At 39.0% G+C, this 48,940-nt stretch carries 48 protein-coding genes and 5 tRNA genes; 24 read left to right on the plus strand and 29 right to left on the minus strand.

All coding sequences use genetic code 11. The annotated features are described in order from the left end of the window. Nucleotides 1-152: 152 nt before the first annotated feature. Entirely contained in the window at nt 153-1,736 is a 1,584-nt protein-coding gene (gene asnB, locus A3EO_RS0102250) for an asparagine synthase B (RefSeq protein WP_018345819.1), read from the minus strand. 250 nt (nt 1,737-1,986) lie between these two features. On the opposite strand from asnB, the gene A3EO_RS0102255 reads away from it, so the two are divergent. Both A3EO_RS0102255 and A3EO_RS0102260 read left to right on the plus strand, forming a co-directional pair. Further along, entirely contained in the window at nt 1,987-2,214 is a 228-nt protein-coding gene (locus A3EO_RS0102255) for a DUF7575 domain-containing protein (RefSeq protein WP_018345820.1), read from the plus strand. Further along, nucleotides 2,214-3,119 (plus strand): mechanosensitive ion channel family protein, encoded by a 906-nt coding sequence (locus A3EO_RS0102260; RefSeq protein ID WP_018345821.1) that lies wholly within the window; start codon nt 2,214-2,216, stop codon nt 3,117-3,119. The genes A3EO_RS0102255 and A3EO_RS0102260 overlap by 1 nt, the downstream gene beginning before the upstream one ends. Nucleotides 3,120-3,190: 71 nt before the next feature. Here the strand turns inward: A3EO_RS0102260 and A3EO_RS0102265 are convergent, their stop codons facing one another. Together A3EO_RS0102265 and A3EO_RS0102270 are read right to left on the minus strand one after the other, a co-directional pair. Next, entirely contained in the window at nt 3,191-3,781 is a 591-nt protein-coding gene (locus tag A3EO_RS0102265; protein WP_018345822.1) for an FMN-dependent NADH-azoreductase, read from the minus strand. A 29-nt stretch (nt 3,782-3,810) separates the two neighbouring features. Beyond that, on the minus strand, nt 3,811-4,209 hold the full coding sequence (locus A3EO_RS0102270; protein ID WP_018345823.1) for a DoxX family protein: 399 nt from the start codon (nt 4,207-4,209) through the stop codon (nt 3,811-3,813). A 110-nt stretch (nt 4,210-4,319) separates the two neighbouring features. On the opposite strand from A3EO_RS0102270, the gene A3EO_RS0102275 reads away from it, so the two are divergent. Then, on the plus strand, nt 4,320-5,186 hold the full coding sequence (locus A3EO_RS0102275; protein ID WP_018345824.1) for a LysR family transcriptional regulator: 867 nt from the start codon (nt 4,320-4,322) through the stop codon (nt 5,184-5,186). A gap of 47 nt (nt 5,187-5,233) precedes the next feature. On the opposite strand, the gene fruA is transcribed toward A3EO_RS0102275, so the two are convergent. From fruA to A3EO_RS0102320, 9 genes are all read right to left on the minus strand, one after another. Then, on the minus strand, nt 5,234-6,922 hold the full coding sequence (gene fruA / locus A3EO_RS0102280) for a PTS fructose transporter subunit IIBC (RefSeq protein WP_018345825.1): 1,689 nt from the start codon (nt 6,920-6,922) through the stop codon (nt 5,234-5,236). Nucleotides 6,923-6,925: 3 nt separating this feature from the next. Next, on the minus strand, nt 6,926-7,864 hold the full coding sequence (gene fruK, locus A3EO_RS0102285) for a 1-phosphofructokinase (protein ID WP_018345826.1): 939 nt from the start codon (nt 7,862-7,864) through the stop codon (nt 6,926-6,928). A gap of 1 nt (nt 7,865) precedes the next feature. After that, nucleotides 7,866-9,026, minus strand: a complete 1,161-nt coding sequence (fruB, locus tag A3EO_RS0102290) for a fused PTS fructose transporter subunit IIA/HPr protein (RefSeq protein WP_018345827.1) — start codon at nt 9,024-9,026, stop codon at nt 7,866-7,868. Between the two features lie 219 nt (nt 9,027-9,245). Continuing rightward, a complete protein-coding gene (locus tag A3EO_RS0102295) occupies nt 9,246-10,547 on the minus strand; it encodes an anaerobic C4-dicarboxylate transporter (protein ID WP_013745612.1) in 1,302 nt (433 codons plus the stop codon). Nucleotides 10,548-10,677: 130 nt separating this feature from the next. Continuing rightward, complete coding sequence (locus A3EO_RS0102300; protein WP_018345828.1) at nt 10,678-11,076, minus strand: YbaN family protein; 399 nt, start codon at nt 11,074-11,076, stop codon at nt 10,678-10,680. Nucleotides 11,077-11,217: 141 nt separating this feature from the next. Next, nucleotides 11,218-12,465: an ATP-dependent protease ATP-binding subunit ClpX gene (gene clpX / locus A3EO_RS0102305; RefSeq protein ID WP_018345829.1), complete on the minus strand. Its 1,248-nt coding sequence runs from the start codon at nt 12,463-12,465 to the stop codon at nt 11,218-11,220. Nucleotides 12,466-12,476: 11 nt separating this feature from the next. Next, the gene (gene clpP / locus A3EO_RS0102310; protein ID WP_013745609.1) at nt 12,477-13,064 is read right to left on the minus strand and encodes an ATP-dependent Clp endopeptidase proteolytic subunit ClpP; all 588 of its coding nucleotides are present in this window, start codon (nt 13,062-13,064) and stop codon (nt 12,477-12,479) included. Between the two features lie 140 nt (nt 13,065-13,204). Continuing rightward, nucleotides 13,205-14,506, minus strand: coding sequence for a trigger factor (tig, locus tag A3EO_RS0102315; RefSeq protein ID WP_018345830.1), 1,302 nt, complete (start codon nt 14,504-14,506; stop codon nt 13,205-13,207). 171 nt (nt 14,507-14,677) lie between these two features. Continuing rightward, the gene (locus A3EO_RS0102320; RefSeq protein WP_018345831.1) at nt 14,678-15,244 is read right to left on the minus strand and encodes a cytochrome b; all 567 of its coding nucleotides are present in this window, start codon (nt 15,242-15,244) and stop codon (nt 14,678-14,680) included. A gap of 111 nt (nt 15,245-15,355) precedes the next feature. Between A3EO_RS0102320 and A3EO_RS0102325 the strand changes: the two genes are divergently transcribed. Next, a complete protein-coding gene (locus tag A3EO_RS0102325; protein WP_018345832.1) occupies nt 15,356-16,171 on the plus strand; it encodes a Rossmann-fold NAD(P)-binding domain-containing protein in 816 nt (271 codons plus the stop codon). A 34-nt stretch (nt 16,172-16,205) separates the two neighbouring features. On the opposite strand, the gene A3EO_RS0102330 is transcribed toward A3EO_RS0102325, so the two are convergent. The 7 genes from A3EO_RS0102330 to nagB form a co-directional block, all read right to left on the minus strand. Further along, nucleotides 16,206-16,280 (minus strand) — tRNA-Gln (locus A3EO_RS0102330). 26 nt (nt 16,281-16,306) lie between these two features. Then, nucleotides 16,307-16,381: transfer RNA gene (locus A3EO_RS0102335), tRNA-Gln, on the minus strand. A gap of 27 nt (nt 16,382-16,408) precedes the next feature. After that, nucleotides 16,409-16,483: transfer RNA gene (locus A3EO_RS0102340), tRNA-Gln, on the minus strand. 19 nt (nt 16,484-16,502) lie between these two features. After that, nucleotides 16,503-16,587, minus strand: a tRNA-Leu gene (locus tag A3EO_RS0102345). A gap of 2 nt (nt 16,588-16,589) precedes the next feature. Next, a tRNA-Met gene (locus A3EO_RS0102350) sits at nt 16,590-16,666 on the minus strand. Nucleotides 16,667-16,946: 280 nt separating this feature from the next. Further along, complete coding sequence (nagA, locus tag A3EO_RS0102355) at nt 16,947-18,092, minus strand: N-acetylglucosamine-6-phosphate deacetylase (RefSeq protein WP_018345833.1); 1,146 nt, start codon at nt 18,090-18,092, stop codon at nt 16,947-16,949. Continuing rightward, on the minus strand, nt 18,089-18,901 hold the full coding sequence (gene nagB, locus A3EO_RS0102360; protein WP_013745604.1) for a glucosamine-6-phosphate deaminase: 813 nt from the start codon (nt 18,899-18,901) through the stop codon (nt 18,089-18,091). Before nagB ends, nagA begins: the two co-directional genes overlap by 4 nt. 247 nt (nt 18,902-19,148) lie before the next feature. Here nagB and glyQ point away from each other — a divergent pair, with 247 nt between their 5' ends. From glyQ to A3EO_RS12565, 7 genes are all read left to right on the plus strand, one after another. Continuing rightward, a complete protein-coding gene (gene glyQ / locus A3EO_RS0102365; RefSeq protein WP_013745603.1) occupies nt 19,149-20,060 on the plus strand; it encodes a glycine--tRNA ligase subunit alpha in 912 nt (303 codons plus the stop codon). A gap of 10 nt (nt 20,061-20,070) precedes the next feature. Next, nucleotides 20,071-20,715 carry an FABP family protein gene (locus A3EO_RS0102370; RefSeq protein ID WP_026210955.1) on the plus strand — a complete coding sequence of 215 codons (645 nt, stop codon included), beginning with the start codon at nt 20,071-20,073 and terminating at the stop codon, nt 20,713-20,715. Between the two features lie 11 nt (nt 20,716-20,726). Further along, nucleotides 20,727-20,993, plus strand: coding sequence for a hypothetical protein (locus tag A3EO_RS0102375; RefSeq protein WP_018345834.1), 267 nt, complete (start codon nt 20,727-20,729; stop codon nt 20,991-20,993). Between the two features lie 91 nt (nt 20,994-21,084). After that, nucleotides 21,085-21,666 carry a hypothetical protein gene (locus A3EO_RS0102380; RefSeq protein ID WP_018345835.1) on the plus strand — a complete coding sequence of 194 codons (582 nt, stop codon included), beginning with the start codon at nt 21,085-21,087 and terminating at the stop codon, nt 21,664-21,666. A gap of 34 nt (nt 21,667-21,700) precedes the next feature. Further along, nucleotides 21,701-23,770 (plus strand): glycine--tRNA ligase subunit beta, encoded by a 2,070-nt coding sequence (gene glyS, locus A3EO_RS0102385; protein WP_018345836.1) that lies wholly within the window; start codon nt 21,701-21,703, stop codon nt 23,768-23,770. Between the two features lie 100 nt (nt 23,771-23,870). Next, nucleotides 23,871-24,554, plus strand: a complete 684-nt coding sequence (locus tag A3EO_RS12560) for an acyltransferase family protein (protein ID WP_049804990.1) — start codon at nt 23,871-23,873, stop codon at nt 24,552-24,554. Between the two features lie 37 nt (nt 24,555-24,591). Beyond that, nucleotides 24,592-25,764 carry an acyltransferase family protein gene (locus tag A3EO_RS12565; RefSeq protein ID WP_325048749.1) on the plus strand — a complete coding sequence of 391 codons (1,173 nt, stop codon included), beginning with the start codon at nt 24,592-24,594 and terminating at the stop codon, nt 25,762-25,764. A gap of 47 nt (nt 25,765-25,811) precedes the next feature. Here A3EO_RS12565 and A3EO_RS0102395 read toward each other — a convergent pair whose 3' ends face one another. The 6 genes from A3EO_RS0102395 to nhaB form a co-directional block, all read right to left on the minus strand. Beyond that, entirely contained in the window at nt 25,812-26,345 is a 534-nt protein-coding gene (locus A3EO_RS0102395; RefSeq protein WP_018345837.1) for a gamma carbonic anhydrase family protein, read from the minus strand. A gap of 55 nt (nt 26,346-26,400) precedes the next feature. Further along, nucleotides 26,401-27,258, minus strand: coding sequence for a 1,4-dihydroxy-2-naphthoyl-CoA synthase (gene menB / locus A3EO_RS0102400; RefSeq protein WP_018345838.1), 858 nt, complete (start codon nt 27,256-27,258; stop codon nt 26,401-26,403). 13 nt (nt 27,259-27,271) lie between these two features. Beyond that, nucleotides 27,272-28,003 carry a 2-succinyl-6-hydroxy-2,4-cyclohexadiene-1-carboxylate synthase gene (gene menH / locus A3EO_RS0102405; protein ID WP_018345839.1) on the minus strand — a complete coding sequence of 244 codons (732 nt, stop codon included), beginning with the start codon at nt 28,001-28,003 and terminating at the stop codon, nt 27,272-27,274. After that, nucleotides 28,003-30,264 carry an ATP-binding protein gene (locus A3EO_RS0102410; protein ID WP_018345840.1) on the minus strand — a complete coding sequence of 754 codons (2,262 nt, stop codon included), beginning with the start codon at nt 30,262-30,264 and terminating at the stop codon, nt 28,003-28,005. The genes menH and A3EO_RS0102410 overlap by 1 nt, the downstream gene beginning before the upstream one ends. A 71-nt stretch (nt 30,265-30,335) precedes the next feature. Continuing rightward, nucleotides 30,336-30,875 (minus strand): disulfide bond formation protein DsbB, encoded by a 540-nt coding sequence (gene dsbB / locus A3EO_RS0102415; protein ID WP_018345841.1) that lies wholly within the window; start codon nt 30,873-30,875, stop codon nt 30,336-30,338. A gap of 11 nt (nt 30,876-30,886) precedes the next feature. Further along, nucleotides 30,887-32,443: a sodium/proton antiporter NhaB gene (nhaB, locus tag A3EO_RS0102420; protein WP_018345842.1), complete on the minus strand. Its 1,557-nt coding sequence runs from the start codon at nt 32,441-32,443 to the stop codon at nt 30,887-30,889. Nucleotides 32,444-32,675: 232 nt separating this feature from the next. Between nhaB and fadR the strand changes: the two genes are divergently transcribed. Further along, nucleotides 32,676-33,401: a fatty acid metabolism transcriptional regulator FadR gene (gene fadR, locus A3EO_RS0102425; RefSeq protein WP_018345843.1), complete on the plus strand. Its 726-nt coding sequence runs from the start codon at nt 32,676-32,678 to the stop codon at nt 33,399-33,401. A gap of 176 nt (nt 33,402-33,577) precedes the next feature. Then, nucleotides 33,578-34,573 carry a glyceraldehyde-3-phosphate dehydrogenase gene (gene gapA / locus A3EO_RS0102430; protein ID WP_018345844.1) on the plus strand — a complete coding sequence of 332 codons (996 nt, stop codon included), beginning with the start codon at nt 33,578-33,580 and terminating at the stop codon, nt 34,571-34,573. 217 nt (nt 34,574-34,790) lie between these two features. Here the strand turns inward: gapA and plsB are convergent, their stop codons facing one another. After that, nucleotides 34,791-37,214: a glycerol-3-phosphate 1-O-acyltransferase PlsB gene (gene plsB / locus A3EO_RS0102435; RefSeq protein WP_018345845.1), complete on the minus strand. Its 2,424-nt coding sequence runs from the start codon at nt 37,212-37,214 to the stop codon at nt 34,791-34,793. Nucleotides 37,215-37,404: 190 nt separating this feature from the next. Here plsB and lexA point away from each other — a divergent pair, with 190 nt between their 5' ends. The 10 genes from lexA to manA all read left to right on the plus strand — a co-directional run bounded on the left by lexA (nt 37,405) and on the right by manA (nt 46,519). Continuing rightward, nucleotides 37,405-38,040, plus strand: coding sequence for a transcriptional repressor LexA (gene lexA, locus A3EO_RS0102440; protein ID WP_026210956.1), 636 nt, complete (start codon nt 37,405-37,407; stop codon nt 38,038-38,040). A 370-nt stretch (nt 38,041-38,410) separates the two neighbouring features. Next, a complete protein-coding gene (gene frdA, locus A3EO_RS0102445; RefSeq protein ID WP_026210957.1) occupies nt 38,411-40,201 on the plus strand; it encodes a fumarate reductase (quinol) flavoprotein subunit in 1,791 nt (596 codons plus the stop codon). Further along, nucleotides 40,201-40,974, plus strand: a complete 774-nt coding sequence (locus A3EO_RS0102450) for a succinate dehydrogenase/fumarate reductase iron-sulfur subunit (RefSeq protein WP_018345847.1) — start codon at nt 40,201-40,203, stop codon at nt 40,972-40,974. The genes frdA and A3EO_RS0102450 overlap by 1 nt, the downstream gene beginning before the upstream one ends. 12 nt (nt 40,975-40,986) lie before the next feature. Next, nucleotides 40,987-41,382 (plus strand): fumarate reductase subunit FrdC, encoded by a 396-nt coding sequence (frdC, locus tag A3EO_RS0102455; protein WP_013745578.1) that lies wholly within the window; start codon nt 40,987-40,989, stop codon nt 41,380-41,382. A 10-nt stretch (nt 41,383-41,392) separates the two neighbouring features. After that, nucleotides 41,393-41,737 carry a fumarate reductase subunit FrdD gene (gene frdD / locus A3EO_RS0102460; protein ID WP_013745577.1) on the plus strand — a complete coding sequence of 115 codons (345 nt, stop codon included), beginning with the start codon at nt 41,393-41,395 and terminating at the stop codon, nt 41,735-41,737. 310 nt (nt 41,738-42,047) lie between these two features. Next, nucleotides 42,048-43,046 carry a PTS mannose transporter subunit IIAB gene (gene manX / locus A3EO_RS0102465; RefSeq protein WP_018345848.1) on the plus strand — a complete coding sequence of 333 codons (999 nt, stop codon included), beginning with the start codon at nt 42,048-42,050 and terminating at the stop codon, nt 43,044-43,046. A gap of 22 nt (nt 43,047-43,068) precedes the next feature. Next, on the plus strand, nt 43,069-43,872 hold the full coding sequence (locus A3EO_RS0102470) for a PTS mannose/fructose/sorbose transporter subunit IIC (RefSeq protein WP_018345849.1): 804 nt from the start codon (nt 43,069-43,071) through the stop codon (nt 43,870-43,872). A 14-nt stretch (nt 43,873-43,886) separates the two neighbouring features. Next, on the plus strand, nt 43,887-44,723 hold the full coding sequence (locus tag A3EO_RS0102475; RefSeq protein WP_026210958.1) for a PTS mannose transporter subunit IID: 837 nt from the start codon (nt 43,887-43,889) through the stop codon (nt 44,721-44,723). A 110-nt stretch (nt 44,724-44,833) separates the two neighbouring features. After that, a complete protein-coding gene (locus A3EO_RS0102480) occupies nt 44,834-45,319 on the plus strand; it encodes a YobD family protein (RefSeq protein ID WP_018345851.1) in 486 nt (161 codons plus the stop codon). Between the two features lie 3 nt (nt 45,320-45,322). Further along, entirely contained in the window at nt 45,323-46,519 is a 1,197-nt protein-coding gene (gene manA / locus A3EO_RS0102485; RefSeq protein ID WP_018345852.1) for a mannose-6-phosphate isomerase, class I, read from the plus strand. Between the two features lie 62 nt (nt 46,520-46,581). Here the strand turns inward: manA and A3EO_RS0102490 are convergent, their stop codons facing one another. Both A3EO_RS0102490 and A3EO_RS0102495 read right to left on the minus strand, forming a co-directional pair. Beyond that, the gene (locus A3EO_RS0102490) at nt 46,582-47,781 is read right to left on the minus strand and encodes a low temperature requirement protein A (RefSeq protein WP_018345853.1); all 1,200 of its coding nucleotides are present in this window, start codon (nt 47,779-47,781) and stop codon (nt 46,582-46,584) included. Nucleotides 47,782-47,784: 3 nt separating this feature from the next. Continuing rightward, on the minus strand, nt 47,785-48,144 hold the full coding sequence (locus A3EO_RS0102495; RefSeq protein ID WP_018345854.1) for a winged helix-turn-helix transcriptional regulator: 360 nt from the start codon (nt 48,142-48,144) through the stop codon (nt 47,785-47,787). 240 nt (nt 48,145-48,384) lie between these two features. Between A3EO_RS0102495 and A3EO_RS0102500 the strand changes: the two genes are divergently transcribed. Continuing rightward, on the plus strand, nt 48,385-48,615 hold the full coding sequence (locus A3EO_RS0102500; RefSeq protein ID WP_013745565.1) for a DUF896 domain-containing protein: 231 nt from the start codon (nt 48,385-48,387) through the stop codon (nt 48,613-48,615). Between the two features lie 71 nt (nt 48,616-48,686). On the opposite strand, the gene A3EO_RS13045 is transcribed toward A3EO_RS0102500, so the two are convergent. Beyond that, nucleotides 48,687-48,940: IS1595 family transposase (locus A3EO_RS13045; protein WP_018345855.1), on the minus strand; the 254-nt coding region annotated here is incomplete at its 5' end.

Genomic DNA, 48,940 nt, shown 5'->3' on the forward strand with positions numbered 1-48,940 from the left:
TCAGGGCAGGACATGTCCGTAGAGCTTGTGAAGTGAACTTCATTAGAAGTCAGCAACAAGAACCCACCGAGAGTAGCCCATTGCTTGCAATGGGCACTAGTAGGAATCCCCGTCCTTTAGGGCGGGGAGGATGTCAATCTTATTTAATAATGTTATTTGCCACTGTCGCCATAGTTATTAAGCACACGCGCACTAGGGTCATTTACATTGCACCCTTCCCATTCTTTATTCGGCATCCAGAAACTTTTAATCCAATGGCTTTGCCCCGGATAGAATTTTTCAAAAATATCACGATATAAAAGGGACTCTTTAGTAAATGGTGTGCCATATGGATATTTTTGTTTTGCCTGCGCCAACTCTTCATCGCTGTATTTGCTTTCGGCAAACGCTTTCAAATGGTCAACCATCGAATGCCCTACTGCATCACTGAATGCTGCTTTTTCTCGATATAAAATGTTATCCGGCAGATAGTTTGTCCCCTCAAAGGCTTTGCGTAATAAATATTTCCCTTTGTTGTAAACATTCATTTTTTTCTCAGGGTTAATGCTCATTGCATAATCAACAAAATCAATATCACCAAATGGTACGCGTGCTTCCAATGAGTTAGCAGCTAAACAGCGATCAGCCCGTAGTACATCATACATATATAATTCACGAATACGTTTTTGTGCTTCCTTTTGAAATTCTGCGGCATTCGGGGCAAAGTCAGTATATTTATAACCAAAAATTTCATCACTCACTTCACCAGTCAAAAGCACTTTTAAGTCTGTTTTTTCGTGAATATATTTACACACCAAATACATTCCAATACTGGCTCGAATGGTAGTAATATCCCAAGTTTCTAAATGCCAGATAACTTTTTCCAACGCATCCAACACTTCATCTTTGCTCATAATGACTTCGGTATGTTCTGTACCAAGGTAATCAGCAACTTCTTTGGCATATTTTAAATCAATAGGATCAGTATCCATTCCAATGGCAAAAGTTTTAATTGGTTTATCTAAATAATTTTGTGCAATCGCACACACTAAAGAGGAATCCAAGCCACCGCTTAATAAAAATCCGAGCGGTGCATCCGAATGCAAACGCTTAATCACTGCTGTTTCAAGTTTTGTTTTTAATGTTTGTGTAATGGTCTCTAGCGACTGATCACGAATAACTTTCGGATCAGCAATATCGTTGTAGCAAATAAATTCACCGTTTAAATAATAGTGTCCGGGTGGGAACGGTTGAATGTCACGACACCAGCCGATAAGCCCTTTCGCTTCGGAAGAGAATGCGATGCCGCCGCTCTCTTTATCAAAACCATAAAACATTGGGCGAATGCCGATGGGATCACGTCCGGCAATTAAATCGCCGCTATGGCTGTCTTTTAATACTAACGCAAATTCCGCATCTAACATTTTCATCATAACATCCACGCCAACACGTTGATAAAGTGGAATCAGCACTTCACAATCACTGCCAGATTGGAATTGGTAATTACTTGATAATAATGATTTTAGTGCTTCGTAATTATAGATTTCACCATTACAAATTAATGAAATGCCTTCATATTGGAACGGTTGGTTGCCTTGAGAGCTTAAATCCATAATGGATAAACGATGGAAGCCCCAAGTGGCATCATCCGCATAGATAACGGCTTGATGATCCGGCCCACGATGAAAAATATGATCAAAGCTTTGTTTAAAAGCTTTGGACGTTTGTGCTGAAGATGAAAAAACGAATCCACACATACGAAAATCCTCTTATTATTTTTTATATGTTGTTAATGGCTACATATCATAGCAGTAAATTAGATTTTATCTAGTGTTTTTAGCAAAAAATTATTATTTTTTGCTTAATTTATTCTTTGTTGTTTTGTTTTTATCAAAAAATTGCGCTTAAAATTAATTTTTATCTATTTTTACCTTAATTTATGTGCTAAAGCGTTTTGTCATACATTTTGTTATAGTAACGGCTCTAAATTGAGAGGAGGAGTTTTCTATGTTGTCTTGCCCTAAGTGTGAGAAAAAAGTGAATGAAGAGTTGGATTTTTGTCCGTTTTGTCAAACGGCACTACACGATGAAGCTGCAAAGCGCGTTTATCAGCAGAGATTATCGCAGGATGTTGAACATCGTCAGGCAATGAATAAGCAAAATGCAAAAGTACAACTGATTTGGTTTGTGATTTTCGTGGTTGTGATTGGAGGACTATTGTGGTGGAAAAACTGATGGATATAAGAACAAGTGAGTATTGGTTATCTTGGTTTGATCGAACATTAGCTGTAATTTCAGATTATGCTATAAATGTCATCGCATCTATATTGGTGATTTTTTTAGCTCACTTTATTTCAGCTCAAATTAAAAAATTTTATAAAAAACATCTTCACCAAGATTCTTCTAATCAAGTGCATAACATTAACTCAGTTATTGCGTTTACATTACGCATTTTATGCTTGCTGATAGGTTACTTTATTGCAATTCATTTATTAGGGCTACAAGGCGTTTTAACACAAATATTAGCAAGTGCTGGGGTAATCGGTATCGTTGTTGGTTTTGCAACTAAAGAGACTATTGGTAATTTCTTTTCTGGTATGTTAGTGAACATATTAGTGCCGTTTAAAGTTAATGATTGGGTGAATATCAATGGTCAATATGGATGTGTCGAGAAAATAGGGACTTTTGTAACAACGGTGTTAACCGAAGATGGGCAACGAGTGCATATTCCCAATCAACTAATTTATTCACAAAACGTAATAAATTATTCTTCATTAGGAAAAAGAGTTGCGGTGGTTTCTACCGGAGTATCTTATGGTGATGATTTACAAAAAGTTAAAGCGGTTGCATTAGATGAAATTGGGAAATTGTCGGGATTATTATTGGATGAGGAAAATCAGCCTCATTTCTTTTTTACTGAAATAGGCGCTTCTACCTATAATTTTGAATTACGAGTGTGGGTTGAATTTATTGACCACGATCAGTATTTAGAATGTATTCATCAAATGATAATGGCGATTAAAAAACGTTTCGAACAAGAAGATATTTCTATTGCATATAATGTTACAACACTTGATTTTGGTGTAAAAGGTGGGGTTAATTTGTATGATAACCCGATACAAATCAAACAACTGAATTAAGATTAAGATAAAAAAGGAGCATATCTCAATGCTCCTTTTTTGTATTGAATGAAATCACAAGAACAATCTAATTATTTCAAAATTTCATCAATTTTTGCGCTCGCTTTAGCAATGGCTTCGTCTGCTTTATAAGCTAAACCTTCAACGTGAATTAAATCTACATTGCTTAAACCGACAAAACCTAAAACCTGCTTAACCCAATCGCTCATTGTGTCAAATTCTGTACCTTCATATTCACCACCGCTAGTTACAAAAGCGAAAACAGGTACATTCGGTAGTAAACCTTTAGGACCATTTTCGTCATAAGCAAAAGTAATACGAGGACGTGCAATATAATCAACATAGGCTTTAAATGTTGCCGGCGCAGTGAAATTGTAGCGTGGCAAACCAAGTACGATGTAATCCGCCTGTTTTAATTCAGCGATTAATTCATCCGCTAAGGCGATTGCATTACGTTGTTCCTCTGTTTCAGCAATACCGGCACGAATAGCAGCGACAGTTTTAGACGTTAACAACGGCACCGGATTAGCATCTAAATCACGTTCGATAATATTGACTTCCGGCCATTTTGCTCTGGTTTTGGCAATAAATTGGTCGATTAATTGATTAGAAAAACTTTTATCACCATTTACAGAAGTACGTAAAACTAAAACATTACTCATAATAAAAAACTCCTTGCTGATTCAATAAACTATTGTCTGTTTTTAAGGTTGTCTAATGCGAAAGCACCGCTACCGGCAATCGCGATAAAGAGGAAAATAAAGCAGAATAATACTGCCGGTTCACCGCCATTCATCAACGGCAACCAGAAGGTTGATACGGAGGCGTGGAACAGAAAATAAGCAAAAGCCATTTCTCCGGAAAGAATAAATGCGGTGATTCTAGAGAATAAACCCAACACTAATAAAATACCACCGACTAATTCTAAAATGCCGCCGATACCTAATAACGAGAGCACAGATAAGCCGTCAAACGCGGCGACGTGTGGAAGTGCAAATAATTTGGCGCTGCCGTGCAGTAGGAAAGTGTAACCGGCAACGATGCGCAATAAACCTAAACCGTAATGGCTTAATGATTGAGAGTTAGACATAAACTATCCTTTTTTAATTAAGTAGTGAAAACGTGAGTTAGTATATTGATTTCATAATCTGAAAACGATATGGTTTTTAGAAAAGTATTTTTTCTTAATAGGAAATGATAATGGACACTTTACAGAGTATGAAAGTATTTCGACAGATAGTCGAAAAAGGCAGTTTTAGCAAAGCCGCAGAACAGTTGAATCTCTCCACTTCGATGGTAAGCAAGCATTTATCAAATTTAGAGCATTATTTGCAGGCAAAAGTATTGAATAGAACCAGCAGGCGTTTAAGTTTAACTGAAGTGGGCGCGGATTATTATCAATGTTGTGTGGCGGCATTGGATGATCTTGAAGAGGCAAAACAAATAGCAAGTCAAGGAACGATCCATCCGCAAGGGACTTTAAAAATCACTTTACCGGTTTGGTTTGCAACACGGCGTTTCGCAGAATTTTTAGCTGAATATCAACATCGCTATCCTAAAGTCAATTTTCAGCTTTCGTTAGATAATCATCATACCGATTTGGTAGGTCAAGGTTTTGATTTGTCATTAAAAGTTACCGCACATCCAGCAGAAAATTTAATTGTAAAACCCTTAGCCAGCTTGCCGTTTTACTGGGTTGCCAGTCCTAAATATATTCAGCAGTTTGGACAATTGAATGAGCTATCGTGGGCGCAACATAAAGGGTTGATTCCGACTTATACGCACGTTGAGCATCATTTCGTCGATATTATTTCAAGCAATAATACATTAATGTTATACCAGTTGGCATTAGCAGCGCAGGGCATTGCTTATTTACCCAGTTTTTTGTGTGAGGATGATTTGCAGCGTGGTGATTTGCAAATTGTGCCGCATCCGGCAAACCGGAATCATACTTTGTATGCTGCTTATATGAATCGTGAATTTATGAGTGCGAAAGTACGCAGTTTTATCGATTTTATGGCGGAGAAATTTTCAAATTATCCGTTAAGACATTATGATTTTGAGTGAGGACGATAACAAAAAAGTGATGGGAAAACCCCATCACTTTTAAACGATTAAGCTTCTAATGTTTTAGGTTTAATCATTGCATATAACACGCCGGTGACAATACTACCTGCAGCGATAGCGACTAAGTAAAGCAATACCGGTTGAATAGCACCCGGAATGGCAAGTACGAAAATACCACCGTGCGGTGCCATAAGTTGTACACCGAATACCATTGATAATGCGCCGGTCAAAGCACCGCCAATCATACAGCTTGGAATAACGCGCATTGGGTCACGAGCAGCGAACGGGATTGCCCCTTCAGAAATAAAGCATAAGCCAAGAACGAAAGAGGCTTTACCACCTTCCAATTCATTTGCATTGAATTTTTTACGTGCGATAAAGGTTGCAATTCCCATACCTAATGCCGGCACCATACCCGCTGCCATTACAGCCGCCATAGGTAAGTAGGAAGCAGATGCTAATAGACCAACACCAAAAGTATAGGCAGCTTTATTTACAGGACCGCCCATATCGAAACACATCATTGCTCCAAGGATAATGCCAAGCACAACTGCACTGCCTGATTGCATTCCTTTCAAGAATTCAGTCATACTGTTCATTACCCAAGCTACCGGTTCACCAACGATATAAATCATAATTAAACCGACAAACAAAGTAGAAAGGAATGGAATAATCAAAATCGGTTTTAGGGCATTCATTGTTTGTGGCAATTTAACGTGATCATTGATCGCTTTAGCAATATAACCAGCTAAGAAACCAGAAATGATACCACCAATGAATCCAGCACCAAGCGAGCTTGCCAACATCCCGCCAACAAGCCCCGGAGTAAGCCCCGGACGATCTGCAATAGAGTAAGCGATATAACCGGAAAGAATCGGAATCATCAATGCGAATGCGCTACCGCCACCGATTTTCATCAATGCGGCTGCCAATGTTCCTTCTTCTTTGAAAGCTTCGATACCGAATACGAAAGAGAGCGCAATGATAAGACCACCAGCAACCACCATTGGTAACATATGAGAAACACCGGTCATTAAATGGCTATAAATGCCTTTTTTCTCACCTTTTTCTTTGCTTTCAGTTTTCGCCGTGGCGTTATTATCCTGTTTATGGTGATAAACTTTAGCCTCTTTAAACGCTTTTTCAAATTCCTGTGCGGTTTTCTTTAACGCTAAACCGGTTGAAGTGTGGTACATTTTTTTACCATCAAATTTGCTTAAATCAACGTCAATATCGGTAGCGATAAAGGCAAGATCGGCAGCAGCAACATCTTCAGCTGAGATTAAGTTGCTGGCACCAACCTGACCACGAGTTTCGACTTTTACGTTCCAACCCTGTTTTTGGCAATAGGTAGAAATCGCTTCCGCCGCCATAAAAGTATGAGCTACACCGGTAGGACAAGCAGTAACCGCAACGATATTTAATGGGCGATCACTCGCAACGGTTTCGGCTGGAGCGTCTGTTGGTGCTTGATAATCCGTTGCTGATGTGAGGGCTTGTTGTAAGGTTTGCTCCGGTGCATTAAATGCCTGTTCAAATGCGGTTAGATATACTTTTTTACCGGCAAGCGCTGGATTATTTGGTAATTTATCGCCTAACACTAATACAAGATCGGCATCTTGTGCCTGTTCAACCAGTTGGTGGTTTTGCTGATTAGCAACTTTACTAACCATTTGTTTTAACAAGTAAAGCGTTGCATTACCACGTTTTTCTTGTGCTAATAAAAAAATCTTCATAGATTATTCCTCAATTTTGGTGATTTTGACTTGGTCAATAAGTTGATGCAATGCTTGATGATCAGCAACACCAACATTACTTTGTGCAACTGCTAATGCGGAAATGGCAGAAGCGAAACGTAGCGTTTGTTCTTTTGAAAGCTGTTGTTCTGTGCCGTAAATTAAACCGGCAACCATTGAATCACCGGCACCGACAGTGCTCACTACATTGGTGCATTTTGGCGGTTGCGCCTGTAAAACGCCTTCATCATTGATCCATAATGAGCCTTCCGCACCCATTGAAATGATAACGTTAGCGATACCTTGCGCTTTCAACTGCTTAGCGGCATCAATAATTTCTGCTAATGAATTAAGCGGTTTGCCAATCCAAGCTTCCAACTCACGGTGGTTCGGTTTGACTAACCACGGATTAGCTTTTAAACCGGCTGTGAGCGCCGCGTTACTGCTGTCTAAGACCACTTTGGTGTGTTGTCCTAATTGTTGCAACCAAGCGGTAAATGCTTGTGGAGAAATACCTTTAGGCAAACTACCACAGACAGCAACCAAATCGTAATCTTTAAAATCCTGTAGCGATTGTTCAACAAAACATTGCCAATCGGCTTCGGAAACTTGATAACCTAAGAAATTTAAATCGGTGACATCCGCTTCAGTTTCGGTAACTTTCACGTTAATACGTGTTTTCCCGGCGACACGTTGGAAACGATCATCTAAACCAAGTTGTTGGAAAAGTTGGATAAAGTCACCTTGATTTTCCTCTCCGAGAAATCCGCTGACACTGACTGACAAATTTAAGTCGTGTAAGACTTTGGCAACATTAATGCCTTTGCCGGCAGGATAAATGCCCAAAGTTTCAACCGTATTGACTTCACCCAGCTGAATTCGAGGCAAACGACCGACTAAGTCGAAAGCCGTATTTAAGGTAATGGTTGCAATGCGAGGCATTTTACTCTCCTAAACCGGCATTAATTGCTTCGCCGATACCTTTTAATGCCTGTTCCGCATCTTCACCTTGAGCAACGAAACATAAACGTTGACCTTTAGTTGTGCCTAAACCAACCACTTTCATTAAGCTTTTCGCATTAACAAAAGCGGTATCGCGATCAACGTTTTTCACTTGAATGGTGGATTTATATTTTTTCACTTCATTGATGAGAACCGCTGATGGGCGAGCGTGAAGACCGTGCTCATTTTTGATTGTGAAAGTGGCTTCTAATTGGCCGTCTGCAGCTGCTGTTGATGTGTCGGCAGCAGATGTGGTTGTAGTCGAAGCGGCTGGTGCCTCTTCAACTTTACCTTGCAATGCCGCAACAACTTGTGTAGCAGAGCCGTTGAGTAACTGTTGTTGGCATTGCGGATCAAGTAAATTTGCCAGCAGATTTTCAATTTTGTCATCTACGTTGGCGATCGTAATCAAACCGGCAACGGTTTTATTATTGTTTTGGAACGGCTGTTTTGGACGAGCAAATGCAATCGCATTTTTTTGGTTACCGTTGAGGCTGTCGTTCACCCATAAACCGTTGCCTAAAGGTAAAGCGGCGGAAGCGATAACCTCAGTCACAAATTGATTGTCAACTGCTTTGGCTTGTTGCAGATTACCGGCATTGATAGCAGTTAACGTTAATAAGCTGGTGGTGTCGATATTGAGAGAAACCAAAGTTTCATCAACGATATTACCATTATCACCGTTAAAGAGTGCGATAAACTCTTGTGCATCGGTTGTTTTTGCGAGTTTTTCAGCAATATCTTCATCGCCGAGTAAATGCGTTAATTGGCGTAAAATCGCAAGATGTTCGTCTGATTTGGCAGCGATACCTATTACTAAATAAGCAATATTGTCATCGCTCCATTTTACGCCGTTAGGAAATTGGAAAATTTGTACACCGGTCTGTTTTACCAAATGACGGGTATCCAGTGTGCCGTGAGGAATCGCAATACCATTCCCTAAAAATGTTGAAGTTTGTTGTTCACGAGCAAGCATACCTTGCAAATAACCCTCTTCAACCAGCCCTTTTTCAACAAAGGCTTGGGCAACAGCAGTAATCGCTTGTTGTTTATCATCGGCTTGTGCCGCAAGATGGATGTCGTTTTCAACGAGATTAAACACGAGGGACTCCTTAGATTGTTAGTGGCTGAAAATAAAATCGCACAATTTTAACCCAATTTATTTTATTTGGTGAAAAAATTATGAAGAAAAAGACTATTTTTTGATTAAAAAGGGTATTTTTAAAAGGTTGCTAAACCGTTTTAGATGTTTAGCAATAAGGAAAGAGATAAAAAATCGGGAAGCTTTGATGCTTCCCGATTTATGAAAAAGTTTGAGAGTCTAGATAAATAGACTTCCCCATAAGAAACCGAATAGAACGGATAATGAAATTGCAATGACACCCGGAATAATGAATGGGTGGTTAAAGACAAATTTACCGATACGGGTTGAACCGGTATCATCCATTTCTACCGCAGCAATTAAAGTTGGGTAAGTCGGCAATACGAACAAGGCGGAAACTGCCGCAAATGCTGCAATAGCAGAAAGAGGAGAAACGCCTAATAGAATGGCTGTCGGATAAAGTGCTTTAGCAGTAGCAGCTTGTGAATAAAGCAATGTACTTGCGAAGAATAAGATCACGGCAAACATCCAAGGGTAGTTTTGTAATAAATCGGCAGACACGGTTTTGATTTCTTCAATGTGACCACCAACGAAAGTGTTTCCTAACCAAGCAACACCCATTACACAGATTGAGGCGGACATACCGGATTTGAAGGTTGCAGCAGAGGTAATTTTGCTGATGTCGATTTTACAGAAAATCACGATCAACGCAGCAGCACCTAACATAAAGCTGATAATAGCTTCGTTACGAGGTAAAACCGGATTATCAACCAAGCCAACGGTTTTACTGATCAATGTTGCATAGAACATCACGATGATAACGGTCGCTAAGAAGATGGCAACGGAACGTTTTGCGTAAGGCTGTATCTCAATTTGAGATTCGCCACGCAATTTAATTAATCCGGCTGCTAAACGGCGCTGATACTCTTCATCATCTTTTAAATCTTTTCCTAAGAAGTTACAGATAAATGCGGTAATCATACAAGCCACGAAAGTGGTCGGAATCCAAATCGCCAATAATTCGATATAACCAATGCCGTAATTTTTTTCAATTTCACCGGCAAGATAAACAACTGCGGCAGAAATTGGTGAAGCGGTAATAGCAATTTGTGAAGCAACAGTGGTGATAGATAACGGACGAGAAGGGCGAATGCCTTGTTCTTTTGCCACTTCAGCCACCACAGGAAGAATGGAGAATGCGGTGTGACCTGTTCCTGCACAAACAGTCATAAAATAACCGACAGCCGGCGCAAGAAAAGTGATGTGTTTAGGGTGTTTACGAAGCACGTGTTCTGCCCATTTGACTAAGAAATCCATACCACCAGCGACCTGCATTGCAGCGATTGCCATAATTACAGACATAATGATGGAAATTACATCGAATGGAATTTCACCCGGTGTTAAGCCTAACAATGCTAACGCAACAACACCAAGCCCACCGGCAAAGCCGATGCCTATTCCGCCGAGACGGGTACCTAAAAATATAAAGAAAAGTACAACTAAAAATTGTAACCAGATCATATAAGTTCCTTATTTAATTTTATGATTTACACACAACAATTAAGCGTTAACGACAGTTAACGCTTTCTGGTTAATGATTTTATCAGTTTTTATATCGATATTGTTGAGCTAGATCTAAATAATGCTGTTATTACACTGTTTCACGACAAGATGAGATAGATTTTTCTTGCGGTATTGTTTTTATCCAAAAGAAAAAACACCAATATTCGATCAATAGTAAAGCAATGATCGCAATTTTACCGAAGAGATTAGGGGAAAAATAAAAAGAGAGTGCCATCATTATAGTTGAAATCAACAGAATGGAACGTTTGGCACGTTTGGTTAATGCCCGTTGTTCATTAAATGTTTTGAGGTATTTATGATAAATCTGCGTTTGTTTAAACCATTGCTCTAATCGAGGGGAACTTTTTCCGAAGAAAAAGAGGGTACAGAGTAAAAAAGGCGTTGTCGGTAAAACCGGCAAGAAAGCGCCGAGAATGCCGAGAGCCAAGCAAGTGAAGCCAAGAGCGATATAAATATAACGTAACATCAATCTTTCTATTGTTGAGAATTATTCTTAATAAGATAGCAGTTTTTGTATAGAAAAGAAATGATGAAGGCAAGAAAATGATCTGCTCGCTGATTAATCACACTGCTCAATTAATCAGTCGATGCAGATCGAATATTGTGGTTAGTATTCTAATTTCGGTAGGGCTTGATTATCAATAACATCCTGATCTACAACGACTTTCTTTAATCCTTCTAAAGAAGGAAGATCGTACATTGTATCGAGCAGCACGCCTTCGACGATGGAACGTAATCCTCTAGCACCGGTTTTACGTGCCAGTGCTTTTTTAGCAATGGCGGTTAATGCTTCCGGAGTGAATTCCAACTCCACATTTTCCAGTGTAAATAGCGCTTGATATTGTTTGATTAAGGCATTTTTCGGCACAGTTAAAATGCGAATTAATGCTTCTTCGTCCAATTCAGCCAATGAAGCTACAACCGGCAAACGACCGACAAATTCAGGAATTAAACCGAATTTAATTAAATCTTCAGTTTCGACTTGCGCGAACAATTCACCGATATCGTGCTCTTTCTCTTTGCTTTGTACATTGGCATTAAAACCGATTCCACGATCTTTGTGGGTGCGTTTTTCAATGATTTTATCCAAACCGGAGAATGCGCCGCCACAAATAAACAGAATTTTTGAGGTATCTACTTTCAAAAACTCTTGCTGTGGATGTTTACGTCCGCCTTGAGGCGGAACGGAGGCAATAGTGCCTTCAATCAGTTTTAATAACGCTTGTTGCACACCTTCACCGGAAACATCGCGGGTAATGGAAGGGTTTTCAGATTTACGAGTAATTTTATCGATTTCATCAATATAAATAATACCCTGTTCCGCTTTTTCCGTATCGTAATCGCAATTTTGCAATAACCGCTGGATAATATTTTCCACATCCTCACCGACATAACCGGCTTCAGTCAATGTAGTAGCATCGGCAATGGCGAAAGGCACATTAATTTGGCGAGCTAATGTTTGCGCCAATAATGTTTTCCCGCTTCCGGTCGGACCGATAAGCAAAATGTTACTTTTGCCTAATTCAACATCAAGATCGGTTTCATTGTTGCGTAAACGTTTGTAATGGTTATAAACAGCAACGGAAAGGATTTTTTTCGCCTGATCTTGTCCAATGACATAATCATCCAAATGTGCGCGAATTTGGTGAGGAGTAGGCAATTTTTCAAGCGGTTTTTCCTGTTCTTGCTCTTTTTGATGTCTATTGGCTTCTTCCATTAATAAATCGTGGCAAGTTTCCACACATTCATTGCAAATATAACCGGATACACCGGCGATTAATTTGCCGACTTCGTGTTTTTCTTTGCCACAAAGTGAGCAGTAAAATTTTTCGTTGTTTTCTGGTTTATCTGACATAAATTTCTCACTTATAGTTGGCGATGAGTTAATACTTCATCAATTAAACCATATTCTTTAGCGGCTTGGGCAGACATAAAGTTATCACGATCAGTATCGCGTTCGACAACTTCCAATGGTTGGCCTGTATGAAAAGCAAGACGTTGATTTAAAGTATCTTTGATTTTAAGGATTTCCTGTGCGTGAATCTGAATATCCGAAGCTTGACCACGATATCCGCCTAAAGGTTGGTGAATCATTATGCGAGCGTGTGGAAGTGCAAAACGTTTTCCGGCTGCACCGCCTGCCAATAAAAATGCGCCCATAGAACAAGCCTGCCCCATACAAAGAGTACGTACATCAGGTTTGATAAATTGCATTGTATCGTAAATTGCCATACCGGCAGTGACAACGCCGCCGGGAGAATTGATATAAAGATTAATATCTTCATCCGGGTTTTCCGCTTCAAGGAATAGCAATTGAGCAACGATTAAGTTGGCCATATTGTCTTCAACTTGCCCATTAAGAAAAATAACACGTTCTTTCAGTAAGCGAGAATAAATATCGAAAGCACGTTCACCACGAGCAGTTTGTTCGACAACCATTGGGACTAATGCCATATTTTCTCCTATTTTGTAGCTAATCTTTTTAATCGTAAAAAGAATAGAAAAAGTGCGGTATAAAAATTAACCGCACTTGATGAATGTAGAATAATAATATTTTCCGGCACTACATTAAAACAGTGCCGAATTAAAATTCATTATGCACGAGGAGTGTTCATAATGTCGTCAAAAGATTTTTCAACTTCTGACACTTGTGCTTTAGCAAGAATTGCATCAACAGCTTGATCTTCTAATACAACGTTACGGATGTTATTGGAAAGTTCTTTATTGCTGCTGTAATAATTAATCACTTCTTCAGGTTGCTCATAAGCGGAAGCAATGCTTGCGATCATTGATTTAACACGATCTTCATCCACTTTTAAGTCATTACCGGAGATAACTTTGCTGAGCAATAAACCGACTTTCACACGACGTTTAGCCTGTTCTTCAAAAATTTCACGTGGTAATTCAAGCGCTTGTTTAGCGTTACCACCGAAACGTTGAGCAGCTTGTTGGCGTAATACGTTGATCTCTTCATCAACTGCTGCATTCGGAACATCGATATTATTTTGTTCAAGCAAACCGTCAAGCACTTGTTGTTTGATGTTTGCAGTAACCGCATTATCAAGTTCACGTTGCATATTTTTCTCAATTTCTGCACGAAGGTCAGCAACAGTTTTAGTATTTGGCCCGAATTTAGCCACAAATTCATCTGTTAATTCAGGAAGTACCATTTTTTCCACTTTTTTCAAGGTAATAGCAAATTTAGCTGCTTTACCTTTTAAATTTTCTGCGTGGTACTCTTCAGGGAATGTGACATCAATATCGAATTGTTCGCCGGCTTTGTGACCTACGATACCGTCTTCGAAGCCAGGAATCATACGGCCTTGTCCCATAAAGAGGATGAAGTCGTTTGCTTTTCCGCCTTCAAATTCTTCGCCATCAATAGAACCGACGAAGTCTAAAGTCACACGACTGTCAGCAGCTGCTGCTTCAGTGGTTTCTTCCCAAGTTGCTTGTTGTTTACGTAATGTATCAACCATTTTATCAATGTCTGCTTCATTGATTTTTACAACCGGTTTTTCAACTTTGATATTTTCTAAACCTTTGATTTCCACTTCAGGATAAACTTCAAAAGTTGCAGAGAAAGTTAAATCTTCACCAACATTGTATTTTTCTGGTGTGAAAGTCGGACGGCTTGCCAAATTGATTTTTTCCTGCATTACGGCATCAAAGAAGTGACGTTGCATTACATCACCTAAAACATCCTGACGAGCAGAAGCACCAAAGCGTTGTTCGATAATGCTTGGTGGCACTTTACCTTTGCGGAAACCGTCAATACGAGCAGTTTTAGCTACTCTTTTTAATTCTTCACGAACAGCTTGTTCGATCACATCTGCCGGTACAGTAATGCTAATACGGCGTTCTAATCCTTGAGTTGTTTCTACTGAAATTTGCATTTATGCTACCTCAAAAAAAGTAATTGTACTCGGCATTTTCTATCACTACCGAACACGCAAAAAAGACCTATTATTTAAAAGTAATACAGGCGTATTAAAAAAAGAACGCCCGATTATAGCCTATTCATTGGTAATATGTCGAGAAAGCGAACGATAAAAACGGATAGTTGTTTATTGTTTATCCAATTTTTTTGTAGCGCATTTTGATTTTCTCGGCATCATTCTGATTAGGGTATTATCTTTTAACAGATAATGATGGTATAACGCTGCGGCTGCGTGTAGCGCGATAATTGCTAACCCTAGGTTGGCAACTGTTTCGTGAATTTCTTTGATAGTATGCGATAACGCTTTGTCAGCATTGAAGCCATCAATAATTGGAAAACCGAAGAATGGCAATGCAACGCCTTTATTCAATACAATAAGTGTGCCTAAAATCGGCAATATTATAAAAATTAAATAAAGTGATAAATGGACATAATGTGCGGATTTTGTTTGCCAAGTAGGTGGCGCAGGATTGATTTCCGGAATTTGTTTTAAATAAAGATGACGTAAAATTAAACGAAATATCACCGTAAAAAAGACAAGAATGCCTAAAGTGAAATGGCAGTTCATCATCAAGTTACGCCAGCCATCAGAATGGCCTATGCCTTTAAGATTAACGGTTAAGTAAGTGAGCGCAATGAAAATAAGCGATAGCCAATGGAAAAAAATCTGGATGGCTGGATAACGTGTATTCATAAAATCTCCTGAAATAAGGTAAGAATAAGAACTTGTGATTTAAGTTTATTGGCATAAAATTAGCACAAAGTGAGGATTACTATTTTCTATATCGGAATTGGATAAAGCAATATGAGAAGCGTGTCGATTGTAGGTTTAGGTTGGTTAGGATTTCCGCTGGGGCGTTACTTACAGAGTTTAGGCTGGCTGGTGAAAGGCAGTAAGCGAACGCATGAAGGTACAGAACATATGCGATTACAGCGCATTGAGTGTTATCAACTTGAATTAACGCCGGCAATTAATGCTGATCCGGATGATCTTGAAGCCTTATTAAACGTTGATAGTTTAATTATCAATATCCCACCAAGTGAATACTTCTTTGATCTTAATAATTATATTTTGAGTGTCGAAAATTTATTGACGGAAGCCCTTTTACACAATGTTCAGCACATCATTTTTATCAGCTCAACTTCCGTGTACCCAATGATTTCAGGTGTATTTGATGAAGACTATATACCGAAACCAACATCGGATGTGGGAAAAGCGTTATTAGAAATAGAGCAACGATTATGGGATTTGCAGGATATTGATGTAGATATTATTCGTTTTGCCGGTTTAGTCGGAGAAGATCGACATCCGGTTTATCATTTATCCGGAAAAGAAAATATTCAAGGTGCTCATCAGACTGTTAATTTAGTCCATTTGACTGATTGTATTCGAGCGATTCAATTATTGTTGGAAACGCCAGCACATCACCGTCGTTATAATTTAGCTGCGCCGATTCACCCATTGAAACAGGATTTTTATACTAAAATGGCAGAAAAATTATCATTGCCAGTGCCACATTTTTTACCGGATGAAGAAAAAATGGAGAGAATTATTTTAGCGGATAAAATTTGTAGAGATTTGGATTTTGTGTATCAATATCCTGATCCGGAAATGATGTAATGATTAAATATAATTTTAAGAAACGGCAGGAGAATGGCTGGGGTACTAGGATTCGAACCTAGGAATGCCGGAATCAGAATCCGGTGCCTTACCGCTTGGCGATACCCCAATATAAAGGGGATTTATTAATAAAGATGGCTGGGGTACTAGGATTCGAACCTAGGGATGCCGAGATCAAAACCCGGTGCCTTACCGCTTGGCGATACCCCAACATAAAAAGTGATTATTAATAAAAGATGGCTGGGGTACTAGGATTCGAACCTAGGGATGCCGAGATCAAAACCCGGTGCCTTACCGCTTGGCGATACCCCAACTTTATGAAAGTGCAAAATGGTGCGGGACGAGGGACTTGAACCCACACACCTCACGGCGCCAGAACCTAAATCTGGTGCGTCTACCAATTTCGCCAGTCCCGCAATGGTGGCTATGACGGGATTCGAACCTGTGACCCCAACATTATGAGTGTTGTGCTCTAACCAACTGAGCTACATAGCCATTGCTTTTTCGGCGCTAATTATGCTGATATCTGTAACCCTCGTCAACACATTTTTTTAGAAAAAAAGATTTTTCGGTCTGTTCGCATAGAGAATAGCCAATTTGTCGGTTTTTTATTAGAAATCGTCGAGCGGTTATCGCATTGATATACAATTAAAAGAGCTTTATGGAAGTAAGAGTGGGGCGGCTAAACACAAAATCATTGGATTAATTAATAAATTGAATAACGATAAAAAGAAAATTGCGATAAAATGATTATCGCAATTTTTGGATAAAAGAGTTAGTTAAAGTGCCAATTACCATTAACTGCAGTGCCAATGACTTCAAATTTATGGTTAAAAGCGGTTAAGTTGGCAATTTTCCCTTTTTCTAGGCTACCGAGTTTATCATTAATATGGATAGCACGAGCCGGATAGAGTGTCGCCATACGAAGTGCTTCATCTAAAGGAATATCCACCTCATTGACACAGTTACGAATTGCTTCGATCATAGTAACGGCTGAACCGCCGATTGTACCGTTAGCGTCATAACATTTGTGATCTCGAACATAAACGGTTTTGCCCACAAATTGGAATGACTCAATATCAGCGCTGGCGGCGGCGGTAGCGTCAGTGACTAAACAGAGCTTGTCCTGTTTACATTTTTTAGCAATACGTACATTGCCGAAATTTACGTGTAAGCCATCAACGATGATCCCGGTATAAACATTAGGATTATCCAGCACTGCTCCGACAACACCCATTTCACGCCCGGAGGATACCGGTGACATTGCATTATGCAAATGGGTTGTAAAGGTTGCGCCTTGTTGGAAACGATCATTCGCTTGTTGATAAGTGGCATTGGAATGCCCGATAGAAACAACAATATTATTTTTAATAAATTCAGCGATATGATCCGCAGTAGGATTTTCCGCAGCAATCGTCATTTTTGTAATCACTTCAGCGTTATCACATAAAAAAGTGAGCATTTCATCAGAAATTTCACGGATAAATTCTTCGCGATGAACACCTTTTTTGGCTTTGCTTAAATAAGGCCCTTCTAGATGTAGCCCTAACGCCTGATTGCGATGTTTGGCAAGATATTCTTTCATTACCGCAACAGCGTGTTTCATTTCAGCATCAGGAGCGGTAATGAATGTTGGTAAAAAGCTGGTAGTGCCGGATTTTAAATTGGTTGCCTGCATAATTTCCAATGTTTCAACAGAACAATCATCATTGAACATTACACCACCGCAGCCATTAAGTTGCAGATCGATAAAACCGGCAGAAAGGTTAGCGCCTTGAAGATCGATAGTATCAAGAGCCGGATCAAGATCAACGGTTTTAACGATATCTGCAATTTTATCGTCATTTACGATCAAAGCGTGATCATACAGGATCTCAGAGCCTGTATAGATAACACCATTAATTAACGCATATTTTTTCATTTTAATTCTCTTACACTATGAATTGCGTGAGATTCCAATTCTTTGAAATATTTCACAGTTTTAACTTTTAGTTCTTGTGTTGCCGGCTCATCACAGACAAAAATGGCACGGCTATGCATTTGCAATGCGCTGATTGTCCATAGATGATTGACTGCGCCCTCTACACCGGCTTGTAATGCTTGAGCTTTACGATAACCGGTAATCAGCAACATCACCTCTTCCGCATCCATTAAAGTACCGACACCGATGGTTAAGGCATATTTTGGCACTTGATTAATGTCATTATTAAAGAAGCGAGAATTTGCGATTAAGGTATCTTCGTTTAAAGTTTTAATGCGAGTACGAGAAGAGAGTGAAGAGCCCGGCTCATTAAATGCGATATGTCCGTCTTCACCGACACCGCCCATAAACAGATGAATTTTACCATAAGATTTAATTTTATCTTCGTAACGTTGGCATTCTGCATCGTGGTCATCAGTGTTACCGTTTAAAATATTGATATTTTCAAGTGGAATATCAACGTGATTGAAGAAGTTATTAAACATAAAGGAGTGATAACTTTCAGGATGTTCTTTTGGCAAACCGACATATTCATCCATATTGAAAGTCACGACATTTTTGAAGCTTACTTCACCTTGTTGATAAAGTCTGATTAATTCTTTGTAAGTGGCGAGCGGTGTACCGCCTGTCGGTAAGCCAAGAACAAAAGGATGTTCTTTGGTTGGCGAAAAACGATTAATGCTGTCAACAATATGACGGGCTGCCCATCTTGCTACCTGTTGTTCATTATGTAATGGAATAAGACGCATAGATTGCTCCTTGAATAATAAATAGACATTTTAAAATAAAACTTCATTATTTAAATAATCAAGATAATATTACTCCAAAAAAATGAATTGATCTAATTGAAAAACAGCGTTTTTTGAGTAAAGTCACAGAAAAGTCTGAAATAGAATAAAAGAGAAATATAAAAGGGAGTGGAGCTTAATTCTACTCATTAACCTAAAAATCAAGTAGAATAACACTATTTTTTGGAAACTGAACGAAGATTTTATTATGACAACACAATTTAACATTAAAACGTTTCAAGGAATGATTCTTGCACTTCAAGCATATTGGGCGGAACAAGGCTGTACTATCGTTCAGCCGTTTGATATGGAGGTGGGTGCAGGAACTTCTCATCCGATGACGGCACTGCGTGCGTTAGGTCCTGAACCAATGGCGTTTGCCTATGTTCAACCTTCACGCCGTCCAACTGACGGTCGTTATGGCGAAAACCCGAACCGCTTACAACATTATTACCAATTTCAAGTTGTGATCAAACCTTCACCGGATAATATTCAAGAACTTTATCTTGGTTCTCTTAAAATGCTTGGCTTTGATCCGACACAAAATGATATCCGTTTTGTTGAAGATAACTGGGAAAACCCAACACTTGGTGCGTGGGGACTTGGCTGGGAAGTTTGGTTAAACGGTATGGAAGTAACGCAATTTACCTATTTCCAACAAGTGGGCGGTTTGGAATGTCGTCCTGTAACCGGTGAAATTACCTACGGTTTGGAACGTTTAGCGATGTATATTCAAGGTGTGGATTCTGTTTATGATCTGGTTTGGTCGGACGGTCCGCTCGGTAAAACCACTTATGGCGATGTCTTTCATCAAAATGAAGTGGAGCAATCAACTTATAATTTTGAATATGCTGATGTTGATTTTCTATTTAAATGCTTTGAGCAGTATGAAAAAGAAGCACAGGAATTATTAGCATTAGAAAAACCGTTACCATTGCCGGCGTATGAACGTATTTTGAAAGCGGCACACAGCTTTAACTTATTGGATGCCCGCAAAGCCATTTCTGTAACTGAACGTCAACGTTATATTTTGCGTATTAGAGCGTTAACCAAAGGTGTTGCGGAAGCTTATTATGCCAGCCGTGAAGCATTGGGATTCCCGGGATGTAACAAAAAATAAGGCAAAAACAATGAAAGAATTTCAATATCCTAAAGATATCTACACTGAACCGGATGCAGATGTAAATACCTTGGCTAATCTCGGACCGTTAACTGCGATGGCAGGTGTTTGGGAAGGTAAACGTGGTTTAGATATCAATCCGAAAGCAGAAGGTGCGGTGAAAGATCCCTATATTGAACATATCGATCTACAGCCGATTGATCCACAAACTAATGGGCCGCAGCTTTTTTATGGTTTGCGTTATCACATTCATATTGTGCAACCGAATGAAGTTGAAACTTTCCACGATCAAGTCGGTTATTGGCTTTGGGAGCCGGCGACCGGAAACTTATTGTTAACTCTAAGTATTCCGCGTGGACAAACTTTAATTGCAACCGGTAATGCCAGTGCGAATGCCAAGAAATTCACACTAACCGCTCAACGTGGTTCATTAACCAACGGCATTATTTCTAATCCATTTTTGGAACAATCTTTCCGGACAGAAAGTTATACCATCACTGTAACGATCAATGATGACGGTACGTGGTCATATGAGCAAGATACTGTGATGACTATTCCTAATTACGATGAGCCGTTCCATCATCAGGATAGAAATCGGTTAACAAAAGTGGCGGAAGCGACACCAAACCCTTTGTCAAGAGTGCAACAAAAATAACAGGTGAAAATATGAGTAAAGCAAAACTCTTTTTTGCACAGGCTTGTCCTGATACTGCGCCATTTGTCGCCGAATTGGCGCGTTTAAATGTGGAATATGAAGAGGCGGAAATTCAATCTTCATTAAGTAATTTAAAACAATTCCTCGCATTACGGGATAGCCGTTCTGAATTTGACAACATTAAACAGCGTGGTGGAATCGGTATTCCGGCATTGGTGTTGGAAAATGGAAAAATCGTATTGGACATTGAGGCATTACCTGCGGTTGTCGCTAAGTAAATATTTTCCAATTAAAATGGAATTCAGGAGAAAGTCGCTCCATTGATATGGCTATCTCGATATGCTTCTCACTAGAGCTTGGAGGTATAAAATGAAGAAAATGATCTTTCCCTTTTTATTATTGATTAGCTTTTTTGTGAATGCGAAAAGTGTGCAATACAGTGTAAAAGATCTGTATGGTGATTGGCATTGCCAAATTGAACATAAAGAGCATAACGCAAAAGTTTTAGCGGATTATCGCTTGCATAAAAATGGAACAGCTCAGATTTTTTCAATGTTTATGTTTCCAACAAGGACATTGCCTGATGCGACATTTCTGGGCGTATTGTATTACAGCTATGCAATGACCGGAAAGTGGGCGTTAGTTAAGAATGACATCATAATTGATATTAAAGATGTCATTAAAGTTCAAAATGAGAGCAATTATCTGGTTAAACAAGAAATTGAAAGGAATGCTGAGTTAAAACAAATTGCAGAGCGATTTGTTGAACAAATTAAACAAAGAAAACTTTCAGGGATAACCGACAGACAGCAGATTCACATTAAATCCTTTGAAAAAGAGGATAAAGTGAAAGATGCAATAATGATTGCCAATAATAAAACTCAAGGTTTTTGTACACGACCTTTAAATCCTGCAATTTGGTCTGAGAGTTTTAAACAAGTTTTTCCATAAGATATAGATATATTTGTTATTAGAGAACAATAAGATGACAACAAAAAACTTCCTCGCCGAAATCGGCACTGAAGAGCTACCACCGAAAGCTCTGAAAAAATTAGCGGTGGCGTTTGCAGATAATTTCACAGCGGAATTGAATAATGCCGGTTTAACTTTTGATAAGGTAGAATGGTTTGCCGCACCGCGCCGTTTGGCAGTGAAAGTGTTAGGATTGATCACAGAGCAGCCGAGCAAAACGATTGAAAAACGTGGGCCGGCAGTTTCTGTCGCATTTGATGCTGACGGTAAACCGACAAAAGCGGCTGAAGGCTGGGCAAGAGGTTGTGGTATTACTGTCGATCAGGCACAGCGTTTAACGACAGATAAAGGTGAATGGCTTTATTATCAAATGGTCGAGCCGGGCAAGGAAACAAAAGCTTTGTTGCTTGATTTAGTAAGCAATGCATTGGCTAAGTTACCAATTCCAAAACCGATGCGTTGGGGTGATAAAAATGAACAATTTATTCGCCCGGTGCATACCGTTACACTTTTATTCGGTGATGAGTTGATTGATGGTGAAATTCTCGGCGTAAAAAGTGGTAGAACTATTCGTGGACATCGCTTCCTAGGTCAACAAGAGTTCACTATTGATAATGCTGATCAATATCCACAATTATTAGAGGAAAAAGGCAGCGTTATTGCTGATTTTGAACAGCGTAAAGCGATTATCCGCCAAGACGCAGAAAAAGCAGCAGCGAAAGTGGGGGGCGTTGCAGATATTGAGGAAGATTTGCTTGATGAAGTTACCTCATTGGTTGAATTCCCGGTAGTGATGACGGCAAAATTTGAGGAGCGTTTCTTAGCTGTGCCGGCAGAAGCGCTGGTTTATACAATGAAAGGGGATCAGAAATACTTCCCGATTTATGATCAAAACGGCAAGTTACTCCCTAATTTTATCTTTGTTTCCAATATTAATCCGCAAGATCAATCTTCGGTAATTGAAGGCAATGAAAAAGTGGTGCGTCCACGTTTGAGTGATGCAGAATTTTTCTTTAAAACCGATTTAAAACAGCGTTTAGAGGATAACTTACCGCGTCTTAAAACAGTATTATTCCAACAACAACTTGGTACATTGTTCGATAAGACAGAACGTATTGAAAAATTGAGCGGTGAAATTGCGGCACAAATTGGCGCAGATGTTGCAAAAGCGGAACGTGCCGGTTTGTTGTCTAAATGCGATTTAATGACCAATATGGTGTTTGAATTCACCGATACACAAGGTGTAATGGGAATGCATTATGCGCGTCACGACGGTGAAGACGAAGAGGTGGCGGTTGCATTGAATGAACAGTATATGCCGCGTTTTGCCGGTGATGAATTGCCTCGCAGTTTAGTCGCCTGTTCAGTTGCGTTGGCGGATAAATTCGATACATTGGTCGGTATTTTCGGGATTGGACAACATCCTAAAGGAGATAAAGACCCATTTGCTTTACGCCGTGCGGCATTAGGTGTGTTGCGAATTATCGTTGAGAAAAATTTACCGCTTGATTTAGTAGATTTGGCACAGAGAGTAGCCGCTTTATATGGTGATAAATTAAGCAATGCCAATGTGGTTGAAGACGTGGTGGATTTCATCCTTGGACGTTTCCGTGCTTGGTATCAGGAAGAGGGCATTGCGGTGGATGTAATTCAGGCGGTGTTGGCTTGCCGTCCGACTAAACCTGCTGATTTTGATGCTCGTGTGAAAGCAGTTAATCATTTCCGTACTTTAGAGGCCGCACAGGCATTGGCAGCCGCGAATAAACGTGTGCAAAATATTCTGTCTAAAGTTGACGGTGCGTTGCCGGAAAATATTGATCTTTCATTGTGTCGTGAACCACAAGAGATCAATTTAGCGGAACGTGTATTGGAATTGCAACGTGAGTTACAACCGCTATTTGAAAAAGGTGATTATCAAACCGCATTGAGCCGTTTGGCTGATTTGCGTGAAAGCGTTGATAGTTTCTTTGATAATGTGATGGTAAATGCTGAAGATGAAAAACTTCGTCAAAATCGTTTAGCCTTATTGAAAAACTTGCGTGATCTGTTCTTTAAAGTAGCGGATATTTCGTTATTACAATAATATTAATTGAAGCGAAAACTTTTAGAGAAAGACCGAATAGTGAGTATTCGGTCTTTTTTATAATATTATCGATGTAATTCTTATATAAAGAGGGGAATGAATGTCTAGTATAAAATATCGTCCTGAAATTGATGGTCTTAGAGCAATAGCCGTTATATCGGTTATTATATTTCATTTTAAAAGTGATTGGCTTCCTGGAGGTTTTTTAGGAGTTGATATATTTTTTGTCATTTCAGGTTATTTGATCACTAAAATTATTACGACAGAAATAAGCAATAATACATTTACTTATAAAAATTTTTATAATCGAAGAATAAAAAGAATATATCCTATTTTTATTAGTGTTATATTCATAACATCGCTAATATCTATGGCTATTTTCACTTATGATGATTTTAATACTTTAAGAAAAAGTGTGGAATTTTCCACATTATTTATTACAAATATATATTTTTCTAAATCACAGGGTTACTTTGATTTAGATCTTATTAATAACCCTACTTTACATATTTGGTCATTAGCTATAGAAGAACAATATTACTTATTATTTCCTTTAATTTTAATTTTGATATATAAGAGATTTCCTAGTAAAAAATCTTTTTATTATATTATAATATCTTTATTTATTCTTAGTGTTTCATTAACCTTTATTCCAAGTTCTTTTTATACTAAATATGTTAATGTTTATTATCTTCCTCAATTGCGCTTTTTTGAGTTATTAATAGGATCCTGGTTGTCGTTATTACCCCCCCCCCTCTTCCATCTATATTTCATCTTTAAATAACAGAATAATTAATAAAAGATTATCTGATATTTATTGTATAATTTTTATAATCATCTTGTTTCTTTGCCTATATTTTTATTCTGAAAAAATACCATATATTCCAGGGATTGCTTTACTTATTCCGTGTTTTTGTACAGCTGGACTCATTTATTTTTCAGAATCAGGAAGATTGATGAAAAAACTTTTAGGATTATTCCCTATGGTTAAAATAGGGCTTTTATCTTATTCATTATATCTATGGCATTGGGTTGTGATTACTTTTTTTCATTATGTATTAGGAGATGTTTCTCGTGATTTGATTTTTGTAACTTCTCAGTGCATATTAATTTTTTTATTTTCTTGGTTAGGTTATCGGTTTATTGAAAAACCTATTCGTTATACTAAATGTTCATTTAAGAAATCTTTTATTCTTATCTATTTAATACCTTCTTTATTAATAGTTGGTATTAATTTCTTAGCGAGAAAACATATTAGAAAAATAGACACAGAATATAAAGAAGTAAGTGAAATGGTAATGGAAAATACTTTATCAAGTAAAGTATTAATGATTGGTGATTCACATTCTGATCATTTATCAGCATTTCTTAATTATGTTGGAGCAAAAGAAGGATGGAAAGCTGATATAATAAATTTTAATGGTACAAACTGTAAATTTCCTATTGATGAGTCTGGAAATATTATTCAAAGAAAAGAATGCATAGATAATTTAGATAAGATTAATAAATATCCGGTGATATTTGTTAGTTTCTTTTATGATCTTTATTCAGGAGATAACCCTGTACCTAGAAACAACCCTGTGTCTTTTAGGGTAACTAATTTTTATCTTAAGTTTAGAAATTTAATTAAGTTTTTAGCTAAAGATAAACAGGTTTATGTGTTTTCTAATATTCCGGCTATTACTTATTCGCCGTTAAAAGTATTGCACTTGAAACCTTTGGGATTAGATAAATATCTTCCGCCAATTAAACAGATGGGAGATATTCATCGAAGTAATTTGAAAATAATGGCTGCTATAGAGAATATTCCTAATGTTTATTGGGTTGATATTGTTCCATATATGCCTAAAGAATATTATATAAACAATAAGCCAATTTACCGAGATCAAGATCATTTAACGGCAAGCGGAGCATATTATATTGGTTATGAATTTCAGAAGCACAATATTCTATTACCGAATAAATTAATAGAAGAAATTTATAAGGACGAATAATTAAATTAAGACGAGATGATATCTCGTCTTAATTTTGGAATCGGATCTTATATAGATTTAAGAAAATCTGCTGCGGTATCAATATAATTTTGTGCGGAAATGCGTAAGAATTTGCGCTCTTCTTCAGTGAGTGGGCGCGCTTCTTTAACAGGAGAGCCGAGATAGAGATAACCGCTTTTTAAGTGTTTTCGTGGAGGGACTAAACTGCCGGCACCAATGATCACGTCATCTTCAATTACGGCATCATCCAATATGATGCTTCCCATCCCGACTAAAACTCGATTACCGATAGTGCAGCCGTGCAAAGTCACACTATGACCGACAGTAACATCTTCCCCGATTTGCACAGGGGAACCTTTAGGATTGTCTGCCGTGGCTCGCGTGGTATGCAGTACGCTAAGGTCTTGTATATTGCTGCGTGCGCCGATACGAATATCATTCACATCGCCGCGCAAAACCGCGCCCGGCCAAATGGAAACCTGATCTTCAAGCCAGACTTTACCAATCACGGTAGCTGCTTCATCAACATAAACATCTTTACCTAATTGTGGTGTGAAAGATAAATAATTCCGGATTGCCATAGTTGATTACCTCCAGATAATAAAGAAATGGTCAGCGGATGCTGACCAATGGAAATTAAGGGTTACGTTTAAATTTGCTGAAGTCCGGTTGGCGTTTTTCATTAAAGGCATTTCTGCCTTCTTGTCCTTCTTCAGTCATATAGAACAGCATTGTGGCATTGCCTGCCAATTCCTGCAAACCGGCTTGACCGTCGCAATCTGCATTTAATGCCGCTTTCAAACAACGTAAGGCAATAGGGCTGTTTTGTAACATTTCACGGCACCAACGTACAGTCTCTTTTTCTAAATCGGCATAAGGGACGACAGTGTTGACTAACCCCATATCCAATGCCTCTTTTGCATTATATTGACGGCATAAGAACCAGATTTCACGCGCTTTTTTCTGACCAACAATGCGAGCCATATAAGAAGCACCCCAACCACCATCAAAAGAACCGACGCGAGGTCCGGTTTGACCGAAAATAGCATTATCGGCTGCGATGGTTAGATCGCACATCATATGTAGAACGTGACCGCCACCAATCGCATAACCTGCTACCATTGCCACTACCGGTTTCGGGCAAGTACGAATATCGCGTTGGAAATCAAGCACATTCAAATGATGAACGCCCTGATCATCTTTATAACCACCGTAATCACCACGCACTTTTTGATCACCGCCGGAGCAGAAGGCTTTTTCACCTTGCCCGGTTAAAACAATAACGCCGATTTTTTCATCAAAACGAGCGTCAGAAAAAGCTTTAATCATCTCTTTTACGGTTTGTGGGCGGAAGGCATTGCGCACTTCAGGACGATTAATCGTAATTTTAGCAATCCCATCTTTTGATTTGTGATACAAAATATCGCTATAACCTTCGCTGCAATTTTGCCATTCAACAGGAGCGTATAAAAAGTCTTCACTTGGATATAACATAAAATTTCCTTTTTTATTGATCGAATAGGGTGGTTAAACAATCGGCAAATGCTGCCGGTTGATGAATATGCGCATTATGCCCAACTTTAGCAATTAATGTTAGGTTTAATTGGTGTTTTTCAGCCAACAGTTTAAATTTTTGATCGTTTTCTCCACAAATATAGTGAAATTTCTGTGGCTGTGCTTGAATTTGTTGCCAAAGGTGAGGTTGTTTGGCTAATGAGGTTGCACTTAGCATTTTTGCCAAATCGCTGCCGTTATTATGTTTGCGAATTGAAATTAACTGTTGGCGTTGCAACGTGGTTAAATCTGAAAAGACGGCTTGTTGATACCAATCTTCAAGCACGGTTTCAATATTTTCCGTTGCAAAGCGTGCTGCCCATTTTGTGTCATTTTGCCAACGTTGCTGCTTTTCCTGTTCGGTATTTAAGCCTAAATTTGCGCCTTCCAAGCAGACTTGCTGTAAATAATGATGGGCAAATTGTGTTTGTGTCGCAAAGTAAGCAGCTAGACGACCGCCCAAGGAGTAACCGATTAAATGGTAAGGCTGATTTCCGATTAGGTGATGAATGGTGTTAGATAACCATTCGGCACATTGAGCAAAGTTCGCAATCTGTTGCCTGTTTTGCCCGTGAAAAGGGAGATCCAAACTGTAGCAATGATAATGGGAAAGTCGTTTAATTACCGCTTGCCAATCATCACTGCTACCGAGAAAACCGTGTAAAAAAATTAAATTTGGTACCATTATTTACGATCCAGCCAGCGCTGCAGAACAGCGACGTGCTGTTGCCAAGATTGCAGCTGCTCAATGCGAGCGGCAAGTTGTGTTTGCCAATCTTCACGATCGCCGTCCTGAATCGCCTTACAAATTTGTTGTAACTGTTTTAATCCGACCGAAGCGGCAGCCCCTTTCATTTTGTGTGCAGTTTCAGTAAGTTGTAATTTTTGCTGCGGATCACTCAAATAGCGTTGATACTCTTGCATAAGTTGCTGTAGATATTCCGGCATTGTAGCAACAAAAAGTTTTAAATTATTTTGAATTGCCTGTTTGCCAAGAATTTCATAAAGCTCATCAAGAATGGACAAATCAAGTTGAGGCCACTGTTTATCCTGTGCGGAAGGGATAATTTCTACTTCGTGGAAGTTTTCCTGTTTTTCTTTGTCAGAGGAATTTTCCGGTTGTAGATTAAATAGTTGCAATAAACATTTATTTAAAGCATCGAGCGACAACGGTTTTTGTAACACATCGTCCATTCCGTGTTTCAGATAATCTTGTTTATTGGAAACGACATTTGCCGTTAATGCGACCAGAGGCGGTAAATAATCGAATTTTTCATCTTCATATTGCTGATGTAGATAATCGGCAATTTCAAAACCGGTCATATCAGGCAGATGAATATCAAGGAAAACCAGATCATATTGATTGTTCTCAATTTTATGAATCGCTTCTTTGCCGTTCATTGCAATATCTACCTGATAACCCAATTTTTCGAGGACAGATTTAGCAACAATAATGTTGATTTCGATATCTTCAACCAGTAATACCGATAAATTTTGCAGTTCCGGAATAGAGGTGATTTCCGGTAATTTATGCGCCTGTTCGGCTTTAAAGGTAAAGGTGAAAGTTGAACCTTTGCCCAACTCACTGACAACCGTGAGATCACCGTTCATTAATTTAGCGATACGTTTGGAAATTGACAGACCGATACCGCTACCAAGTGCTTTTTGATTGGCAGTACGAACCTGATAATACATTGCAAAGATCTTCTTCAATTCAGATTGCGGAATGCCGATGCCGGTATCGGTAAGCGCAAAGCTGTAAGTATTTTGATCCAAGCGTGAAAAACGTAATGTCAGACCGCCGGAAGGGGTAAATTTCACGGCATTATTAATTAAATTCCAGAGAATTTGCGAAACACGTGCATAGTCCAATAACAATAAATTCGGCAAATTTTGATCATATTCCAGTTTAAAACTGAGATTTTTCTGATTGGTCATAAAAGTTGCAAAATTATCAATATCGCTTAATAGACGCATAACGTCGGTTTCTTTTTTATAAAGTTGAATTCGGCGAGTGTCTAGTTTTTCTAAGTCAATGATATCGCTAAAAATATGCCCGAGTGAAACCGCACTTACATTGATGGTATGCAGATAATTACGCTGTTCTTCATTTAATTGGCTATCCAACAGAATGCGACTCAAACCGATAATGCCATTAAGTGGTGTACGCAATTCGTGACTTATGGTTGCCATCAGGGTGGATTTATCACGACTCGCCTTTTCAATCGTTTCCTGATAGCGTTTATGTTCTGTAATATCTCGACCGAACCCCAATAAACAGTGTTGCTTGTTAATGCGATCATAATAAGGCACTTTGCGAATTTCAAAACAGGCGAGTTTCCCATTCGGATATTTGAACCACTGTTCGTAAGTCATTCCATAATTATTATCCAGAACGGCTTGATCGGTTGCACGTACATATTTGGCAATATCGCCGGAAAATGTCTGTTCAATTTCCAACGTTTTTAACTCTGTTTCGCTCTTGCCTGTCAATAATTCCATTGCCCGATTGCATTCCAGCAATTGTCCATTTTCAGCACGGGAGAAAACCAAATCGGGAGAGGCATCAATAAAAGAACGCAAGAAATCCGCTTTTTGTTGTAAGGCGATTTGTGCTTTGTTTTTCGCTGTGATTTCCTGTTCCAACAAGGCTAATGTATTGGATAATTCTTGATTCGATTCGTGCAAATGTTGGCGAGAAAGTTCCAGTTTTTCCACAATCACATTAAAAAAATAGATCACAAAAGGGGCGGAAATTAAACCGAATGTAATTGAGCGAACAATATCCATCCAATCGATCGTGCCGATGATGAAAATACTTAATAGAATTTGCACACAAAGTGCAAATACCGCAAGGATAGCTATGCCGAAAATAGAAAAACGTACACGTCCGAGCCGAATAACCCAATCAATATATTTTTGCAGTGAATGACGAATATCAACCATATCTTTAACCTGTATATTAAAAGCAAGAAAAAAAGGATAAATATCAAATAATTATCCTTTTTTGTTCAAATTTATCTGAATAATTGACGTTGACGAGAAAAATGGTGGCGTTTGAATTGAGATAATGCCACGATTAGCCAAATAACGATATAGATAATAAATACGGCGATTAACCATTGTGGCATTGTATAGCCAAGGAATTTCCAAGTAATATCGCTACAAGAGCCGCTAGCTTGGAAAATTTGTGGAAACCATTGATCCAACGGCAACGTATGCGGAAAATCAGGTTTGAATTCGCACTGTTTCCAAGGTGCGGGATTGAATTGATAATCGACGTGTTCGATAGCGATCATCAATCCTTTAACTGCCCCCCATAAACCGACAACAATACCGAGAAGTCGACAAACCAATACAGACGGATAAATGGCACCAATTAATGCACCTATAATAATTGCAAATAATGCAACGCGTTCATAAATACACATTACACAAGGATGTAACCCCAGACCGTACTGAAAATAGAGTGCTGCACCTTCCAGTGCAACACCTGATAACGCCATAATAAACCAAGCTGTTCGAGTCAAAGACCAAGATTTGAAGAGTGCGAACATTATTTATCCTTCTAGTGAACTGGTGGAATATGTGGCGCCGGGATTAATTCCCATTGTGTAAATAATGAAGCAAGTTCAGGCAAGAAAAATTCTACTCCGATAAGCCCCACAATAGACAACACGATAGTATAAGGTAACGCCATTAGCACCATTCTACCATAAGATAAACGGATTAATGGGGCAAATGATGAAGTTAATAAGAATAAGAATGCTGCCTGACCGTTCGGCGTTGCCACTGAAGGTAAGTTGGTTCCGGTATTGATAGCAACAGCGATAGATTCAAATTGTGTTAATGAAATTTTGCCGGCTTCTAATGCAGCTTTTGCTTCATTAATGTAAACCGTACCGACGAATACGTTATCGGAAATAGATGAAAGCAATCCATTGAAGATATAGAACAACATAAGTTGTGAGCTTTCACTGGCACTTAATACGAATTGAATGATGCCACCGAAAAGGTGTTGATCGATAATTACCGCAACAACGGTGAAGAACACTACCAACAAAGCAGTAAAAGGTAATGATTCCTGAAAGGCGCGCCCAATTGTATGTTCATCGGTAACGCCGCAAAGAGAGGTTGCTAAAATAATAATGGTTAAGCCGATTAAGCCAACGGCAGCAAGGTGAAATGCCAAACCGATAATTAACCAAACAGCAATAATTGCCTGAACGATTAATTTTAGACGATCATTGTTGGTCATTTTTTCACTTTGGCTGCGATCTAAAATAGCCAACACTAACCAGACACGGCGCGGTAAATGTGCACCATATCCGAATAATTTAAATTTCTCTAATGCAAGGCAGGTTAATAAACCGCAAAGAAGAACTGGAAGGGTAACTGGAGCCATACGGAAGAAGAATTCACTAAAATTCCAGCCAGCTTGTTCAGCGATAATTAAATTCTGTGGTTCGCCTACCATTGTCATTACACCACCTAAAGCAGTACCGACACTAGCGTGCATCATTAAACTACGTAAAAATGCACGAAACTCTTCCAATGTATTTTTTGCGTTGGTGATTTTATCGTCATTGGTAATATCGGTGGAATCATCAAACTTATTACCGGAGGCGACTTTGTGATAAACCCCATAGAACCCCATACAGACGCTGATAACTACGGCGACAACGGTAAGTGCATCAAGAAAAGCGGATAAAAATGCGGAACTCATACAGAAAGCTAAGGAAAGAACAAGTTTGGAGCGAATAGCAAGAAGAAGTTTAGTAAATAGAAACAGTAACAATTGTTTCATAAAATAGATACCGGCAACCATAAACATCAATAACATAATAACTTCAAAGTTAGCCATAATTTCGTGCTTAATATGTTCCGGTGTAGTCATTCCTATAATTACGGCCTCTAATGCTAGTAAACCACCTGGTTGTAAGGGATAACATTTTAATGCCATTGCGAGCGTAAAGATAAACTCAGCAACTAAGATCCAACCTGCGGTAAAAGGATCAATGTAAAAAACAATCGGATTTATCAATAAAAAACCGATAATAAGTAATTTATACCAATTTGGGCTTTTCCCTAAAAAGTTTTGCATACCAGCTTGCAAATACGCCATAACGTCATCTCCATAGACTGTAAGTTTTTTTGATCAAAGAATATTGAATTTTTTCAATGTACAACGAGCAAGATTGTAATACAATCTTGCAAGTTCATTCATCCGATATTCATTTTATTTGTGAAGGATCAAAAATTTTCACTATTTCGTCTCTTTTAGGTATGTGGCTGTAATAAAAGCGTTGGAAAATAAGCCAAAGTAAAAGATATGAAAACAGACAAAGGAATAATTAATGGCAACACAGAACGATGTCATCAAAGCACAGAGTCCTGCCGGCTTGGCGGAAGAGTATATCATTCGTAGTATTTGGAATAACCACTTTCCACCGGGAACTGATTTACCGGCAGAAAGAGAACTGGCAGATAAAATCGGAGTAACCAGAACAACATTACGTGAAGTGCTACAGCGTTTAGCGCGAGACGGTTGGTTAAGTATTCAGCACGGTAAACCAACGAGAGTAAATAATATTTGGGAAACTTCAGGATTGAATATTTTGGAGGCTTTAATTAAGTTGGACGGCACACGAGTACCGACGATCATTGCCAATATTTTATCGGCAAGAACCAATATTTCCGCTATTTATATCTGTAAAGCATTTCGCATTGCGAAAGAAGAATCTTTGGAAGTGTTTAAACCGTTGGCAACATTAAAAGATAACGCTGAAGATTACACCACATTTGATTATGAATTGTTTAGAAAATTGGCGTTTGCCTCAAAAAATCCGGTGTATGGGCTGATTTTAAACAGTTTAAAGAGTTTATATGAGCGCGTCGGGCGATTCTATTTTTCTAATCCGACAGGACGGGCGTTAGCGTTAAAATTTTATCATCAGTTGCATAAAATTTGCCAAAGCGGTGAATTGGATCAGGTTCGTCCTTGCATTCGACAATATGGGATTGAAAGTGGTCTGATTTGGTCATCAATGCAGCAACATTTACCCGAAGACTTTAATGAATAAAATTTGATGTAGATCACAAAAAAGTGATGTGTTATCTTTCATCCGCGGGTTAGCGGATTTTCGTTAAAAACAAGTTTATGTTATAATTCGCCCAGCTTGAACACGGGGTATTGGTGATGTTAATAGTCTGTGTTTAAATTCGATTTTGTTTAACATTAAATATAGGTAAAAATACTATGGCAATTAAAATTGGTATTAATGGTTTTGGTCGTATCGGCCGTATCGTTTTCCGTGCTGCACAACATCGTGATGATATCGAAGTTGTTGGTATCAACGACTTAATCGATGTTGATTATATGGCTTATATGTTGAAATATGATTCAACACACGGTCGTTTTGACGGTACAGTTGAAGTTAAAGACGGTCATTTAGTAGTAAACGGTAAAACTATCCGCGTTACTGCAGAACGTGATCCTGCTAACTTAAAATGGAACGAAATCGGTGTTGATGTTGTTGTTGAAGCAACCGGCTTATTCTTAACAGATGAAAAAGCACGTAAACACATTGAAGCTGGTGCGAAAAAAGTTGTTATGACTGGTCCTTCAAAAGACAGCACTCCAATGTTCGTAAACGGTGTTAACTTCGATAGCTATGCAGGTCAAGATATCGTTTCAAATGCATCTTGTACAACAAACTGCTTGGCACCAATTGCTAAAGTATTAAATGACAAATGGGGTATCAAAGACGGTTTAATGACTACCGTTCACGCAACTACAGCAACTCAAAAAACTGTTGATGGTCCTTCAATGAAAGACTGGCGCGGCGGTCGTGGTGCTTCTCAAAACATCATCCCATCTTCAACTGGTGCGGCAAAAGCGGTAGGTAAAGTAATCCCAGCATTAAACGGTAAATTAACCGGTATGGCATTCCGTGTTCCTACTCCAAACGTATCTGTTGTTGACTTAACAGTAAACTTAGAAAAACCAGCAACTTACGCAGAAATCTGTGCAGAAATGAAACGTGCTTCTGAAGAAGAATTAAAAGGCGTTTTAGGCTATACAGAAGATGATGTTGTTTCAACAGACTTCAACGGCTGTGCATTAACTTCTATCTTCGATGCGAAAGCAGGTATTCAATTAACAGATACTTACGTTAAAGTTGTTTCTTGGTATGACAACGAAACAGGTTACTCTAACAAAGTTCTTGATTTAGTGGCTCATATCTCTAAATAATTAGATTCCATATATATTCCTCAACAATTAAAAACCGCCGAATGGCGGTTTTTTTATGCTTATTATTTTTATGTTTATTATTTTGTTGAGTGGATTCTTCATTTAAAAATGAGAGATCTTGAGTTTAAGGCTAGAAAATTAAATTGGGGAAATGAATGCAGAATGAGAATATAAAAAATCAGCCTACATAAGTAGGCTGATCTAATTATAACAACGACTATTTTTCGATAGCACCTTGAATAGTAATATCAATTTCGAGAGAAATTATTTTGTGTAAAATGGAAAGTAATTGATCCAATTTTTCATTATTAACATTACCTTCTGCATCGAAATAACCATTCTGTTTTAAGCCATTAATAAAAGCAGAAAATACCGCTTTATCAAAGAATTCAGGCGCATTAATACCGTGCAACACAGATAAACGCTGTGCAATAGATTGACTTTCTTTTTCCAATTCGGCTCTAGCTTTATTAGGTTCAGCTTTAAGCAGGCTTAATGTAATAAAGTAACGTTGTAAAATTTCACGTACACCAGCGGCTAGAAGCTGTAATGAACGTCCACGTTTTTTATTAATGGTCAAAATGTTTTCGTGGTGTTTTAATATTTCCTGTCGGCATAATTCATCAATAATCGACAATAAATATTGTTGTAACCGTTCTTCAGGAATATTTAAGAAAAGTTCATTTGCCAAGAATGGATAGAATTTTTTCACGGCATCCAACACAAGATTTAATTCTATTGCTTCGTGATGTAATACTAAGCTGGCAATAAATGAAGGCAACACAAATAAATGCTGAATATTATTACGATAATAGGTCATTAAAACAGCGGAGTTACGTTCTAGTCGGACTATTTCACCGAAATTATCTTTTTCGATTAAAATGCCGACACGATCTAAATTTAAAACGTGTTGTAATATAGTTTCACCGTTTTCGTTAGGCAAAATAATATCATCATCGTAACAAGTATTACGTAATAATTGTAAGCAGGAATCAATCTGTTCAATTAATAACTCTTTGGATAACGCACGTTGACGTGAAGAGAGTAAGATCGAAACCGTTAAATTCATCGCATTCACAGCAGCGGCACGATTAATATTTACCATCACTTGATTGGAAACACGGGAAACTGCTTCATTAAACCATTCCGGACGATTTTTATCATCTGCATTATGATTGCGCCAATCCGGATAATGCTGATTTAAATAATTATTGAGTGTAATCGGCTCGGCAAAATTCACATAACCTTTACCGAGATTGCGTAATTTCTTGATAACGCGTAATACCAATCCGGCATTTTCTTTCTCTTTTGCCGCACCGCGCAGTTCTTTAGCATAAGTATCAACTTCCAGCACGTGCTCATAACCGATATAAACCGGCACAATTGAGATAGGGCGTGTTTGTTGACCGCTTTGCAAGGCTTGTAATGTCATTGACATCATCCCGGTTTTCGGTGCTAATAAACGACCGGTACGGGAGCGTCCACCTTCAATAAAAAATTCAACGGAATAACCACGATGGAACAATTCCGCGAGATATTCTCTAAAAATAGTGGAGTAAAGACGATTACCTTTGAATGTACGGCGAATAAAAAATGCCCCCCAGCTGCGGAATATTGATCCGACAGGCCAGAAGTTCAAATTAATGCCGGCAGCGATATGCGGTGGTACTAAACCTTGATGATAAAGGACATAGGAAAGCAATAAATAGTCGATATGGCTACGATGGCAAGGAACATAAACAATTTCGTGCCCCTCTAAAGCCAGTTTTCGTACACGATCTGCGTGTTCAACATTAATGCCTTGGTAAAGGCGATTCCATAGCCAACGCAAGAAGCGATCAGCCACACGTAGACTGCTGTAATTAAAGTTGGAAGCGATTTCCTGTAGAATTTTTTCCGCCTCTTGACGCGCCTTTTCCGGTGAAATTTTCTTATTTTCCGCTTCGTCTGCAATGGCATTCATAATATTTTCATTGCTTAGTAATTTAGCAAACATCGCAGAACGGTTTAATAGACGCGGACCGGTAGCGGAAATGCGTTGCTTCGAAAAGTGGATACGAGCGACACGAGCCAATTTTTGTGCCATTTTTTGATCGGATCCGAAATTATTCACCATATAGCGCAAAGAAACTGCTTGTGAAAAACGCACAAAATTATCACGCCCAAACCATAAAATAGTTGCAAATTTTTCAATACCGTTGAGTAAACGTAATTTCGGTAAACCAGATTTATCTTCGTAACCGGGTGAACGTCCCCAAAGTACAGAAACCGGAATTAATTGCACATCCAGATCAGGCAAATTGCGGTGCTGTTCTAGATATTGAGAAAAAATTTGTTCTGTTTCTTTTTTTACTGTTTTTGATTTAAAGAAACGACGTCCCTCATCGAGAAAAACATAGCGAGGCAATTGTTTTCTATTAATTTCATTCATCTCTAATGGATCAGGCAAACCTAAAGAAAGACAGTTTTTCTGAAAAATAAGTAAGTCGGTTTGAGAAGTGTAGGGAAGCACATAAATTAGGGGTTCATTAATATTGAGATGTAATTCTTCGATTGGATTATTGGGAATTGAATTACTCTTGACCAAAATAGATAGCGGCAAGCTTAATAATTTTCGATAAAAATTAAGAAAAAAAGCCATTTTAATTCCTTTATTTTGATTTTTAATAAAAAACGGCGTAAGTGTAGCATAAATTTATGATTAAAAGTGAGCGTCAGATCAAGCAATGCATAAAAGAACGGCGCTTGATAAATTATCTTTGCAATCCGAGAGAGGCTGTATATAATGACAGGTAATACTGTATAAAAGCACAGAGAATAGGATTATGGCGATAAAAAGTAATAAAGCACTGACGGCACGTCAACAACAGGTTTTTGATTTCGTAAAACAGCATTTGGAACAGACAGGAATGCCACCGACTCGCGCGGAAATTGCCAAACAGCTCGGTTTTCGTTCCGCCAATGCTGCAGAAGAGCATTTAAAGGCGTTAGCCAGAAAAGGCGTGATTGAAATTGTGTCCGGCACTTCACGCGGAATAAGGTTAATTGGTGAAGTGGAAGTGGCAAACGATGAACAGGATGGGTTGCCGTTGGTTGGTCGGGTTGCTGCCGGAGAACCAATTTTGGCGGAAGAACATATCGAAGCGATGTATCAAGTAGATGTGAATATGTTTAAACCGAAAGCGGATTTTTTGCTGAAAGTACAGGGAATGTCGATGAAAGATATTGGTATTTTAGACGGTGATCTATTAGCTGTGCACAGTACAAAAGATGTGAGAAATGGGCAAGTGGTGGTTGCGCGTATCGGTGATAATGTAACAGTAAAACGTTTTGAGCGTAAAGGAAATATGCTTTATTTGCATCCGGAAAATAGTGAACTTTCTCCAATTGTAGTCGATCTTAGCCAAGAAAATGTAGAAATCGAGGGAATTGCAGTCGGTATTATTCGTAATAATGCTTGGATGTAGATAGAGAGATAGACGAAAAAAAGAGTTAGGCGACAGATCAAAATTGTCGCCTTTTTCTATTTTGTTAATTTCTCGTGCTATAAAAGATTTATTATTTCAAAAATGTTAATTTTTTGTGTTTTGTTGGTCGAATAAATTTTCAGAAAATAAAATCCTGCCTATTTTTCATTTTGTTTAAATCTTGTTCTAACAACAGTTTCTTTGTATACCCCATAATTGTTGTTCAGCCACATAACTTTTTTGAGGTAGATCACGAAACTGACTTTTTTTATTAAAAATCTGTAAAAAAATAATTACCTACCGGGCAAATAATGGCACAATAATGGCACTTTTTACTTCTATTCTAAATAACGTAACCTTGGAGGATATCGTGCAGACTGTTAATGTCGATATTGCAATTGTTGGTGCCGGTGGTGGTGGCTTGCGTTCAGCAATCGCAGCTGCAGAAGCAAACCCTAACCTTAAAATTGCTCTAATTTCAAAAGTTTATCCAATGCGTAGTCATACTGTTGCTGCTGAAGGTGGTGCCGCCGCAGTAATTAAAGATGAAGACTCATATGATAAACACTTTCATGACACTGTTGCCGGTGGTGACTGGCTTTGTGAACAGGATGTGGTGGAGTATTTCGTAGAACATTCTCCAATTGAAATGACACAGTTGGAACGTTGGGGATGTCCTTGGAGCCGTCGTCCGGATGGTGATGTGAACGTACGTCGTTTCGGTGGTATGAAAATCGAAAGAACTTGGTTCGCAGCGGATAAAACAGGTTTCCATTTGCTTCATACTTTATTCCAAACTTCTATCCAATTCCCTCAAATTCAGCGTTTCGATGAACACTTTGTGCTTGATATTCTTGTTGATGACGGTCACGCACGTGGTGTCGTTGCAATGAATATGATGGAAGGCACAATGGTTCAAATCAATGCCAATGCTGTCATTATTGCAACCGGAGGTGGTTGCCGTGCGTTCCGCTTCAATACTAACGGCGGTATCGTAACAGGTGATGGTCTTTCTATGGCGTATCGTCACGGCGTGCCGTTACGTGATATGGAATTCGTTCAATATCACCCTACCGGATTACCGAATACCGGTATTTTGATGACAGAAGGTTGCCGTGGTGAAGGCGGTATCTTAGTGAATAAAGATGGCTATCGTTATTTGCAGGATTATGGTCTAGGACCTGAAACTCCAATCGGAAAACCTCAAAATAAATATATGGAACTTGGTCCTCGTGATAAAGTTTCACAAGCGTTCTGGCAAGAGTTGCAAAAAGGCAACACCTTGAAGACTGCAAAAGGTGTTGATGTAGTTCATCTTGATTTAAGACATCTTGGTGAAAAATACTTACACGAACGTCTACCGTTTATTTGTGAATTGGCACAAGCGTATGAAGGTGTTGATCCGGTTAAATCCCCAATTCCTGTACGTCCGGTTGTTCACTATACAATGGGTGGTATTGAAGTTGATCCTCAATGTGAAACCCGTATTAAAGGTTTATTTGCGGTAGGTGAATGTGCTTCTTCCGGTTTACACGGTGCTAACCGTTTAGGTTCTAACTCACTTGCTGAATTGCTTGTATTAGGACGTGTTGCCGGTGAACAAGCTGCTCAACGTGCAGTTGAAGCAAAACCAGCAAATCAATCTGTCATTGATGCACAAGCACAGGATGTGATTAAACGTCTTGATGCGTTGTTGGATCAGGAAGGTACTGAATCTTGGTCTGCAATTCGTGATGAAATGGGTAACTCTATGGAAGAGGGTTGCGGTATTTATCGTACACAAGACAGTATGCAAAAAACTGTAGATAAAATCCAAGAGTTGAAAGAACGTTATAAACGTATCCGTGTTGCTGACCGTTCAAGCGTCTATAACACTGACGTGCTTTATACCATTGAATTGGGTTATATCCTTGATGTAGCACAATCCATCGCTTGTTCGGCACTTGACCGTAAAGAATCTCGTGGGGCGCACCAACGCTTAGACTATACTGAACGTGATGATGTGAATTACTTGAAACATACACTTGCATTCTATAAAGAAGGTGGAGTACCGACTATTGAATACAGTGATGTGAAGATTACTAAATCGCAACCAGCAAAACGTGTTTACGGTGCGGAAGCAGAAGCCGCAGAAAAAGCAGCAAAAGAAGGGGCAAAATAATGGCGAACGCATTACAAACAATGACGGTTGAAATTCTACGTTATAATCCGGAAGTAGATAACGAACCGCATTTAAAATCTTATCAGGTTCCATATGATAGCCAAACCTCATTACTTGATGCGTTAGGTTATATTAAAGATAAACTTGATCCGGATCTTTCTTATCGTTGGTCTTGCCGTATGGCGATCTGTGGTTCTTGTGGGATGATGGTAAATGGTCGTCCTAGCTTAGCGTGTAAGACTTTCTTGCGTGATTTTAGTGGTCATATGCGTATTGAACCGTTAGCGAATTTCCCAATTGAACGTGACCTTGTTGTTGATTTAAGCCACTTTATCGAAAGTCTTGAATCAATCAAGCCATATATCATTGGCAACAAAGCACCGGAATTGAAGAATGTACCACAATCTTCTTCAGAATTGGCGAAGTCAAGAACAAAACAAACTCCGGCAGAGTTGGAAAAATATCGTACATTCTCAATGTGTATCAACTGTGGTTTATGCTATGCAGCGTGTCCGCAATTCGGCTTGAATCCTGAATTCGTTGGCCCGGGTGCAATTACATTGGCTCACCGTTATAACTTAGATAACCGTGACCACGGTAAAGAAGAACGTATGAAGATCCTTAACGGTAAAAATGGGGTTTGGAGTTGTACTTTCGTTGGTTACTGTTCAGAAGTGTGTCCAAAACACGTTGGTCCTGCTTCAGCGGTTAACCAAGGTAAAATTGAAAGTGCGAAAGACTACGTTTTTGCAATGTTAAAAATGCAAAAATAAGGAGAGGGTAGAATGACAACAGTAGCAACAAGTAAACGCAAAAAATATGTGCGTGAAGTCAAAGCGACTTGGTGGAAAAAGTTAGATTTTTACAAATTCTACGTCTTGCGTGAAAGTACATCAGTACCAACCATTTGGTTCTGTTTAGAATTATTCTATGGTTTGACTTGCTTAGGCAACGGTACTTTCGATAGTAATTTTGTGAACTTCTTACAAAATCCGGTGGTAGTTATTCTGAATATTATTACTCTTGGTGCAGTGTTACTTAACACATTCACATTCTTTAATATGGCACCACAAATGATGAATATCATTGTGAATAATGAACGTATTAATGTGAAAATGGTTACCAAGGTTTTCTGGGCAATTACCTTAGTAGTAAGTATTATTGCTTTAATTTTAGTATAGGAAACAGAAAATGAACAAAGAAACTCCAAAACGTTCAAACGAACCTGTCGTTTGGTTACTGTTCGGTGCAGGTGGCGCAATCAGTGCGGTATTTTTCCCTGTATTAGTCCTCATTTTAGGTTTTCTACTCCCATTTGGATTAGTGTCACCGGACAATATCATTGCATTTGCTCATACTTGGATTGGTAAATTGGCAATTCTCGTATTGTTAATTTTCCCAACTTGGTGTGGTATTCACCGTATCCATTTAGGATTGCACGATTTTAAAGTACATATCCCTGCAAGCGGTGTAATTTTCTACGGATTAGCAGTACTTTATTCCGTATTGACTATTTTTGCAGTGATTTCACTATAATCAACATTGAGTAAAAATCTCCTGTTCCGCAAGGACAGGAGATTTTTTTATGCCTTAAAAAAATTTATTTTGATATTTATTTTATCAAATAAAATAAATTCACTTCACAACTGTGAAACATTATTTTTACATCTAAAGTTAAAAAAATGATATTACGCAAAAGTCTATGAAATAACGCGATAATTTCTAATCTTTTTCTCAATTTTGTGATCTGTGTTATATCTCTTTTAGCAAAATTTATTTAAAATTGCCGCCGTTTTTTACTCTATTTGAAATTTTATCTATTCATTAAATTAAATAAGGAGCTCCTATGAGTATTGCTATTATCATAGCAACGCATGGTGTCGCAGCTGAGCAATTACTTCGTACAACAGAGATGTTGATCGGAGAACAAGAAAATGTCGCTTTTATTGAATTTGTTCCGGGGGAAAACCAAGAAACGATTATTGGTAAGTATCAGGATAAATTGGCGAATGAACTTTCCGGTTGTGATCAAGTGTTATTCCTAGTTGATACTTGGGGTGGCAGTCCGTTCAATGCAGCAAACCGTGTTGCGGACGGCAAAGACAATATGGAAGTAGTAACCGGTGTTAACGTGCCGATGTTGGTGGAAACCTTTATGGCGCGTGATGATGATTCTTCTTTAGAAGAGTTGGCAGAAATTGCTTTAGAAACAGGTCGTGGTGGTGTTCGCGCATTAAAATTGGAACAAAAACCACAGCAGGAAAGCAAACCTGAACCGGCTCCGGCAGCAGCAGATCCGGCTCAACCTCAGCCGGCAGCGCCTCAAGCGCAAGTTGCAACAGCCGGTAAACATATGGCAATCGGCCTTGCGCGTATTGATGACCGTTTAATTCACGGCCAAGTGGCAACACGTTGGACAAAAGAGAGCAAAGTGAATCGTATTATCGTGGTCAATGATGAAGTTGATAAAGACGATGTGCGTAAAACAATGTTGAAACAGGCTGCACCTCCGGGAGTGAGCGCACACGTTGTTAATGTGGCGAAAATGGTGCGTGTTTATAATAACCCTGAATATAACGATGATCGTGTGATGTTGTTATTCACTAATCCAACCGATGCCCTCTTTTTGGTTGAGTCAGGTTTGGATATTAAATCAGTCAATATCGGTGGTATGGCTTATCGTGAAGGCAAAAAACAGATCACCAGTGCCGTTTCAGTAGATGATAAAGATATTGCTGCATTTAAAAAGTTGGCTGAATTAAATGTTGAACTTGATGTGCGTAAAGTATCGAATGATCGCAAAGAAGATATGATCGATTTATTGAAAAAGAGCAACCTTATTTAACACTTAACTGAAGGAAAATATTATGGAACTTTCTAGTATTCAAATTATTTTGATCTTCATCATATCCTGTATTTCAGGGATGGGATCGATCTTGGATGAGTTTCAAACTCACCGTCCGTTAATCGCTTGTACCTTAATCGGTCTGGTTTTAGGTGATGTGAAAACAGGGATTATCGTTGGTGGTTCATTGGAATTATTGGCATTAGGTTGGATGAATATTGGTGCAGCACTTGCACCGGATGCCGCTTTAGCCTCCGTTGTATCTACCATTTTGGTTATCGTTGGCGGTCAAGAAATTACCACCGGGATTGCGATTGCGATTCCGCTTGCGGCAGCAGGTCAGGTATTAACTTATGTGGTGCGTGCGATTACCGTCGGTTTCCAACACCTTGCAGATAAATCCGTAAAAGACGGTAACTTAAACCGTTTAGACTGGGTACACTGCAGTGCATTGCTTCTACAAGCGATGCGTATTGCTATTCCGGCATTGATCGTGGCATTGACAGCCGGTACAGACACTGTTCAATCTTTATTAAGTGCGATTCCGCCGGTGGTGACAACCGGATTAAAAATCGCCGGTGGTATTATCGCCGTGGTCGGTTATGCAATGGTTATCAATATGATGCGTGCCGGTCACTTAATGCCGTTCTTCTATGCCGGTTTCGTGGTAGCAGCGTTCACAGACTTCAACTTAGTGGCACTTGGTGTACTTGGTACAATTATGGCAATTCTTTATATCCAACTTCACCCTAAATACAATCAAAGTAAGCAAGTGGTGCAAGTAGTATCAAGCGGTAATGACGATCTTGACAACAGATTAGATTAATGGGGAAAGCAGAGATGACAACTGAAACTAAAAAAGTAACCCAAAGCGATTTAAATAAAGTCGTACTTCGTTCAAACCTTTTCCAAGGATCTTGGAACTTTGAACGTATGCAAGCGTTAGGTTTTGCATTTTCAATGGTGCCGGTGATTAAACGTTTATATCCGGATCCAAATTCACAAGAGCGCAAAGATGCAATCAAACGCCATTTGGAATTCTTTAATACACAACCGTTCGTAGCCGCACCGGTATTGGGTGTTACTATTGCGATGGAAGAAGAACGTGCTAACGGTAAACCGATCGAAGACTCCGCAATCAACGGGATTAAAGTCGGTTTAATGGGACCATTGGCAGGTGTGGGTGACCCAATCTATTGGGGAACTGCTCGTCCGGTATTTGCCGCATTAGGGGCAGGTTTGGCATTAAGCGGCAGCATTTTAGGGCCATTGCTTTTCTTCGTATTATTTAACCTTGTGCGTTTAGCAACACGTTACTATGGCGTAACTTACGGCTATAAAAAAGGTTTGGATGTGGTTAAAGATATGAGCGGCGGTTTATTGCAAAAATTAACCGAAGGGGCTTCTATACTCGGTCTGTTTATTATGGGAGCGTTGGTACAGAAATGGACAACCATCAATGTGCCGCTTGTTGTTTCCACCATTACCAAACAGGATGGCACAGTTGAAGTTACCACCGTGCAATCCATCCTCGACAGCTTAATGCCGGGATTATTACCGTTGCTGTTTACCTTTGCCTGTATGTGGCTATTGCGTAACCGTGTCAATGCACTTTGGATCATTATCGGTATTTTCATTATCGGTATTATCGGGGCAGCAACCGGAATTTTAGGCTAATTGATAAAGGTGGGCAGTTGTCCACCTTATCACTATTCGGCGGAAGTGGGCTTTGCCCACTTTCTGTTTAAATAAATAATAAATTTCTGTTAGAACGGATAGAAATAGCTATGTTGATTAACGCCATATTATTCACTTTGATTATTCTCTACTTTCTGTTTGCCATTTATGATCAATTCTTAATGGAGAAACGTTACGGCAAAACGGCACTGAAAATACGGCTTCTACGCAAACAGAAAATTGAAGGGGTGGTAATGTTGGGGCTGATTTGGTTAGCTGTTTATCAAGCAGTGCCACAAGGGCTTGAACAAATGACAATTTACTTATTAGTAATGTTGTCAATTTTATTGATTTATCACTTTTTTGTGCGTTATCCAGTATTTTTACTAAAACAAGATGGCTTTTTTTTAAATAATATTTATATTCCCTATCAACATATTAATGCGATAAATATCAGTGAAAATGGCTTTTTACAAATCGTGTTAAAAAATCATAAAGCGTTGCCGGTCTATATTGAGAATGTTGATGACATTGCCGCTGTTTTACAGTTTTTAGCGCAAAGCGGCAGAATTACCCAGCCGATTGGAGGAAAATAAATTATGTTTTATCGCCTAAACGGAAAGGCACAACACTATATTTGGGGTGGAAAAACCTTTATTCCGCAATTATTACAACAACAGCCGGATCAACAAATTTATGCAGAATGGTGGCTCGGTACGCATCCAAGTGCCGTTTCCAGTATCGAAGTGAACGGACAACAACAAGGGCTTGATCATTATATTGCTGCACATCCGGCGGTGTTAGGTGAAAAATCGCAACAGCAATTCGGTGATAGATTGCCTTATCTCTTGAAGATATTGGATGTGGTCAAACCTTTGTCTATTCAGCTGCACCCAACCAAAAAAGAGGCGGAACAAGGTTTTGCACGTGAAAATGCACAAGGCATTGATCTGAAAGATCCGAAACGCAGTTATAAAGATGACAACCATAAACCGGAAATGATGATTGCGTTATCTGATTTTTGGTTATTACACGGCTTCAAAAGCAAAAGTGCGATTTTAAAGACCCTGTATGCACGACCGTCTTTGGTGGTTTTAGCGGAAAAATTGGAACAACAATCTTTAAAAGATTTTTATGCAGAGGTAATGCAGTCCTCACAAACGCAATTAGCACAATGGCTATTGCCGATTATTCAGCATAATCAAGTGGCATATCGAAATAATGAATTAACTTTGGATAATCCAGATTATTGGCTGTTATATGCTTTGGAAGCGATGGAAATTTCCGTAGGTAAACTGGATGCCGGCTTGTTAAGTTTCTACTTAATGAACATTGTTTATCTGAAAAAAGGGGAAGGCATTTTCCAAGATGCCGGTATTCCGCACGCCTATTTACGCGGACAGAATATCGAATTAATGGCGAGTTCCGATAATGTGATTCGAGGTGGTTTAACGCCGAAATATGTTGATATTCCGGAACTGTTAAAAATTGTCGATTGCACAGAAATTGTGCCAAAGGTGATTGCAGCGGTCAACAAAGAGAATGGTTACTACACTTATCAAACGCCAAGCCGAGATTTTGCGTTAAGCAATATTAACTTTGCTGCCGATTATCAATGCAACTTGAAGTCGGAAAGTGCAGAAATTTTGTTGGTAATGCAAGGTGAAATCAGCTTACACAATGCGCAGCAACAACTTACCTTAACGCAAGGTCAATCTGCTTTTATTGACGCAAACACCGCTTATAGCATCTCAGGGCTAAGTAGCGGTTATGCCATTATCGCGAAATTGCCTTAAAGACTAGAAATAATGCGTGAAGCAAACTCACGCATTATTGATAATTTGGTTTGGCGTTGGAATTATTGATCGCCTTTTTGATGGATTAAAATCATCACCACCGGTGCGATCACGGTGAACCAGATTGCCCACACCAGATCCAGACCACAATAAACGGCGGCAATGGCGAGGAATGTCGCCATAATACCTAACCAGTAACCAATCAAATTATAGTGCCGTTGTTCGCTTAAGCGGCGGCGAATAAAGGTGAGTGAGGTTAAATAAACGGCGATTGCGGTGGTTAAGGTTGCCATCGCAAACAGTGGCGATACAGAGTGTTCAGCGGCAGTGGTGCTGTTTAATTGCGTAACGGTATCCGCCACCAATTCCAATGCCGAACCGACAGCGGCTAAGGCGATAAAGACAAAATAATGACCATAGCCGAAGAAAAACGCCGCTTTGAACGTGCGCCGTTGTTCTAATAATTGTGCAAACGGCATTTTAAAATAGAGCCACCAAAGCGAGAACATAATGGCAGAGATGCCTAAACCGAGCGGCAAGGCTTCGGTCAGCAATGAAATTTCGCTACGCAATAATGGTGTGATGGCGTTGGTAATGCCGAGCAAGCCTTCACCAAGCAGAATAATCGCCAATAAGCCATAACGTTCCGCAATGTGATGCGGATGCCAACTGGTTGCCTCTTTTCGTTCTGCCCACAAAGGCACGGAGAGTTCAATCAGCATCATTAATGGCAGCAGATAATAGGCATAATCGGTTAAGACGAACACGACAATCGCCCATAAAATTTGGGTGATAATCAAACCGTAGCCGTAACGCAGGCAGGTTGCTTTTCGGTCTGAATCATTCTTTGCCGCTCTGAACCACTGATAGGCTTGCGCTAAACGCATAATCACAAAGCCCCATAACATATTTTTCATTGAACCGTTATGAAACACTTCATTAATACTCACGGCTAAAATCAATGCCCCGAACATTTGCACCATAGTCACGATACGATAGGCAGTATCATCGGTATCGTAGGCGGAGGCAAACCAAGTGAAATTCATCCACGCCCACCACACGGTGAAGAAGCAAAAAGAGAAAGTTGCCACCCCTTGCAGTAGGTGATGGGCGGCGAGTGCGTGATGCAAACCGCTTGCCGTGGCAGCGATAGCGATCACAAATACCAGATCAAAATATAACTCTAACGGCGTGGCGACACGGTGATGTTGTTGATGGTCGCGCGCCACCATTGGTTTTGTAGCAAGATAACGTTTTATCATAAATTAATTTTCCTGTTGATGGCGTTGTTGGCAGGTTTTTTCATATTTGTTTCCCCATTTGTGCATCGCCTTAATCACTGGCAATAGGGTTTGTCCAAATTCTGTCAGTGAATATTCCACTTTCGGCGGAATTTCCGGATAAACCTCACGATGCAAAATGCCGTCATGTTCCATTTCTCTCAGTTGCAATGTCAGCATTCGCTGCGTGATATTCGGGATCAATCGGCGCAATTCATTGAAACGTTGCGTCCCTTGGAAAAGGTGATACAGAATAATCACTTTCCATTTGCCACCGATAATCTCCAGAGTGGTATTTACCGGGCATTGTTGATGTTCGGTAATATTTTTGTCTGTCGCTTGCATTGTTTCCTCTGCTTGTCTGAAAAAAAACGGCGTTATTATAGCGAAAAAATTTTATAAAAAAAGTCTATTTATTTTTCATATTAATTTTAAAAATAACAGTTTTGTTTTTATAACTATATGAAAATTAAGAAATTATTTTAATTTAAAGGTATAAAAAATGTGCGTACTTACGAAAAATAAATTAAGTTTGTATAATGTACCACATAAATTCAAGGGATGAAATGATAAAGGAGGGTAATAATGCAAATTTCAGAATTGGATAGAATTAATCAGTTGGCACATAAAGCAAAAAATGAAGGTTTAACTACGGATGAAATTGCGGAAAGAGCAATGTTGCGTCAACGCTATTTAGCGAAAATCCGAGGTCAATTAACCAATATTTTGGCAACAGTTACGGTGGTAGATAGCGAAGGTAATGATATTACGCCACAGAAATTACGTTTAGCGCAACGCAACGGAATGATGATTTAAACAGAGAATGAAAGAACAAAGGATAGCAAAATGAGAAAAGTTAAAAATATTGGGGCTGAAGTAGATTAGCGTTAAATCTGACACCATTTCCGCAGGATTTTGAGCTGTTGAGATGGTGTCCCATAGTTGAAACGAAACTCACATTCTTTCAAAAAAAGAGGGAAAGATTTTCGATCAATTCCATTATACTTTCTTAGCACACGCTTTGCTTGATTCCAAAAATTCTCTATCCCATTAATGTGATTTCGCCGCTCAGCAAAATGAGTACTGTGGTTAATTCTATAGTGCGTAAACTCACTAACATCTAGCACATCATAGCTATGAT

Source organism: Gallibacterium anatis DSM 16844 = F 149 (genome assembly GCF_000379785.1).
GTDB lineage: Bacteria > Pseudomonadota > Gammaproteobacteria > Enterobacterales > Pasteurellaceae > Gallibacterium > Gallibacterium anatis.

What these genes read in the sequence shown, in the direction of transcription:
- asnB (WP_018345819.1), bottom strand. Translation starts at nt 1,736, where the DNA reads ATGTGTGGATTCGTTTTTTCATCTTCAGCACAAACGTCCAAAGCTTTT.
- A3EO_RS0102255 (WP_018345820.1), top strand. Translation starts at nt 1,987, where the DNA reads ATGTTGTCTTGCCCTAAGTGTGAGAAAAAAGTGAATGAAGAGTTGGAT.
- A3EO_RS0102260 (WP_018345821.1), top strand. Translation starts at nt 2,214, where the DNA reads ATGGATATAAGAACAAGTGAGTATTGGTTATCTTGGTTTGATCGAACA.
- A3EO_RS0102265 (WP_018345822.1), bottom strand. Translation starts at nt 3,781, where the DNA reads ATGAGTAATGTTTTAGTTTTACGTACTTCTGTAAATGGTGATAAAAGT.
- A3EO_RS0102270 (WP_018345823.1), bottom strand. Translation starts at nt 4,209, where the DNA reads ATGTCTAACTCTCAATCATTAAGCCATTACGGTTTAGGTTTATTGCGC.
- A3EO_RS0102275 (WP_018345824.1), top strand. Translation starts at nt 4,320, where the DNA reads ATGGACACTTTACAGAGTATGAAAGTATTTCGACAGATAGTCGAAAAA.
- fruA (WP_018345825.1), bottom strand. Translation starts at nt 6,922, where the DNA reads ATGAAGATTTTTTTATTAGCACAAGAAAAACGTGGTAATGCAACGCTT.
- fruK (WP_018345826.1), bottom strand. Translation starts at nt 7,864, where the DNA reads ATGCCTCGCATTGCAACCATTACCTTAAATACGGCTTTCGACTTAGTC.
- A3EO_RS0102295 (WP_013745612.1), bottom strand. Translation starts at nt 10,547, where the DNA reads ATGATCTGGTTACAATTTTTAGTTGTACTTTTCTTTATATTTTTAGGT.
- A3EO_RS0102300 (WP_018345828.1), bottom strand. Translation starts at nt 11,076, where the DNA reads ATGTTACGTTATATTTATATCGCTCTTGGCTTCACTTGCTTGGCTCTC.
- clpX (WP_018345829.1), bottom strand. Translation starts at nt 12,465, where the DNA reads ATGTCAGATAAACCAGAAAACAACGAAAAATTTTACTGCTCACTTTGT.
- clpP (WP_013745609.1), bottom strand. Translation starts at nt 13,064, where the DNA reads ATGGCATTAGTCCCAATGGTTGTCGAACAAACTGCTCGTGGTGAACGT.
- tig (WP_018345830.1), bottom strand. Translation starts at nt 14,506, where the DNA reads ATGCAAATTTCAGTAGAAACAACTCAAGGATTAGAACGCCGTATTAGC.
- A3EO_RS0102320 (WP_018345831.1), bottom strand. Translation starts at nt 15,244, where the DNA reads ATGAATACACGTTATCCAGCCATCCAGATTTTTTTCCATTGGCTATCG.
- A3EO_RS0102325 (WP_018345832.1), top strand. Translation starts at nt 15,356, where the DNA reads ATGAGAAGCGTGTCGATTGTAGGTTTAGGTTGGTTAGGATTTCCGCTG.
- nagA (WP_018345833.1), bottom strand. Translation starts at nt 18,092, where the DNA reads ATGAAAAAATATGCGTTAATTAATGGTGTTATCTATACAGGCTCTGAG.
- nagB (WP_013745604.1), bottom strand. Translation starts at nt 18,901, where the DNA reads ATGCGTCTTATTCCATTACATAATGAACAACAGGTAGCAAGATGGGCA.
- glyQ (WP_013745603.1), top strand. Translation starts at nt 19,149, where the DNA reads ATGACAACACAATTTAACATTAAAACGTTTCAAGGAATGATTCTTGCA.
- A3EO_RS0102370 (WP_026210955.1), top strand. Translation starts at nt 20,071, where the DNA reads ATGAAAGAATTTCAATATCCTAAAGATATCTACACTGAACCGGATGCA.
- A3EO_RS0102375 (WP_018345834.1), top strand. Translation starts at nt 20,727, where the DNA reads ATGAGTAAAGCAAAACTCTTTTTTGCACAGGCTTGTCCTGATACTGCG.
- A3EO_RS0102380 (WP_018345835.1), top strand. Translation starts at nt 21,085, where the DNA reads ATGAAGAAAATGATCTTTCCCTTTTTATTATTGATTAGCTTTTTTGTG.
- glyS (WP_018345836.1), top strand. Translation starts at nt 21,701, where the DNA reads ATGACAACAAAAAACTTCCTCGCCGAAATCGGCACTGAAGAGCTACCA.
- A3EO_RS12560 (WP_049804990.1), top strand. Translation starts at nt 23,871, where the DNA reads ATGTCTAGTATAAAATATCGTCCTGAAATTGATGGTCTTAGAGCAATA.
- A3EO_RS0102395 (WP_018345837.1), bottom strand. Translation starts at nt 26,345, where the DNA reads ATGGCAATCCGGAATTATTTATCTTTCACACCACAATTAGGTAAAGAT.
- menB (WP_018345838.1), bottom strand. Translation starts at nt 27,258, where the DNA reads ATGTTATATCCAAGTGAAGACTTTTTATACGCTCCTGTTGAATGGCAA.
- menH (WP_018345839.1), bottom strand. Translation starts at nt 28,003, where the DNA reads ATGGTACCAAATTTAATTTTTTTACACGGTTTTCTCGGTAGCAGTGAT.
- A3EO_RS0102410 (WP_018345840.1), bottom strand. Translation starts at nt 30,264, where the DNA reads ATGGTTGATATTCGTCATTCACTGCAAAAATATATTGATTGGGTTATT.
- dsbB (WP_018345841.1), bottom strand. Translation starts at nt 30,875, where the DNA reads ATGTTCGCACTCTTCAAATCTTGGTCTTTGACTCGAACAGCTTGGTTT.
- nhaB (WP_018345842.1), bottom strand. Translation starts at nt 32,443, where the DNA reads ATGGCGTATTTGCAAGCTGGTATGCAAAACTTTTTAGGGAAAAGCCCA.
- fadR (WP_018345843.1), top strand. Translation starts at nt 32,676, where the DNA reads ATGGCAACACAGAACGATGTCATCAAAGCACAGAGTCCTGCCGGCTTG.
- gapA (WP_018345844.1), top strand. Translation starts at nt 33,578, where the DNA reads ATGGCAATTAAAATTGGTATTAATGGTTTTGGTCGTATCGGCCGTATC.
- plsB (WP_018345845.1), bottom strand. Translation starts at nt 37,214, where the DNA reads ATGGCTTTTTTTCTTAATTTTTATCGAAAATTATTAAGCTTGCCGCTA.
- A3EO_RS0102450 (WP_018345847.1), top strand. Translation starts at nt 40,201, where the DNA reads ATGGCGAACGCATTACAAACAATGACGGTTGAAATTCTACGTTATAAT.
- frdC (WP_013745578.1), top strand. Translation starts at nt 40,987, where the DNA reads ATGACAACAGTAGCAACAAGTAAACGCAAAAAATATGTGCGTGAAGTC.
- frdD (WP_013745577.1), top strand. Translation starts at nt 41,393, where the DNA reads ATGAACAAAGAAACTCCAAAACGTTCAAACGAACCTGTCGTTTGGTTA.
- manX (WP_018345848.1), top strand. Translation starts at nt 42,048, where the DNA reads ATGAGTATTGCTATTATCATAGCAACGCATGGTGTCGCAGCTGAGCAA.
- A3EO_RS0102470 (WP_018345849.1), top strand. Translation starts at nt 43,069, where the DNA reads ATGGAACTTTCTAGTATTCAAATTATTTTGATCTTCATCATATCCTGT.
- A3EO_RS0102475 (WP_026210958.1), top strand. Translation starts at nt 43,887, where the DNA reads ATGACAACTGAAACTAAAAAAGTAACCCAAAGCGATTTAAATAAAGTC.
- A3EO_RS0102480 (WP_018345851.1), top strand. Translation starts at nt 44,834, where the DNA reads ATGTTGATTAACGCCATATTATTCACTTTGATTATTCTCTACTTTCTG.
- manA (WP_018345852.1), top strand. Translation starts at nt 45,323, where the DNA reads ATGTTTTATCGCCTAAACGGAAAGGCACAACACTATATTTGGGGTGGA.
- A3EO_RS0102490 (WP_018345853.1), bottom strand. Translation starts at nt 47,781, where the DNA reads ATGATAAAACGTTATCTTGCTACAAAACCAATGGTGGCGCGCGACCAT.
- A3EO_RS0102495 (WP_018345854.1), bottom strand. Translation starts at nt 48,144, where the DNA reads ATGCAAGCGACAGACAAAAATATTACCGAACATCAACAATGCCCGGTA.
- A3EO_RS0102500 (WP_013745565.1), top strand. Translation starts at nt 48,385, where the DNA reads ATGCAAATTTCAGAATTGGATAGAATTAATCAGTTGGCACATAAAGCA.